The sequence below is a fragment of the Nocardioides sp. NPDC047086 genome (assembly GCF_040643685.1).
In the GTDB taxonomy this organism is placed as follows: domain Bacteria; phylum Actinomycetota; class Actinomycetes; order Propionibacteriales; family Nocardioidaceae; genus Nocardioides.
In genome coordinates, this window is sequence record NZ_JBEYUV010000001.1 from 1 (window position 1) to 54,547 (window position 54,547).

The following is a 54,547-nucleotide window of genomic DNA, read 5'->3' on the forward strand; positions in this document are numbered from 1 at the left end:
TCATCCCCACCTTCCTCCGAGTTGACCCCGGCAGTCTCCTATGAGTCCCCAACCGAATTGCTGGCAACATAGGACGAGGGTTGCGCTCGTTGCGGGACTTAACCCAACATCTCACGACACGAGCTGACGACAGCCATGCACCACCTGTACACCGACTAAAAGGGGCTACATCTCTGCAGCTTTCCGGTGTATGTCAAACCCAGGTAAGGTTCTTCGCGTTGCATCGAATTAATCCGCATGCTCCGCCGCTTGTGCGGGCCCCCGTCAATTCCTTTGAGTTTTAGCCTTGCGGCCGTACTCCCCAGGCGGGGCGCTTAATGCGTTAGCTGCGGCACGGAACCCGTGGAATGGATCCCACACCTAGCGCCCAACGTTTACGGTGTGGACTACCAGGGTATCTAATCCTGTTCGCTCCCCACACTTTCGCTCCTCAGCGTCAGGATACTCCCAGAGAACCGCCTTCGCCACCGGTGTTCCTCCTGATATCTGCGCATTTCACCGCTACACCAGGAATTCCATTCTCCCCTGAGTACCTCTAGTCTGCCCGTATCGAAAGCAGGCCAGGTGTTAAGCACCTGGTTTTCACTCCCGACGCGACAGACCGCCTACGAGCCCTTTACGCCCAATAATTCCGGACAACGCTCGGACCCTACGTATTACCGCGGCTGCTGGCACGTAGTTGGCCGGTCCTTCTTCTGCACATACCGTCACTTGCGCTTCGTCTGTGCTGAAAGAGGTTTACAACCCGAAGGCCGTCATCCCTCACGCGGCGTTGCTGGATCAGGCTTCCGCCCATTGTCCAATATTCCCCACTGCTGCCTCCCGTAGGAGTCTGGGCCGTGTCTCAGTCCCAGTGTGGCCGGTCACCCTCTCAGGCCGGCTACCCGTCGAAGCCTTGGTGAGCCATTACCTCACCAACAAGCTGATAGGCCGCGAGCACATCCCAGGCCGAAAAACTTTCCACAACCAGATCATGCAATCGGTTGTCGTATCCGGTATTAATCACCGTTTCCGGTGGCTATCCCAGAGCCTGGGGCAGATTACTCACGTGTTACTCACCCGTTCGCCGCTCGAGTACCCCGAAGGGCCTTTCCGCTCGACTTGCATGTGTTAAGCACGCCGCCAGCGTTCGTCCTGAGCCAGGATCAAACTCTCCGTTGAAAAACAACACCAAACACACTGTAAACAACATGCTTGGAAAAAGAGATGCCCTGACAGGAGACACTGACATGTTCACCAGTCCCGAAAGACTGGATAATTGCCAGAATCAATTGTCAAAGAAACCATCAACCATCATCCCCTTGGGATGTAGGTCAACGGGGCATAACAAACTAATTCGTCGACTATGACACACTGTTGAGTTCTCAAGAATCACACGCACACCGGTAGATTTCAGACTCTCGTCCCAGCCAGTCCGGTGACTGCTTTATTCGCTTTAAGTTCCTGCTTTGTTCTTCGTGCTGAACCCTACCAGGCTTTCTTTCGCTTAAGCAATTCGGCGTTTCTCACGCTTTCCTTGCCAGCTCCAGACCCTTTGGCCGGTCCTGCCTCGCAGACTTTATCAGAGCCACTCTCGCTTTACCAACTCGGCGCTTTCGCGCTTTCCGCTGGATTAGCAGTTGTTTCTCTGCTTTGTCTTTCCGGACTTTAGCGGAGTGTTTCTCGCTTTCGCAATTCGGCGCGTTCCGCGCTTTCTCGCTGAAAGTTCGAAGCTTTATCCGCTTCAGTCCTGGAGGACTTTAGTGGCTTTCGCTCTAATCACCAATTCGGGAAACCCGCAGTGTTTATCGCTTAAACCTGCCCACTCATGACCGCGCTGATCTGGTTGGACCAGATCCGGCTGAGGCTCCGTCGTCGATTCGAAGATCAACATCTAGAACACCCTGGCTCGAGCGATGCTCGAAGAGTGGAGGTGGCCGCTCCGGGGCCGGAAGCCCGCCCGAAGACTCGCGCTTGCTTCCCGCCGCACCCTGGCGACTCGGAGAACACTACACACACCCTGGCGCCGTTTCAAATCGCCAGGGCAACTTTTTTCGTGCGATGTTCTGGCCTCCACTGTAGACCCCCGGAACAAGGCCCGTGGCCCGTTCACAACACACGGCGCCAGAGGCCTTGCGACCTGTCGGTCAGGCGGGCGTGAAGAGCTCGACCGGGTTGCCGGCCGGGTCCTCGATCAGGGCCTGGGCACCACCCCGGCCGTCGATGCGGCTGGTGCGTATCCGCGCGCCGGCTTCGCTCAGACGCCGGAGCTCCTGGTCGACATCGGACACCTCAAGCTGGATGCGGCTCCAGCCACCGGGGCTCGGAACCTTGCCGTCGTCGGCAGCCTGTCCGGCACCGCCCGCGCCGGGGGTGTTCAGCATCAGCCGCAGCCCGTGGCCCTCGAGCATCGCGAACCCGCCGGCCTTCGGGCCGACGTCCTCGAACCCGAGCTCGCGATAGAAGGCGACGGCGGCAGGGATGTCGTCGACGATGTAGCGGAATCCGGGAACCATCTGTCTCTCCTCTCTGCAACACTACTGTTGCATAGTAGGCTCACGGCATGGCTTCTCGTCAAGGGCGTACGGATCCCCGAGTGGTACGCAGCCGGGAACGGGTGCTCGAAGCGGCGCTCGCCGAGCTCGCGGAGCGGGGATACGGCGGGTTCAGCATCGACGGCGTGGCGACACGTGCCGCTGTCGCCAGGAGCACCATCTACCGACTCGGGCACGACCGGCTCAGCCTGGTCGCCGCAGCCATGGAGACGCTCAACGTGCAGCCGCGTCCGGAGGCCGGCGGTCAGGACCCGCGAGCCGATGTGGTCGCGATCGTCGCCCACCTCGCCTCCGCCATGCAGTCCTCCCTGATGTCCGACTGTCTTCCCGCCGTGCTCGACGGCGCCGAGCGTGACCCCGGACTGCGGGAGCTTCATCACCGCTACAGCGCGCAGCGGCGTACGCGGCTGGTCGATGCGCTCACCCGGCTGCGGGATGCGGGACATGCTGTCAGGGATCCGGAGCGTGCGGCGGAAGCGCTCGCGGGCGCGGTGTTCTATCGCCGGCTGATGACGCCGGAGCCGCTGCGTACGGACGAGGTCGAGGGGCTGGTGGCGACCGTTCTCGGAGAGCGGTGATCCGGCAGCCGGGTCAGCCGACGCCGATGTGCTGGTAGTCGAGGTCGATCAGGGCGACGGCGCGGTCGCCGTACGCGTCGACGTCACGGGGATAGGGCGCGCCCGTGTATCGGGCGGCGATCTCGTCGATGATCGGCCAGCGGGTCTCGTCCTCGACCCAGCCGACGACGCGGCCGCGGAGGATGACCGGCATGAAGTCGTTCTCCTGCGGTGCCAGGGAGAGCGCGATGCGCGGGTCGGTGCGGAGATTGCGGTACTTGCGGCCGCGGTTGCCGGTGAGGAAGACGACGCGGTCGCCGTGGGTGCCGACCCAGACCGGGGAGGTGCGTGGGGCACCGTCGGGGCCGATGCTGGCGACATGGGCCAGGTTGGTGCCCTCGAGGAAGGGGCGTACGTCGGGGTTGATCATCGTTCTTCTCCTTGCGGTGGTCAGCGGATGACGCGGTAGTGGAGGTGGGTGACGCCGGGGGCGGGGACGACGTCGACGATCTCGAGCGAGATGTGCTCGGGGAGCTCGTTGAAGAAGCGGCGGCCGGAACCGAGGAGCACCGGGACCTGGTGGAGGACGATCTCGTCGACGAGGCCGACCTTCAGGGCTTCGGTCACCACGCCGCCACCCATGAGCCCGATGTCCTTGCCGCCGGCCTGCTTCTCGGCGAGGGCGACGGCGTCCTCGATGGTGGCGGCGAAGGTCTGGCGCTCATGGGTCGCGGGAGCGGGACGATGGGAGAGGACGACCAGCGGGGCCGTGGGGTGCGGCGCACCGCCGTTGTCCCAACCGGAGTCGTCATAGGTGTTGCGGCCGGCGAGGCTGACCCCGTCGCGCGCGGCCAGGGCGTCGAAGACACGAGCGCTCGGCTCGGAGAGCTTGAAGCCGTCGAAGACCTGGCTGGGAGTGTCGCCGTCGAAGTACCAGTCGAAGAGGACGCCGCCGTCACCCAGACCGCGGCCGGGGCCGGGGTCGCGGCCGGTGATGAAGCCGTCGACGGAGACCGAGAGTGCTGCGAGGACCTTGCTCATGATCGCTCCCTGAGGGTTGGAGTTTCCTGAAGAGACTCAGTGACCGTAGCACTCTGGGTTCCTTCAGGGAACCCCAAATGGTAGATTCGGATCCATGCAACGTACGAACTTCGGTGACATGGCCTGCTCGATCGCGCGGACGCTCGATGTGATCGGGGAGCCGTGGTCGCCGCTCGTGCTGCGCGACATCTGGGTCGGGATGAACCGGTTCGACCAGATCCAGGCGGATCTCGGGATCTCGCGGAAGGTCCTCACCGAGCGGCTGGCACATCTGGTCGAGCACGGGGTGCTGGAGAAGCGGGCCTACGACAACCGGCCGCGCTATGAGTACGTGCTGACGCAGAAGGGGCGCGAGCTGGTCGACATCCTGATGGTGATGGCTGGCTGGGGTGACAGGTGGCTCGCGGGCGAGGCCGGGCCGCCCGTTCTCTACCGGCACCACGCGTGCGGGGAGATCGGGCACGTCGATCTGCGGTGCTCGCACTGCGGCGAGCCGATGCACGCCGACGACGTCGAGGTGCTGCCCGGACCGGGCGCTGCGACGCAGCCGGCGTCAGCGGGGTAGCGGACCGGTGTAGGCCTGCCGCGACTTCTCCACCGCGGGCATGTTCGCCTCCGACCAGTTGCCGACGGCGGCGAAGACCGGCTGCAGGCTGCGGCCGAGGTCGGTGATGTCGTACTCCACCCGCGGTGGGACCTCCGCGTGGTAGCGGCGCTCGACGAGGCCGTCGCGCTCGAGCTGGCGCAGACGCTGGGTCAGTACCTTCGAGGAGATGGTGCCGAGGCGGCGCTCCAGCTCCACGAAGCGCTGGGTGCCGAACTCGTGCAGCCTCCACAGGATCGGGGTGGTTCAGCGGCTGAAGATCAGCTCCACAGCCGGCGTGATCGGGCATGCCTCGATCGGCTCGTCGGTGCTCGGACGCCAGGTCATGTCGCTCCAATACTTACCTTGGGGAACCCAGTGTATCGAGGGATCTAACGTCGTCGCACAGCTAGATCCCAGACATGGATGGAGATCCTGCGTCCGGGCGGCTTCGCGAGCAACGCTCTCGCCTGGGTGCCGATGGTCAGGGAGACGAGCGCCGTCCAGGCGCCGTTCGGTGACATCGCGCTTCCCGTGGTCGACCCGCTCGACATCGCCGAGGTCGCCGCGGCGGTCCTCACCGAGGACGCTCATGCGGGGCGGACGTACGAGATCACCGGGCCGGTCCCGACCACACCTCGCGAGCGGGTCGCGGAGATCGCGGCGGCGACCGGGCGACCGCTGGAGTTCGTCGAGCTGACCCCGGCGGAGGCGCGCAGTCAGCTGTCGGCGTTCATGCCGCCCGAGGTGGTCGACGGGACGCTCGCCATCCTCGGGAACCCGACCGCCGCCGAGCAGGCGGTCAGCCCGCACGTCGGGCAGGTGCTCGGCAGGCCGGCACGCGGCTTCGGAGAGTGGGCGCGGCGGTTCGCCGCTGCGTACGCCTAGGTCAGACGCCGCCGGCGGCGCCGAGCTCCAACAGGGCTGCGCCGTCGATGCGGTGGACCTCCCACTCGTCCTGCGGGACGGAGCCGAGGGAGCGGTAGAAGGCGATCGACGGCTCGTTCCACTTCAGCACCCACCACTCGAGGCGGCGCCAGTCGTTCTCGACGCAGATCTCGGCGAGGCGTACGAGGAGGGCCTTGCCGGCGCCGGCCCCGCGGTGCTCGGGGTCGACGAAGAGGTCCTCAAGCCAGATGCCGTTGCGGCCGGTCCAGGTGGAGAAGGTGACGTACCAGACCGCCATGCCGATGACCGCGCCGTCGTCCTCGGCGATGAGGCAGCGGGTGGTCGGGGTGCCGGCCTCGGGGAAGAGCGCCGCGGTGAAGTCGGCCTCCGTCGCCTCGACGGCGTCGGGCTCCTTCTCGTAGTCGGCCAGGGCGTGGACGAGGCGGAGGATCTCGGGTACGTCGGCGGGATCTGCCTCGCGGATGATGACGGTCACGGGGCCGATCCTAAGGCTACTGACGAGTTGGGGAACAAGCGTTCTAGCGAGACGCAAACGCAATCGCAGCGCAACAAGGGCTACCTACGTTGCGGGGCGTCCCCAACAGATTGGATCCCCCACATGACGCAGACCCAGTCACGTCGGAACTTCCTGCGCAATGTCGGCCTCGCCGGCGGCGCAGGTGTCATGGTGCACAGCATGGGTGCTCTCGGGCTCACCTCGGCGCACGCCGCGGAGACCCCCGGCTTCACTCCTCCCAAGCCTTCCGATCTCGCCCGGGCCGGCAGCAAGTCGGTCGTGATCCTCGGCGGCGGCATCGCCGGGCTCACTGATGCGTACGAGCTGCTCAAGGGTGGCTACAAGGTGACCGTGCTCGAAGGCCGCGAGCGGCCGGGCGGTCGCAACTTCACCGTCCGCGGCGGCACCCGGGTGACCGATCTGAACGGGGTGACGCAGGTCGCCGGGTTCTCCAAGGGTCAGTACATGAACGCGGGCCCGGGCGGCTGCCGCAGAGCCACATCACGCTGGACTACTGCAAGGAGCTGGGCGTCCCGATCGAGGCGTTCACCAACCAGAACGCCAACGCGCTGCTCTACTACCCCGGCGACCACGGCATCGGCGCGGTGCAGATGCGTCAGGCCAAGGCGGACACGTACGGCTATGTCTCCGAGCTGCTCGCGAAGGCGACCGACAAGGGGGCGCTCGACGAGGAGCTGACCGCCGCCGACAAGGAGGCGCTGATCTCGTTCCTGAGGAGCTTCGGCGACATCGGCACCAAGGCCGAGGGGTACGCCTACACCGGCTCGAGCCGCGCGGGCTACACCGTCGAGCCGGGCGCCGGGCAGGAGTCCGGCACCGAGGTGGCGCCCGCCGCGATGAGCGCCGTCCTCGCCGCCGGGCTGGGGCAGTACTTCTCCTTCGAGTTCGGCTACGACCAGGCGATGATGATGTATCAGCCGGTCGGCGGCATGGACGCGATCCCACACGCCTTCGCCAAGGCCGTGGGGGCGCGAAACATCCGCTACGGGGCCGAGGTCGTCGAGTGGAACAACACCTCGACCGGCGTCTCGGTGGCCTACAAGGCTCGCGGCAGGACCGAGACCGTCGAGGCCGACTTCGCGATCAACTGCATGCCGCCGCAGATCGCGGCCAAGGTCCCGCACAACCTCGGCGCCGACGTCACCGCGAGCCTGAAGTCCTTCGGGCCCTCGAACGCCGGCAAGATCGGGATCGAGTACGACCGGCGCTGGTGGGAGGAGGACTTCCGGATCTACGGCGGGATCACCAACACCCGCCTCGACCTGCGCAACATGTGGCACCCGTCGTACGGGTTCAACGGTGACAAGGGCACGATGATCGGCTACTACAACACCGGTAGCGCGGCCGACACCTATGGTGCGCTCGCCCCGGCCCAGCGGCTCTCGCGCGCGGTCGACATGGGCAAGCAGATCTTCGGGGACGTCTACGGCGAGGGCATCACCGCCTCCTACAGCCAGGACTGGAAGACGCAGAAGTTCTCCGAGGGAGCCTGGGCCTACTCGACGACGGCCGACACCGATCCGCTCTACACGCGGCTGCTGGACGCCACCGGCAACACGTACTTCGCCGGTGACCACCTCAGTCACGCCGTCGCCTGGCAGCACGGCGCGATCACGGCCGCCCGGGCGGCCGTCGAGAAGCTGCACGCGCGGGTGACGGCATGATGTCGCCGCGTACGAAGGTGCTGGCTGTGGTCGCGTTGACCGCGGCTCTGGTCGCTCCGACGGCGGCGGTCGCCGGGAGCAAGTGGTCGGGCGCTTCTCATGGGCACCGTCCGCCGCGTGGTGGGGAGACGATCTCGGTGCTGCCCGCGGGTCAGGACAACCCGTCGATCGCCAACGGCGTCGCGATCGGACCGGAGGCCGCGATCTACAAGACCAGCGGGCTCGGTCCGTCCCAGCTCAACACCGGGGCGAGCGGCGAGGCGGCCTACATCGACACCGCGGTGTTCCCGGGTGGTGAGCTGCCGCCGGGTGTGACCATCACCGAGGCACAGGGGATCAACGTGCTGCGCCGGATCGGGGAGAACGTCGAGGCGGCCGGGCTCTCCTACGACGACGTGATCACGATGCGCGTCTTCCTGCAGAACCCCGCGGGCGAGGCGAAGATGGACTTCGCGGGCTGGAACCGGGCCTACCGGCAGTTCTTCGCGAACACCTCGGTCTCGACGGGCGAGGCGGTCCCGGTGCCGCTGGGCTCGGCTGCGCCGGCCGCTCCGATGGTCGTCAACCCCGCCCGGCCGTCGCGGTTCGCGCTCGAGATCGAGAACCTGCCCGTGGACGGGTGGCTCGTCGAGGTGGAGGTCGACGCGGCCTATCCGGTGAAGCGGAAGTAGCCCCGCACAACGAGATCGCCCTCTCCGAGCAGTGCTCGGGGAGGGCGATTCTCGTGCAGCTCAGACGGTGGTGGTCAGAGCTTGGAAAGCTTGGGGAAGGGGCTGGCGATGCGCACCAGTCGGGGACCGAAGTCGACAGTGACTGCGGCCGTTTCTTTGTTGACGACCCGACCCAGGCCGAAGGAGTCGTGGGACACCAGGTCCCCAGACTCGAACTGCTCAATGACCGGCTCGGGATCTGCCTTGAAAGGACTCGCGGCGAAGTGTCGCCGCCGGGGGGTTGAGGTAGTCATCCCTTCGAGTATGTGCCCTACCACACGGATAAGGGAATGCACAGGTTGGTCACAATGGCCCATCAGATGGCCTATCAGAGCGTTTCAGGCAGGTGTGTAGTCGGCCTTGTCGTAGCTGGCGCTGCGGCGGTAGCGGGCCGAGATGCTGGGCCAGTTGGTGGTGATGCGGCCGTTCTTCTCGCGATACCAGGAGGTGCATCTGCTCCAGACGCTCTCGGCCAGCTTGTCCTGGATCCGCGCGTCGTACGCCTCCTCGACCTCCGCGCGCACCTCGAGCGGCCCGGCGTCGGCGACGTGGTCCGCGTACCGGCCGAGGTAGCGGGCCTGGGTCTCCAGGAAGAAGATGATCGAGCCGCCGCCGGTGTTGGTGTTGGGGCCGTACATGATCAGCAGGTTGGGGAAACCCGGGACGGTCATGCCGTGGTAGGCGTGGGCGCCGTCCTTCCAGTGAGTGTGCAGGTCGCGGCCCTGGGTGCCGCTGATCGTCATCGGGGCGAGGAACTCGGTCGCCTTGAACCCGGTGCCCCAGATGATCACGTCGACCTCGTGGTGCTGACCGTCGGCGGTCGTCACGCCGGTCGAGGTGATCTCGACGATGTCGTCGGTGATGAGGTCCACGTCGGGCTGGGCGAGGGCCGGGAGGTAGTCGTCGGAGAAGAGGACACGTTTGCAACCGATCGGGTAGTCGGGCCAGACCTTCTCGAAGAGGCCCGGCTTGGCAGCGGTCTGAGCCTTCATGTGGCTCTTGGACCAGGCGAGTACGGCCACTCCGAACGGCTTGAAGTGGAAGGTCGTGGTGAGCCACTCGGCCTGGACCCAGATCTTCGCGCGGTTGAGGAGCTGCAGGATGGGCTGCGCGGCATCGGACCGCTCGTAGTCCTTGCGGGGAACGATGTAGGGCGCCGAACGCTGGAAGAGGAGCACCTTCGCCGCGTCCTTCCGCACCTCGGGCACGAACTGGATCGCGCTGGCGCCGGTGCCGATCACCGCGACGCGCTTGCCGGTGAGGCTCAGGTCGTGGTTCCACTCGGCGGAGTGGAAGGCCTCCCCACGGAACGTGTCCGCGCCGGGGATGCTCGGGATCGAGGGCCGGGAGAGCTGGCCGACGGCAGGTACGAACAGGTCGACCGTCTCCGTCTCCCCCGTGCTGAGGTCGAGCTGCCACGTCTTCGCCTCGTCGTCCCAGCGGGCCGCGATCACCTCCGTGTGGAAACGGATGTGGCGGCGTACGTCGTACTTGTCGACGACGTGGCGGATGTAGTCGAGGATCGCGGGCTGGCGGGAGAACTTGTGGGGCCAGTGCGGGTTCGGCTCGAAGGAGTAGGAGTAGAGGCTGGAGGGTACGTCGCAGGCCGCGCCCGGGTAGGCGTTCTCCCGCCAGACGCCGCCGACGTCACCGGCCTTCTCGAACACGACGATGTCGTCGTGGCCGCGCTTCTTGAGCTCGATCGTGGCGGCCAGGCCGCCGAAGCCGGTGCCGATGACTGCGATACGCAAGAGATCCTCCGAGGGCCGGGAGCGACGGTGTGACCTGGACCATACCGGGAGAATGTGAGTCTTCGCGAGCGGATCGAAAGGTAAGAAGTGGGACGCTCGCTCGTCATCGCGTTTAGGTTCGGCTAACCTAAACGCATGATCGTCTGCCAGTGCCGAGTCGTCACGGACCGTGACGTCGACGCCGCGCTGGCCGACGGGGCGCGTACGGTCAGCGCGATCTGCCGCTCGACGGGCGCCGCCCAGGACTGCGGCTCGTGCATCTTCTCGGTGAAGAAGCTGGTCAGCCGGCATCTCGAGCAGGAGTGCACGCACCTCGCGGCCGACGGCGCCGCCAGCTGACGGACGCTACCGGCCTCAAACTGAGTCTGTCCTCACTCCCGGGGTGCCGTGCGAGTATCGGGAAAGATCCCGTTACCGGAGGTGCCTCATGCAGCCAGTTGATCCACGCGTCGTCGAGCTCCTCAACGAGGCGCTCACGTTCGAGCTCACGGTCACCAACACCTACTTCCTGCACGCTCGGATGCTCGACAACTGGGGCCTGCCCAAGCTCGGGAAGGTGTTCTACGACCTCTCCATCGACGAGATGCGCGACGCCGACGACCTGATCAACCGGATCCTGATGTTCGACGGTCACCCCAACGTGCAGCGCCTCAACGCCATCCAGGTCGGTGAGACCGCCGAGGAGATGCTCTCCCTCGCCCTGGCGAGCGAGCGCGCCGCGGTCGCCCAGTTCAACGCCGGCGGCGAGGAGTGTCACCGGCTCGGCGACCACGGCACCGCCGCCGTCTTCGAGGAGATGGTCCGCGACGAGGAGAAGCACGCCGACTGGTTCGAGTCCCAGCTCGACGCGATCGAACGCGTCGGGCTCCAGGCGTACCTGGCCCAGCACGTGGGCGCGGGCGAGGGACCCGGCTGAGCAACCGGGCCCGTCACCCTCCGCGTCAGGCAGGCGCCATGTCGTCGATGCAGAGGATGTTGTCCTCGCTGTCCTTGAACCAGGCCGCGTGCCCGGCCTCGCCCATCCCGGCGACGTCACCGTCCCAGGTCACCCCGGGCATGTCGTAGTGCTCGAAGCTGACGCCCTTGGCACCGAGGTCGTCGACCTCCTTGCGTACGTCGGCCACGTGGAACTGGGCGATCGTGTGACCGGCCTTGCCCGCATGTTCGGTCTCGTAGAGGTGGAAGGACGTCCCGCCGGTCGTCGTGTAGACCAGCCCGCCGGGGTTCTCGTCCGCCGGCTCGAGCCCGAGCTTGTCGGCGTAGAAGCGGCGGGCCCGCTCGAGGTCGGCGGCCGGGATGTTCGCCATCACAGTGCTGTCGGTCAGCATCACGGGCCTCCTCAGGCGCTCTCGAACCACGGGTGGTGGAGGTCGTAGAAGGTCGCGCCCTTCATGGCGTAGTCGAGCTCGCGGCGTACGTCCTCCGGTGGCTCCATCTGCTCGCCCTTGCGCGCCTCGGCCTCGCTGGTGAACGCGACGGTGTCGATGAAGCTGCCGTCCGCCTCGATCGCGAGGGTGCCACCGAGGATCTCCGGGCGCGCCTCGTGCAGCTGGGTGGTGTCGGCCATCATCGCCTTGAGCCGGCTCGGGTCGTCGACACGGCCGCGGATGATCTGCACGAACCCGGCGTCGTCGGAGCCGCCGTCGAGCAGCAGCGTGACGTCGTCACAGTCGTGGAACTCCATCGGCCCGTCCATGACCTCGGCCATCTTCGCCGCCCACTCGCCCTGCTCGGGGCGGTCGGAGTTGGCCATCGCCATCTCCCGGGACTCGAAGCGGACCACCCCGATGAGCTGGCCGTCGTCGGTGAATCCGTAGGTGCCGCCCAGCCACCCGCTCGCGCTCGGCGCCAGGTCTCGACGCCACTCGTCGAGCAACTGGTGAGCCTCGTCCTGCCGGGTACAGGGACCCTGGATCATCTGGATGAACATCGCTGCCTCCTCGGTCGTCGGTGTGCCAACGGACCGGTCGAGGCAGTTGCCGGGCCCCGGCCGGGCCCAATTCGCAACGTACGTCCTCGGGGTCGCCCCGCACATACCCCATACAGGCGTTTTCAGTAGACGCCGTCAGTCGGCGCCGTCAGTCGACGTCGACCCAGTTCAGCGTGCGGTCGACGGCCTTGCGCCAGCCGGCGTACCCGGACTCGCGCTGCTCCTCGCTCCAGGCCGGCTTCCAGCGCTTCGACTCGTTCCAGTTCTGGCGGAGCTCGTCGGTGTTCTTCCAGAAGCCGACGGCGAGCCCGGCCGCGTAGGCGGCACCGAGCGCGGTGGTCTCGGCGACCACCGGACGGCTGACCTCGACGCCCAGGACGTCGGCCTGGATCTGCATGCACAGCTCGTTGACGGTGACACCGCCGTCGACCTTGAGCACCTCGAGGCGTACGCCGGAGTCCTTCTCCATCGCGTCGGCGACATCGCGGCTCTGGTAGCAGATCGACTCCAGGGTCGCGCGGGCGATGTGGCCGCTGGTGTTGAACCTGGACAGGCCGACGATCACGCCGCGGGCGTCCGAACGCCAGTAGGGCGCGAAGAGGCCGGAGAAGGCGGGAACGAAGTAGACGCCACCGTTGTCCTCGACCTCCTTGGCCAGGGTCTCGGACTGGGCCGCGTTGCTGATCACCCGCAGCTGGTCGCGCAGCCACTGCACCGCGGAGCCGGTGACGGCGATCGATCCCTCCAGGGCGTACGTCGGGGGCTGGTCACCGAACTGGTAGCAGACCGTGGTGAGGAGGCCGTTCTGGGAGCGGACCAGCTCCTGGCCGGTGTTGAGGAGGAGGAAGTTGCCGGTGCCGTAGGTGTTCTTGGCCTCGCCCGCGTCCAGGCAGACCTGGCCGACCATCGCCGCCTGCTGGTCGCCGAGGATGCCGGTGATCGGGATCTCGCCCTTGAGGGGTCCGTTCGCGAGCGTGGTGCCGTAGGCGTTGGGCTCGGAGGAGGGCCGGATCTCGGGGAGCATCTGGCGCGGGATGTCGAAGAAGCCGAGCAGCTCGTCGTCCCAGTCGAGGGTCTCCAGGTTCATCAGCATGGTGCGGCTGGCGTTGGTGACGTCGGTGACGTGTACGCCGCCGTGGGGGCCGCCGGTCAGGTTCCAGACGACCCAGCTGTCGGTGGTGCCGAAGATGGCGTCGCCTGCCTCCGCGGCCTCGCGGACGCCGTCGACGTTCTCCAGGATCCACTGGATCTTGCCGCCGGCGAAGTAGGTCGCGGGCGGGAGACCGGCCTTGCGGCGGATGATGTCGCCACGCTCGTCCCTGTCCAGGGCGGAGGCGATCCGGTCGGTGCGGGTGTCCTGCCAGACGATCGCGTTGTAATAGGGGCGACCGGTCTTCCTGTTCCACACGACCGTGGTCTCGCGCTGGTTGGTGACGCCCAGCGCGGCGATGTCCTCGTGGGTCAGCTTCTTGCGGTTGAGGGCCGTCTGGATCACCGAGCTGGTGCGCTCCCAGATCTCCACCGGGTTGTGCTCCACCCAGCCCGCCTGCGGCATGATCTGCTCGTGCTCGAGCTGGTGGCGGGCGACCTCGTTGCCGCCGTGGTCGAAGACCATGCAGCGGGTGCTGGTGGTGCCTTGGTCGACGGCTGCGACGTAGTCGGGCATGTCGGTCCTTTCGGTTTCTTTGTTGTCCGGGGCGATCGGTGGTCAGGCGGCGGCGGGCAGGTCGCTGGTCTCCTCAGCCTCCTCCTCGGCAGGCAGGAAACGTGCGATCAACACCTTGTACGCTCCGGCTCCGATGAGTCCACCGACGAGCGGGCCGAGGATGGGGATCCAGAAGTAGAGATCGCCGGCGGCCGTCACCCAGGCTCCGTCGTAGCCGGTGACGAAGGAGGCCAGGCGCGGTCCGAAGTCGCGGGCGGGGTTGATGGCATAGCCGGCGTTGGTGCCCCAGGCCATCCCGATCCCGACGATCACGAACGCGATCGCGACGGGCGCGAACCAGGCGATCGGCGCCGAGTTCTTCGCGTCCGTGATCGCCATGATCAGGAACAGCAGGATCGCGGTGCCGATCACCTGGTCAGCGAAGGCGGTGGTGAGGCTGATGCCGAGCGCGGCGTCGCCGTTGCCCGGAAGCGTCGAGAAGATGCCCTGGGTCGCGTGGGTGTGGCCGGGGTCGACGCTGGCGATCGCGTCGCCGTAGGCCGCACGCACGATGAGAGCCCCGACGAAGGCGCCCAGGATCTGGGCGACGCTGTAGGGCACCACCTTGCGCCACTCGAAGTCGCTGAAGACCGCCATCGCGAGGCTGACGGCCGGGTTGAGGTGGGCGCCGCTGATCCGGCCAGCGGTGTAGATGCCCAGCATCACCCCGATCCCCCAGGCCCAGGCGATCGAGTCGTGATCACCCAGGCCACCGTCGCCGGTCACGACCTGAGCGACCACACCGACGCCGAAGAGGATCAGGATCATGGTCCCGGCGAACTCGGCGCTGAGCTCTCCGATGAGCTTCCTGTTTGCCTGCATGCGCTGCTCCTGCCGTGTGGGGGTCTGGCGGACCTCAGCACCGTAGGGAAACGTGATGGGCGTCACAATGTCGTCCGTTCAGCATTGTCGAACGCTGCCGTGTTTCACCGGGTGGCACCCACTGGCCCCCGGATCTCCGAACCCGGTGTCGGGTATTTGTTCGGCCCCTACGCTTTTACCCGATGTCTCGGACCGTGCAATCCGTCGAGCGGGCGGCCGCGCTGCTGCGCGTGCTCTCCGCCGAGAGTGAACCGATGCCACTTGGCCGGCTGGCAGCCGCCGTGGGGCTGGCCAAGCCGACGGCGCACGGGTTGCTGCGTACGTTGGTGGAGGCGGGTTTCGTCGACCAGGAACCGGCCACCGGGCGCTACCTGGTGGGATCCGGGCTGCTCCATCTCGGGTCCGTGACGCTGGACCTCAACGAGCTGCGCTCGGAGACGCTGAACTGGGTGGACACGCTGGCAGCGCGTACGGGCGAGGAGGCGCGGATCGCGGCCTACCGCGAGGGATCCGCGGTCGTGGCGCACCATGTCATCCGGGCAGGGCCGGGGATGCAGGCGATGGACACCGGGCGGGCGCTCCCCCTGCACGCGACCGCCCTGGGGAAGGTGCTCGTGGCGTTCGATCCCGGCGCCGCCCGCAGCATCGTCGGGCAGCGGCTGGACCGGCTGACGTTCCGGACGATCACCGACCGCACGGCGCTGCTGCGCGCGCTGGCGGACACACGCGACACCGGGTGGGCCGCGGCCGTCTCCGAGGTACGACCGGAGCTGGCCGCGATCGCGGCGCCGGTGCGTGACCGCGGTGGCTATGTCGTCGCAGCTGTGGGCATCGCGGGACCGGTGGTACGGCTCTGCGACGCGCGCGAGCTTCCTCGCCACGATCTCGTCGAGGAGGTCGTCGGTGTCTCCCGGTCGATCTCACGGGCGCTCGGTCACGGCCGGGCGGCATGAATCCTCCTCTCTATGTGGCCGCGCTCGATCAGGGCACGACGTCGACCCGGTGCATGCTCTTCGACCGCGAGGGACGGATGGTCTCGCTGGCGCAGCGGGAGCATCATCAGCACTATCCGCGCGCGGGCTGGGTCGAGCACGACCCGATGGAGATCTGGGACATCGTCTGCCGGGTGCTTCCGGAGGCGCTCGCGGATGCGGGTGCTTCCGTGGACCAGGTCGTCGGGCTCGGGATCACCAACCAGCGCGAGACCACGGTGGTGTGGGACCGGCACACCGGCCGGCCGGTCCACCACGCGATCGTGTGGCAGGACACCCGGTCGTCTTCCGTGCTGCCTGCGGTGGCCGCGGACATGCCGGAGGAGGAGATCCAGGCTCGGAGCGGGCTGCCGCTGGTGACGTACTTCTCCGGGCCGAAGGTGCGCTGGCTGCTCGACTCGTCTCCGTCGTTGCGCGAGCGCGCGGAGCGTGGGGACCTGCTCTTCGGGACGATGGACTCGTGGCTGGTCTGGAACCTGACCGGCGGGCCAGCCAACGGGACTTCCGGCGGGGTTCATGTCACGGACGTGACCAACGCCAGCCGGACGATGCTGATGAACCTCGGCACCCTCGACTGGGACCCGGAGCTGCTGGCGGCGATGCGGGTTCCCCGGGCGATGCTGCCCGAGATCCGGCCGACGGTCTCCTCCTTCGGGACCACGGTCGCGCCGATCGCGGGGATCGCGTTGACGGCAGTGATCGGCGACCAGCAGGCATCACTGTTCGGACAGGCGGGCTTCGATCGCGGCGACGCGAAGTGCACCTTCGGCACCGGCGGGTTCCTGCTCCTCAACACCGGCACGTCGCCGGTGCGCTCGCAGCACGGACTGATCACCACGGTCGCGCACGCGATGGAGGGTGAGCCCGCCGCGTATGCGCTGGAAGGGTCGATCGCCGTCGCCGGCTCGCTGGTGCAGTGGTTCCGTGACAGCCTCGGCCTGATCCGCTCGGCGGCCGAGATCGAGACCCAGGCACTGACCGTCGCCGACAACGGTGGCTGCTACGTCGTCCCGGCGTTCACGGGTCTGTACGCACCCCACTGGGAGCCCGATGCTCGCGGCGTGATCGTCGGGCTGACCTCGTACGTCACCAAGGCGCACCTGTGTCGAGCCGTCCTCGAGGCCACCGCCTGGCAGACCCGCGAGGTCATCGACGCGATGAACGCCGACGCCTCGGCGCCGCTGACCCGGCTGGCCGTCGACGGCGGCATGACCGCCGACAACCTCCTCATGCAGACCATCGCCGACTTCCTCGACATCCCCGTCGTCCGTCCGATGGTGGCCGAGACGGTCTCGCGCGGTGCCGCCTATGCGGCCGGGCTCGGGGCCGAGTTCGCACGGTGGCGGCGGGCGGTCGAGCTCGCGATCGGCTGGGGTACCTGAGGAAGCGTGCCGCAGGAAAGATGTCGCGGTGTTGGGCTCAGGTGTCTAGGGTCTTGCCGTGCTCGATCTTCGCCCGGTGACCACAGCTCACCCCCACACCCAGGAGTGACAGTGGATCAGCGGTTGAGCATCGCCGTGGCACAGCCGAGGTGCACGCCTTTCGACGTGGAGGCGAACGCCGCGGCGCATGCGGAGGCCATTCGGGCGGCGAACGCACGGGTGGTGGTCTTCCCGGAGTTGTCGTTGACGGGATACGAGCTGGAGGCGGCGACGGTGGGTCCGGACGACGAGCGCCTGGCTCCCATCGTCGCCGCATGCACCGAGAGCGGGGCGCTTGCCCTGGCCGGCGCGCCCGTGCCAGGTCCGTACATCGGCGTCCTCGCCATCGACGGCAGTGGCGCACGCGTCACCTACGGGAAGGTGCACCTGCACGGAAGCGAGGCCGACCGCTTCCTCCCCGGCGAACCGGCCGTGATCGAGGTCGACGGGTGGCGGCTGGGGCTTGCCCTCTGCCGGGACACGGGCATTCCCGAGCACGCCGCGCAGACCGCAGCGCTGGGCATCGACGGGTACGTCGCTGGAGTCATCCACGCCGACCACGAGGTCGATGTCCTCGGCGAACGCGCCCGCCGGGTCGCGGCCGACCACGGGGTGTGGGTCGCCGCGGCAGCCTTCGCGGGCCCCACCGGCGGCGGTTTCGACCGGACCTCCGGACACTCGGGCATCTGGGCGGCCGACGGGGAGCTGCTGGCGGAAGCGAGCGCCGAACCCGACGAGACCGCGACGGCCGTCGTCAGCAGATGATCGGCCGGGCACTGGCACCTGAACCGCCGACGATCACCCCAGGCGTACGTCCTGCTAGTCCTGGATCCGCTCGAGCTTGGTCCAGCCGGTGTAGCCGCGCTTCTCGACCAGGCGCATGAGGTCGCCGGCGACGGGGACCTGCTCGACGAACATCGAGTCGAGCAGGGCGACGAGCTCGGGCGGCATGGCCTGGTCGTCGTCGACGTAGGCGGCCCAGTCCTCGGGTGAGATCGCCTCGAGCTGGGAGACGATCCGGTCGGCCATGGCCTCCAGGCGGGGGTCTCCGGGGAGCCAGTCGAGCATGGCCTCCAGCTCCTTGTAGGTCCCCACGACCGAGGGGTCGTCGAGCTGGCCGACCTTGCTGCGGATGAACGCCTCCATGCTCTGCGGCTGCTGGGCGGCGACGAGGATCCAGGCGTCGCGCTCGCCGTCGATGATCCGCTGCGGGATGCCGAGCTCCCGCATCCGCTCCAGGTAGGCGACCGCCTCCGGCGGGAGGGCGAGACCGTCACCGTGGACGAGGCGGGCGATCCGCTCGCGGTGGGCCTGGCGCTCGCGGATCTCGAGGCGGAGGCGCTTGTCGATCTCGGCGACCGCCTTCTTGAAATCGTCGTCGCCGGCGTCCAGCAGCTCCTTGACACGGGAGAGCGGGACGCCGGCGTCGGCGAGGATGCGGATCTTGATCAGGTCGACCACGGCAGCGGCGTCGTGGCGCCGGTATCCCGAGTGGTCGCGCTCGGGCTCCACCAGCAACCCTTTGGCGTGGTAGTGGCGCACTGCCCGGACGGTGACCCCTGCGGAGGAAGCCAGCTGGCTGATCGTGAGCATCCCCGAATAGTGACGGGAACGCCCGGGTTTGTCTCGTGGTTTAGGCGAACTTGCGACGGTAGGCGGCGGTGGCCAGGACGTACGCGACGACCAGGAGGCCGACGCACCAGGCCAGTGCGATCCACAGCTCGTTGCCCAGCTCCTGACCGGAGAAGATCGCCCGGATGGAGTCGACGATCGAGGTGACCGGCTGGTGCTCGGCGAAGGCTCGCACCGGGCCGGGCATCGTGTCGGTCGGCACGAACGCCGAGCTGAGGAAGGGCAGGAAGATCAGCGGGTAGGAGAACGCGCTGGCTCCCTCGACCGTGCCGGCGGTCAGCCCCGGGACCACCGCGAGCCAGGTCAGCGCGAGGGTGAACAGGGCCAGGATGCCGACGACCGCGAGCCAGTCGAGCACGCTCGCACCGGTGCGGAAGCCCATCAGCAGGGCGACGAGCACCACCACGACCAGCGAGATCATGTTCGCGACCACCGAGGTCAGCACGTGACCCCACAGCACCGCGGACCGGGCGATCGGCATCGACTGGAACCGGTCGAACATGCCACCGTTCTTGTCCTGGAACAGACGGTAGGCGGTGTAGGCGATGCCGGAGGCGATGGTGATCAACAGGATGCCGGGTAGCTGATAGCTGACGTAGCTCTCGTGGGAGCCGGTGTCGATCGCGCCGCCGAAGACGTACACGAACATGAGCATCATCGCGACCGGCGTGATCGCGGTGGTGACGATGGTGTCGGGGCTGCGGCCGATGTGTCGCAGGGAGCGGCCGAGCAGGACGGCGGTGTCGCCGAAGAATCGGGTGGTCATCGTGACTCCTTCACGGTGTTCGTGCCGGCGGACTTGCCGTTGGACTTGCTCGTGATGGCGAGGAAGATCTCCTCGAGGGACGGCTGCTTCTCGACGTACTCCTGCTTGGCCGGCGGGAACATCGCCTTGAGCTCGGCGAGGGTTCCGTTGGCGATGATGCGGCCCTCGTGGAGGATCGCGATCCGGTCGGCGAGATGCTCGGCCTCCTCGAGGTACTGGGTGGTGAGCAGGACCGTCGTGCCGCTGTCGGCGAGCTCCTTGACGGTGGCCCACACCTCGATCCGCGCCTCGGGGTCGAGGCCGGTGGTCGGCTCGTCGAGGAAGATCACCGGTGGGTTGCCGATCAGGCTCATCGCGATGTCGATCCGGCGGCGCATACCACCGGAGTACGTCGCGACCTTGCGGTTGCCGGCCTCGGTGAGCGAGAACCGGGCGAGGAGCTCGTCGGCGACCGCACCCGGGTTCTTCTGCCGGAGCAGCTTGGCGATCAGGATGAGGTTCTCGCGACCGGTCAGGATCTCGTCGACCGCGGCGAACTGGCCGGTGAGACTGATGGACGTGCGTACGTCCTGGGCCTGGGTGGCGACATCGAAGCCGTTGACCGTCGCCTGGCCGCCGTCCGCCTTGAGCAGCGTGGTCAGGATCTTCACGGTCGTGGTCTTGCCGGCGCCGTTGGAGCCGAGGAGGGCGAAGATGCTCCCCTTCTCGACGCTCAGGTCGACGCCCTGGAGGACGTGTACGTCGCCGTAGGACTTGGTCAGTCCGGCGATCTGGATTGCTGGTGTCGGGTTCATGTCGAACAGCGTCGAGGGTTGACGCTGGGTCAAGGTCAAGCGGAAGTTCCGACCTTTTTCGACGACGCTGATCGAGCCCTTCAGAAGCGCGGGGAACGTCGGTCCCGCGGGGGTGGGTGCCTAGGACGCTCTGCGTGCCTCAGCGACCTTCTGACGTAGCCAGTCAGGGGTGCTCTCCTGGTCGCGCGGAAAGGCTTCGAGGTCGAGGGCGTACATCTCAGGGTTCACTGCGCGGCGCCACAAGGGCTCGTCGTCGCGATTGAACGAGGCGTCGGCCGAGATCTTCTCCCCGTTGCCGTCGATGTCGGTGATGGTCCATTGCCCGGACAACCAGGTGCCCCTCCCGGGCCGGTACATGACCTGCCTGAGCTCCTCGATCAACGGGATGACCACGTCCGGAGGCACGGAGTAGTCGATGTAGCCACCTGGTCGATGGATGTCGATGCGGCCGTCGGAGACGCTCGAGAGGTTGCGGTGGTTGAAGACGACCGCCGTCCAATCGCCGTCGACCTCATCAGGGAGACGGATGGCGATCTGCTCGAAGAGGTGTTCTTGCCGAACCGTCGAAGGAGCGATCACATCGACCACTGACATTGCCGAGCCTTTCGTCGTCGGGGTGTGCGTCCACAGTCACCCGGTCCGGCCCCGGGACACCCGGGTCAGCAGTGTCTCGCAGGATGATGGACAAGTCGATAAATCTGCCCTTTGACTTCAAGTACTTGAAGTTCTTAGCGTCGTTGGTGTGACTGCATCAGCGACTCGGAACTACACGATCCGAGAGGTGGCGACGCTGACCGGACTGCCGGCCAGCACCCTGCGCTACTACGAGACGATCGGGCTGATCTCGCCGGTCAGCCGCGGCGCCAGCAGCGGCCACCGGGTCTATGACGAGACCGACCTGGACCAGCTGACCGGTGTCGCGTGCCTGGCCGCGATCGGCCTCTCGATCGACGACATGAGGACGTACGTCACCAACGGCCGCCTCGGCCGAGACGGCGCCGAGGAGCAGATCGACCTGCTCATCGGCCATGCCGAGCGCCTCGCCCGGGAGGCCGAGCATCTCGAGCTCCGGCGGGCGTACGTCGGTCTCAAGACCGACTACTGGCGAGCGGTCTCCGCGGGCGAGGAGGCCCGCGCCGAGGAGATCGGCGAGCAGGCTCACGCGCTCGCCGACCGGATCCGCAGTCGCGAGAACCACTGATCCACCTATCTCAGACCCCAGGAGTACATCCATGCGCGTCAACGCGTACGCAGCACCTTCCGCTGGCGAGCCGCTGGCCCCGACCACCATCGAGCGCCGCGAGGTCGGCGCGAACGACGTCCTCATCGCGATCGAGTACGCCGGCATCTGCCACTCCGACATCCACACCGTCAACGGTGACTGGGGCCCGCAGCCGTTCCCGGTCGTCCCGGGCCACGAGATCGTCGGCTGCGTCACCGAGGTCGGCTCCTCGGTCACCGCCCACCAGGTCGGCGACCGCGTCGGCGTCGGCTGCTTCGTGAACTCGTGCCGCGAGTGCGACCACTGCCGCAACGGCGACGAGCAGCACTGCTCGACCCCCGGCGGCGGGGTCGGGACGTACGCCGCGAAGGACCGCGACGGCTCGTTCACCCAGGGCGGCTACTCGACCCACGTGGTCGTCGACGCCCACTTCGCGCTCAAGGTGCCCGAGGGCATGGACCCGGCGACCGCGACGCCGCTGCTGTGCGCCGGCATCACCACGTACGCGCCCCTGAAGAAGTGGGGCGCCGGCCCGGGCAAGAGGGTCGCGATCGTCGGGCTCGGCGGGCTGGGCCACATGGGCGTCAAGATCGCCCACGCGATGGGCGCCGAGGTCACCGTGCTCTCGCAGTCGCTGAAGAAGCAGGAGGACGGCCTGCGGCTCGGCGCGGACCACTACTACGCCACCTCGGACCCGGCGACGTTCTCGGCCCTGAAGAACAGCTTCGACCTGATCGTGAACACGGTCAGTGCCGAGATCCCCGTCGACGACTACCTCGGGCTGCTCGACGTGGACGGCACCCTGGTCAACGTCGGCGCCCCGCCGGCGCCGCTGAGTGTCAACGTGTTCTCGCTGCTCACCAACCGCCGCAACTTCGCCGGCTCGATGATCGGCGGCATCGCGCTGACCCAGGAGATGCTCGACTTCTGCGCCGAGCACGGCATCGGCTCCGAGGTCGAGGTGATCTCGGCGGACCAGATCAACGAGGCGTACGCCCGGGTCCTGGCCTCCGACGTGCGCTACCGCTTCGTGATCGACACGTCCACGCTGGCGTGAACCCCTGCGGTCCTAGCCCCAGTGGGCAGGGCGGTCATGCCCTGCGGGCAGGCGGGCGCTCCCGTCTCCTCGCAGGGCGTTGACCTGCGCCTGACCAAGGAAGACAGCCTCAGCAGCCGGCGTCGTCGAGCGCCTTGACCGTCAACTGCCGGCCGAGCTCGATCATCTCGGCGGCGCGATGGAAGTCGAGCGTGCGGGCTGCGTCCACCGGCACGGTGATCAGGACGTCGGGCGGCAGCCCCGCCAGCCGGTAGCGCGCGATCATCTCCTGCATGGCATCCCACGACAGCGTCATGACGTCGGCGACGCGCAGGTCGGGCTGAGCACGGTTCGACTCCGCCCTCGGCGCCGTGGACATCTCGCCGCCGACGCCCAGCTTGCCGCGGAGCCGCCGGAAGACCTTCGTACCGTCCTCATCAGCGGCGACGTCGGCGGAGTTCTCGACCGCCGGCGACTGCGTCCCGCGCTGGGTGCGCCGGCCCTGCAGCGAGACCGCGATGGTCAAGTCGGCCGGCGTGGCGGCGGTCGGATCCATCGGCAGCGGGTTGAGCAGGCCGCCGTCGACGAGCACCCGGCCGTTCCACATCACCGGCAGGAAGACGCCGGGGATGCCGATCGAGGCCCGGATCGCCTTGACCAGCGGGCCGCGCTGAAACCACACCTCGCGGTGCGACTCCAGGTCGGTCGCGACCGCGGTGAACGGGACCGGCAGATCCTCGATGAGCTGCTCGCCCAGCAGGTTCTCCAGCTCCGCGACGACGCCCTCGGCGTTGAACGCACCGCCCGCCCGCCACTTCGGGTCGAGCAGCCGCAGCACGTCGATCTGACGCAGCGCCGTCGCCCAGTCGGCGAACTCCTCGTCCTTGCCGGCCGCGACCAGGCCGCCGACCAGCGCCCCCATCGAGGTGCCCGCGACCGCCACGATCTCGTGTCCCCGCGCCCGCAGCTCCTGTACGACGCCCAGGTGGGCGTAACCCCGTGCACCGCCTGCCCCCAGGGCGAGCGCGACCCGCTTGCCAATCATCGCCATGCCTCCATGATCCCCGATACCCCGCCGGCGATCCGATGTCGACGCGTCGGCCGAGCGTCCCCTTGACAGCCGCCGGACGGAGCGGCAACGTGATTCAACGCTGGCTTCCGCAGGCAAACGGGTTGTTCCAGGGGTCGCCCCAGACGCCGGAGCCGAGCACCTCGAGTCCATCAGCAGACAACGGGAAGGCACCACCATGGCGGATCAGAAGCCCACGACCACCGACGCAGGCGTCCCGGTCGCGAGCGACGAGCACTCGCTCACCGTCGGTCCTGACGGGCCGATCCTGCTCCAGGATCACTACCTGATCGAGCAGATGGCCCAGTTCAACCGGGAGCGGATCCCGGAGCGCCAGCCGCACGCGAAGGGTGGCGGCGCGTTCGGCAGGTTCCAAGTGACCGGGGACGTCAGCGCCTACACCAAGGCCGCGGTCTTCCAACCGGGCGCCACCACCGAGCTGCTGGCCCGGTTCTCGACCGTCGCGGGCGAGCGAGGCAGCCCCGACACGTGGCGCGACCCGCGCGGGTTCGCGCTGAAGTTCTACACCAGCGAGGGCAACTTCGACCTGGTCGGCAACAACACGCCCGTCTTCTTCATCCGCGACCCCATGAAGTTCCAGCACTTCATCCGCTCGCAGAAGCGGCGGGCTGCCAACAACCTGCGCGACCATGACATGCAGTGGGACTTCTGGACCCTCTCACCGGAGTCGGCCCACCAGGTCACCTGGTTGATGGGAGACCGCGGCATCCCGAAGAGCTGGCGCCACATGAACGGCTACTCCAGCCACACCTATCTGTGGATCAACTCCGCGGGCGAGCGGTTCTGGGTGAAGTACCACTTCAAGACCGACCAGGGCATCGAGTTCCTCACCCAGGAGGAGGCTGACCATCTGGCCGGTGCCGACGGCGACTACCACCAGCGAGACCTCTACGACACGATCGAGGCCGGCGACCACCCGTCGTGGACGCTCCACATGCAGATCATGCCGTTCGAGGACGCCCGCACGTATCGCTTCAACCCGTTCGACCTGACGAAGGTGTGGCCGCACGGCGACTACCCGCTCATCGAGGTCGGAAAGATGACGCTCGACCGCAACGTCACCGACTACCACACCGAGATCGAGCAGGCCGCCTTCCAGCCCAACAACATCGTCCCGGGCACCGGGCTCAGCCCGGACAAGATGCTCCTTGCCCGCGGCTTCTCCTACGCCGACGCGCACCGGGCACGGCTCGGGACGAACTACCAACAGATCCCGGTCAACCAGCCGAAGGCGCCCGTCCACAGCTATTCCAAGGACGGGGCGATGCGGATGCAGAACGTGTCCGACCCGGTCTACGCGCCGAACTCGTACGGCGGACCGCAGGCCGATCCCGAGCGCTACCCCGAGACGGCCGTGTGGGCCAGCGACGGCGAGATGGTGCGCTCGGCCTACACGCTGCGCAAGGACGACGACGACTGGGGCCAGGCCGGCACCCTCGTACGCGACGTGCTCGACGACGCCGCCCGCGACCGTCTCGCCTCCAACGTCGTCGGCCATCTCTCCGACGGCGTCTCGGACAAGGTGCTGGCACGCGCCATCGACTACTGGCGGAACATCGACAAGGACCTCGGCGACAAGATCGCGAAGGGTGTCAACGGCAGCTGATGGATCTGGGCGCTCACCCTGCCCGAGAGGAATATGGTGGCAGGGTGAGCATCCCGGTCGCGCTTCCTGATCTCGCCTCGACCCTCCAGCGGTTCGGCAGCGGCTTCCTGCTGACCACCGCGGGCGAGCGGATCAAGGTCGTGGTCGTGGATCCGGTCGTCGAGGGCTCGACGTTGCGGATCTCCGATCCCGGCGGCGGCACCCGCGCGAATCTCGCCGCCAACCCGGTGCTCACCCTGACGTACGCCCCGCTCACACCGCGCGACCATGCGCTGATCGTCGACGGCACCGGCCGTGTCGAGGGATCCGACGTCCTCGTGACACCCACCGGCGCGGTGCTGCACCGGCCGGCGTCGCACGCGTCCGGGCCGGTCTCCGAGGACGGGTGCGGGCAGGACTGCCGTCCGGTCTGACGTCGTCGGGCGCGACGAGAAGAACCGCCCGCGCGTCGCGTCGCATCACCTGACGCCGTCCGTAGGCTCGACCCATGGAGACCTCGACCACTGTGCTCGTCACCGGCGCGACCGGGTTCGTCGGTCGGCGGCTGGTCGCTGAGCTGACCGAACGCGATCTCACGGTGCGGGCGATGACCCGGCGCCCGGACGACTACGACGGCCCCGGCGAACCGGTGGGTGCCGACGTCGACGACCCCGCCACCCTGCCGGCCGCGCTCGACGGGGTCGACGTGGCGGTCTACCTGGTGCACTCGCTCGACCACGACGACTTCGAGGAGCGCGACGCCCGGGCCGCACGGTCCTTCGGGGCCGCCGCCGCCCGGGCCGGGGTGCGCCAGATCGTCTATCTCGGTGGGCTCGGCGACGACGGGGACCTCTCACCCCACCTGCGCTCGCGACGCGAGGTCGAGAATCTCCTCGGCGAGGCCGGCGTCCCGGTAACGGTGCTGCGGGCCGCGATCGTCGTCGGTCGGGGCGGCATCTCCTGGGAGCTGACCCGGCAGCTGGTCAAGAACCTTCCTGCCATGGTGGTGCCGAGGTGGACCGCGACCCGCACGCAGCCCGTCGCCGTCGACGACGTGATCCGCTATCTCGCCGGCGTCATCGACAACGAGGACGCCATCGGCGAGGTCTTCGAGATCGGCGGCCCGGAGGCGATGACGTACGTCGACATGCTGACCATCGCCTCCGAGGTGGCCAACGGCCGATCGATCCCGGTCGTCCCGGTGCCGGTGCTGACGCCCCGACTGTCGTCGTACTGGCTGGCGCTGGTCACCGACATCGACGTGACCACCGGGCGCAACCTGATCGACTCCATGACCACCGAGGTCGTCGTGCGCGACCGTCGCATCCTCGATATCGTGCCCGGCGAACCGCTGCCCTACCGGGAGGCCGTACGTCGCGCCCTGGCCGAGCGGCTGGCCGAGGAGAACGCGCTCTGAGCCACCGGTGCCTCAGCCGAAGAGCAGGGGCAGCGCGAGCAGCATCGACAGCGACCACGTGCAGTGGGTGAGGATCGGCGCGAGGACGCCGCCGGATGCGCGCCGTTCGAGCCCGACCACGACACCGAGCAGGATCGCTGCGAAGGCCAGCATCACGTTGCCGGTCGCCAGCGTCGCGAGCACATAGGCCACCGACGTCCAGGCGACGGCATGGCGAGGCAGGGCGGCATAGACCGCGCCTCGGAAGAACAGCTCCTCCGCCACCCCGTTGACCGCCGTCACCACGACGAGGATCGGCAGCGAGCCCTGGTCGGCGAAGTCGAGCACCGAGCGCACCTGCCGGTCCAGCCAGTCGATCTCGCGCACGACCAGACCGCCGATCACGAAGATGCCCGCCAGGCCCAGGCCGACCAGGATCGGCGACAGCACCGGGCGTACGAAGCGATGCTCGCCCTCCTCCCGGCTCCAGGCGCCGATCCGGCCGAGGTGCAGCGGCCCGGACGCGAAGGCACCGATCGCCCACACCCCGGCCAGGACGAGGGCCGCCGGATAGAACCAGGCGCTGCCCGGCTCGATGCGCAGCGAGACCCCGAGCACCGCCGCGCCGAGCACACCGAAGCCGATCGTGACCAACCGGCGGCGGCGCAGAGCGGCGTCGCTCGGACGGTGGTCGCGTGGGACCACGTCCCACAAGGACCGGCGCACCCAGCGGCGCACGGCACCCCCTCGCTCCGGTGTTGGCTGCGTTCGCCCCCAACCTACGGGACCGTCAGAGGATGGCGACGGCGTTCGCCGGTGAGCCGGTGGCACCGATGACATTGAGCGGCTTGACGCTGAGGAAGGCCTCCCATCGCTGCAGCGCGTCCATGCGGCGTGCCAACGGCCCCAGCCGCCACAGCTCACCGAGCGGCATGCCGAGCTTGGCCAGGAACTCCTGGTGCATCATGCCGCGGTCGTTCGGCGCCGACCGGAGGAACGGCGAGTCAGGGACGGGCGGCAGGCACTCGACCGCGAAGGTGTCGGCGGCGAGCAGGGCCAGACCCGTGTCCCAGGCCCAGTCGAGCACCTCCTCGCTCTGCGCGATCCCCGTGGCGCGACGGAGAGCCTGCTGGGCCAGCTTCTGCTCGGCGGTGAGCTCGAGGAACCACTCGCACCACCCGGTGTGGAGCATGACGATGTCACCGGTACGCAGCTCGATCGCCTGCGCGGTGAGGGCCTGGTCGATGTAGTCGTACGGGATCGGCTGGCCGGCCTCGTGGTCGAGAGTCTCCTCGCGCCGGGCGAGGAGGCCGGCGATGTCCACCAGGACGCCCCGGCTGACGATGGGGCGGTCGGCCCAGACCTGGATGCCGATGTCCTCCGTCCCCGGGATGATCAGCTCGTCGGCGGTCCCGCCGTAGAACCCGGCGTCATCGGCCCGCCGGTGACGCAGCCCGTCGACCTGCGTCGAGGACTGCAGGTAGTAGCGGTCGAGATAGTCGTCGCGGTGAGCCGGGTGGTTGCCGTAGATGACGTGCTCGGACGGCTTCCTGGTCTGGGACATCCCGGGCATGAACGCGTTGACCGGGTAGTCCAGCCCGAAGGCCTCCCCCAGCTGAACCAAGCCGGCCGCGGCCACCACGCCCTGCTCGTCCGCGAACGACGGGGTGCCGCGCCACGGGTCCTCGAAGAGCTCCCAGGAGGTGCCCCGAAGCGGGCCGGGCCGGTCGTGCAGCTCAGCCCTGCTCGGACGGTCGTGCGTGGTCATGGTGTGTCCCGTTCGTCTCTCGGACCAGCTGGATGCCGGGCCCCCACGCGGCTTGCCTCAGTATCTCGCGGTCCGCCGTGCCCTAAAGTCAACTTTCGATGCCCGACAACTGGCTGAACCAGACCCGCGAGTCGTACGACACCGATGCCGCCGGCTATGCCGAGCAGGTACGCGGCCTGCTGGACGATCGTCCGTACCTGCGCGCCGGTCTGGCCGTGTTCGCCGAGTCGGTGCGTGCCGGCGGGGGCGGGCCGGTGGCCGATGTCGGCTGCGGCCCCGGGTACGTCACCCGGCACCTCCACGACCTCGGCGTCGACGCGTTCGGGATCGACCTCTCCCCCGAGATGATCGCCATCGCCCGGCACGACCATCCTGATCTCGGGTTCGAGGTCGGGTCGATGACCGATCTGCCGCTGGCGGACGGATCCGTGGGCGGCGTACTCGCCTTCTGGTCCGTCATCCACATCCCCGACGCGGTGGTGCCGAGGGTGTTCGCGGAGTTCCGGCGGGTGCTGCGGCCCGGCGGCACGGTGCTGGTCGGGTTCCACGTCGGCGACGAGACTCGGCATTCGACCACCGGCTACACCGGGCGCCCGATCAACGTCGACAGCCATCGCCGTCCGCCCGAGCAGATCTCGCGCTCGCTTCGGGAGGCCGGGTTCGACATCGAGGCCGAGCTGCTCATGCGGCCCGACGACGAGGTCCCGGGTGCCATCGTCGTCGGGCGGGCGCCTCAGGACGGGCGCTAGGCGGGCACCCGTTCCCCGACGGCCACGGCCGCCGGCGAAGTCCGCGCCGTGAACCGCAGGTTCGGGTCGTCGACGGAGCGGAGCCGCAGCTCACGGGTGTCGTAGAGGTAGTCCTGCCGGATCTGCCACGGTGCCCGCTTGCCCTGGCGAGGCATCACGGCGTCGCCGCGCTGGATGTAGCCCGACCGCATCGAGGCGCCCATCACGGAGACGTCGTCGCGATCATCACCCGCCGCCTCGGCGACCACCTGGCCGTAGCCGTTGCGGGCCATGTGCTTGAGCAGGCGGCACAGGTACGCACCGGCGAGGTCGGCCTTCAGCGTCCACGACGCGTTGGTGTAGCCCATCACGATCATCGCGTTGGGCATGCCCTCGACCAGGGTGCCCTTGTAGAGCATCCGGTCGCGGGTGTCGACCGGCTGACCGTCGACCTCGACGCGCATGCCGCCGAGCAGCTGGATCGTGAGTCCGGTGGCGGTGATGACGATGTCGGCGGGGATCTCCTCGCCGGACGCCAGCCGGATGCCGGTCTCGGTGAAGGTGTCGATCGTGTCGGTGACGATCGACGCCTCGCCCCGCCGCAGGACGGCGAACAGGTCGCCGTTCGGCACCACGCACAGCCGCTCGTCCCAGGGGTTGTAGCTCGGCTCGAAGTGCTTCATGTCCACCTCGCCGCCGACCTGGGCGCGGATCGCGGTCAGGATCGCCTTCCGGGCGGCCTTGGGGGCGGTGCGGCAGAAGCGGTACATGCCCTGCTGCAGCAGGATGTTGCGTACGCGGCCGGTGCCGTAGACCGCCCGGCTCGGCACCTTGAGCAGGTTGAGCGCAGCCGAGACCGGGTCGTCGGCCGGGACCGGCACGACGTACGTCGGCGAGCGCTGCAGCATCGTGACGTGCTCGGCCTTCTCGGCCATGTTCGGGACCAGGGTGATCGCGGTGGCGCCGCTGCCGATGACGACCACGCGCTTGCCGGTGTGGTCGAGGTCCTCGGGCCAGTGCTGCGGGTGGACGAGCTCGCCCTGGAACCGGTCCTCACCAGGGAAGACAGGCCGGTGGCCCTGGTCGTAGTCGTAGTAGCCGGTCGCGCCGACGAGGAAGTGGCTCGTCCACTCCTCCGTCTCGCCGGTGGTCTCGTCGAGCGCCGTGGTCGTCCACAGGCCGCGCTCGCTGGACCAGAACGCGGAGACGACCTTGCGGCCGAAGTGCGTGTGCTGCGTGACGCCGTACTCGTCCGCGGTCTCCTCGATGTAGCGCTTGATGCTCGGACCGTCGGCCAGCACCTTGGTGCCGTGCCACGGCCGGAATCCGTAGCCGAAGGTGAACATGTCGGAGTCCGAGCGGATCCCGGGGTAGCGGAACAGGTCCCAGGTGCCGCCCATCGCGGTGCGGCGCTCGAGGATGGCGTACGTCCGCCCGGTCCGTTCGCGGGTCAGCTGGCTGGCGACGCCCACGCCGGACAGTCCGGCTCCGACGATGAGTACGTCGACGTGTCGCTGGGTCATGCGGTCCTCCGAAGGTCCGTGGTCGTCATGTCCGTCATGCCCTGGGTCGTCGCCAGGATGGTGTCGGCGATCAGGTCGGGGTCGTCCGCCATCGGCACGTGACCGCAGCCGGGCAGCTCGACGTGGCGTGCTCCGGGCAGGCGCAGCCGCGCCTGTCCGGACTGGTAGGGACGCAGGACCCGGTCCTTGCTGCCCCACGCGATCGTGATCGGCATGTCCGCCGGCACGGCACCGTCGAAGAGATAGCCACCGCGGATGATGTCGCGCACGGCCTGCTTGGAGTCGAGCATGTTCCGCAGGTCCGCGTACGCCACGTCCGGCGCGATCAGCGTCGGCCGGGCGCTCGCCCAGCTGAGGCCGAGCGTCCGGCCCCAGGGGTGACGCAGCAGCCACGGCGCGACGGGCCTCAGCACCCCTGAGGTCGCGATGACCGAGGCGAACAGCGCGCGCACGTAGGCGAACTCGACGTCGTTGCGCCAGAAGCCGGCCGGGGAGATCGCGGTGACGCTCCGGGCGAGCCCGTGCTTGCTCATCTCGAGCGAGATCAGCGCACCCAGGCTGTTGCCCACCACGTGCGGGCGCTCTATGCCGGCCGCGGCCATGAACTCCTCCAGCGGCTCGATCAGCGCCTGTCGCGGCGAGCGGCCGTCGGTCGCGTGGGCCGGCGACTCGCCGTGCCCGGGCAGGTCCACCAGGAACACCTCGTGGTGCTCGGCGAGCCGGTCGACGACCGGGTGCCAGGCCTGGCGGCGATGACCGATGCCGTGGATCAGGAGCAGCGGCTCGCCCGAGCCGGCACTCTCGTACGCCAGCACGTCAGACCGCCGCGCTGGACGGCTGGGCACGGAAGCGCGCCGCCCGACCGTCGATGCCGAGGACCCGCCAGACCAGCGCGGCCGGCCCCTTGCGGATGCCCAGGTTGTCGGCCAGGAGGCGTACGTCCGAGAAGAGGTCGCGCAGGAGCTTCTCGGAGTCCTCGGACTTCCACCAGATCTCCTTGGCGACGTCCTTCGGGATGCCCATGTCCTCGCGCGCCTGCTTGCTCGGCACCATGATCACGTCGCACAGGAGTCGCATGACGACCGGGAACAGGTAGGTCAGCGCGCGCCGCTTGAGCGGGTTCATCTGCGCCCAGTGGTGCTCGAGGTACTGGTGGGCGAAGCCGATGTGGCGCGCCTCCTCGGCGATGTGGATCTGCATGACGCGGTCGATCAGCGGGTGGCTGCCGCCGGCCCGCATGATGCTCTTCTGCAGGTGGTCGATCGGCTCCTCGCCACCGAGGATGCCGACGAAGAAGATCTCCGGGAACCAGGTCCCGGCCGACGTCACCAGCGGAGCCAGCCAGGCGAACCAGCCCGGGGCCCCGGCGACGCCGTCGACCCCTGCGTTCTCCACGAACCGGTTAACCGACTCCTGGAACATCTGGATGTGGTGGGTCTCCTCGGTGACCTCGTGCATGGCGTAGCGGAACTCGGGGTTGCCGTCCTTGGCCAGGATCAGGTGGTGCATCACACCGGCGATGAGCACCTGCTCGAACTGTCGCCCGACCTTCGCGATCTGCGCGTAGCGGTAGACGCCGACCTGGATCTGCCGCTCCTTCGAGAGCGACTTGTACCACTCGTGACGGCCGATCTCGTCGGCGTCGGTGAGGATGAAGCGCTCGTCGCTCGGGTCGAGGTGGAACTCGGGGTCGTCCCACGCGATGTCCTTGAACGCCTGGAAGTGCTGGTCCACCGACGCCTCCGAGAGCGTCCGCAGGGTGTCGTAGTAGGACTGCTTCGTCGTCGGGTTCGTCGTCGGGTTCGTCGTCGGGTTCGTCGTCGGGTTCGTCGTCGGGTTCGTCGTCGGGTTCGTCGTCGTGTTCATGACGACCTCCTTCGTGGTTCTCATCGGGTGGGGACCGGAAGGGATCGACTGATGATCTCCTTCATGATCTCGGTGGTTCCGGCGTAGATGCGCTGGACGCGGAGGTCGGTGAAGGCGCGGGCGATCGGGTACTCCTCCATGAACCCGTAGCCGCCGAAGAGCTGGACGCACTTGTCGACGACGAGGCCGGCGCGCTCGGAGCTCCAGTACTTCGCCATCGCGGCGGTCGGGATGTCGAGCTCGCCCTTGACGTGCAGCTCGACGCACTCGTCGATGAAGGAGCGCGCGACCCGGGCCTCGGTCGCGATCTCGGCCATCTCGAACTTGGTGTTCTGGAAGCCGAAGACCGGCCGTCCGAAGGCGGTGCGCTCGTTGACGTACCGAAGGGTCTCCTCGAAGCAGAACTCCATCGCCGCCACGCTGCCGACCGCCACGATCAGCCGCTCCTGCGGCAGCTGCATCATCAGCTGGACGAAGCCGTCGCCCTCCTTGTCGCCGAGCAGGTTCGAGGCCGGGACGCGTACGTCGTCGAAGAAGAGCTCGCAGGTGTCCTGCCCCTTCATGCCGATCTTGTCGAGCACGCGGCCGCGCCGGAAGCCGTCGGTGTCGGTCGGGACGATGACCAGGGAGATCCCGGCCGCGGCCTCCTCGGGGTTCGTCTTGACCGCGACCAGCACCATGTCGGCCAGGAGACCGTTGGTGATGAACGTCTTGGCGCCGTTGACGACGTAGTCGTCGCCGTCCTTGATCGCCTTGGTGCGGATGCCCTGCAGGTCGGATCCGGTGCCGGGCTCGGTCATCGCGATCGCGGAGACCACCTCACCGGAGGCGAGCTTCGGCAGCCACTCGTTCTTCTGCTCCTCCGTGCCGTACGCCAGCAGGTAGTGGGCCACGATCCCGCTGTGCAGCGAGGCGCCGAAGGACGTGTCACCCACCCGGGCCTGCTCCTCGATGAGCACGGCCTCGTGGGCGAAGGTGCCACCGCCACCGCCGTACGCCTCGGGGATCGAGAGGCACAGCAGGCCCAGCTCGCCCGCCTTGCGCCACAGGTCGCGGTCGACGTGCTTGTCGGCGATGTAGGTGTCGATGTTGGGCTTGACCTCCTTCTCGAAGAAGGTCCGGGCAAGGTCGCGAAGGTCGTCCAGGTCCTGGTCCATCCAGGGCGAGCGGCGGGACATGCGAGGCCTTTCGGGTCGGGGTACATGGTGTATCAAGGACATGGTGTCCCACTTACCCTCTGGATACAAGGTGTAGCCGGCGCCGTCTCGCTAGGCTGACCATGTGGTTGACGTGGTGAAGTGGGTGGATTCCACTGTCCGGCGCCGCTCCGCGAAGGAGGCGCTCGACAACGACGCGCGGCGTGCCCAGGTGGTCGAGGCGGCCGTCGCGGCGATCGAGGAACGCGGCCCGGGCGTCGGCATGGCCCAGGTCGCCGAGCGCGCCGGACTCCCCCGCCCGAACGTCTACCGCCACTTCGCCAGCAAGGAGCAGCTCGACGCCGAGGTCGTCCGGTTCGCGTCGACCGAGCTGATCCGCCGCGTACGCCCTCATCTCGCCCGCGCCGGAGCGCCGCGTGAGGTCATCGGCGGCGTCATCGAGCCCTGCGTCGTCTGGGCCGACGAACACCCCAATCTCTACCGGTTCGTCGCCGCGCAGCAGCAGACCAAGGCCCTGCACCACGCGCGGATGGGACGCAACCGCTTCCTCGACGAGCTCATCGACGCGATGGGCTCCTACCTCCGCGCCTCCGACATCAGCGACACGCCCTCCGACGGCATCCTCGCCGGCCTGATGGGCATGGTGGACGCCAGCATCATCTGGTGGCTCGACCATCACGACGAGACCCGGGACCAGCTCGTCGACCGCCTCACCCGGCAGGTGGTGGTGGTGCTCATCGACATGCTCGACGACCTCGGCCTCGAGGTGCGTGACGACATGGTCTTCAAGCCGCGCTCCAACTGATCAGGAACGAAGAAGCGTACGGGCTTCCGATTTTCTAGGCTCGTCTCAACAGACCAGCCAGGAAGGAAAGACCGATGGCGAAGAGCAGCACGTTCACCGAGGAAGAGAAGGCCGCCATGAAGGAGGCCGCTGCCGAGCGCAGGACGGCCGCCAAGCGTGGCACCGGGAGCAAGAAGGCTGCGGCCGATCTCGCAGACTGCCTCGAGAAGATCGAGGCCATGGACGACAACGACCGCGCGATCGGCGAGACGCTCCACCGGATCGTCACCACGCACGCGACCGACCTCGCCCCGAAGACCTGGTACGGCATGCCCGCCTACGCCAACGCCGACGGCAAGGTCGTGGTGTTCTACAAGTGCGCCGGGAAGTTCAAGATGCGCTACGCCGAGGTCGGCTTCCAGGAGTGGGCGAACCTCGACGACGGCGACATCTGGCCGACCGTCTTCGCCGTCACGTCGATGACCCCGGCCGTCGAGGAGAAGCTCACCGAGCTGGTGAAGCGGGCGGTTCGCTAGCCGGCGTGATGCTCGCGGTAGCGCTGGTAGAGCCGCTCCAGGAACGCCTCGAGCTCGGCGGCCATCTCGTCGTCCAGCGTGGGGAACGAGAAGGTCGCCTTGCCCGTGCGGCGCTTGCGGAACGCCTCCGACGAGCCCTCGAGTGCTTCCGGCCAGGTGTCGACGGCGATCGCGTAGAGGCTCACCTTCTGCGCGCTCCGCTTGACCGCGGCGAAGTAGTCGTGCGCGCCGGAACCCGGCCAGCGCAGCGACGGCATCCCGTAGATCGTCGCGTCCTCGAGCTCGTTGCGGTATCGCTCGAGGAGCGCCCAGATCCGGGCTTCGACGGCATCGAGGTCGGCCATCTACGGAGCATACCGACGGAAGAATCGGAACCGACGGCGTCGCCGATCGTCGGTGCGTTCGGCCACCCGGGCGCGGGCCCGGGCAGCACGCGCCGCGCGCCGCTCGGCCCATGCGGCCACCGTGGTGTCGGGGTCGCGCGGCATCGTGATCAGCGGCGGTCCTGCCGGTGGTTCGTAGCGTGCCCGGATCACGCGTGCGTTGAAGTCGTCGATCTCGCGACGTACGGCGTTCTCGTCCGCCAGCTGGTCCAGATGCTCGTCCAGGGCGGCGTCGTCCTTGCGGAGCTGGATCGAGGGTGGCAGCAGCACGACGTGCTCGCGCTCGACGAGCTTCCTGACCCACCACTCCGGGTCGTGCTGGTCCGGGAGGTCGATCGGCTCACCGCTGCCGGGCAGGTCCTCGAAGTCTCCGCGCGCGATCGCCTTCCGGACCTGGAAGTCGGCCAGCAGCGCGACGGCGACCGCGTGATCGATCGCGTAGGCGTACGGGTCGTGGGGCTGCACCTCGATCACCATCACTCCCTCGACTGCGGATATAAGTCACCTGTATTATGTCACGCGTATTGAAACTTGGAAGGGGTACGGGATGCCGAAGCAGGTCGACCACCGCGAGCGACGAGAAGCGATCGCTCACGCGCTGTGGCGTGTGGTCGAGCAACAGGGTTGGCCACGAGCGACGATGCGGGAGGTCGCCCGCGAGGCGGATGTGTCCCTCGGGCAGCTTCAGCACTACTTCTCGTCCCGCGCCTCGATGCTGACCTTCGCGATGGAGTTCGCCGCCGAGCAGACTTCCTCCCGGGTGACGCGCAACCTGGCCGGGCTCGACCAGCCCCCGCACGCTCGAGACGTCCTGCGGGTGGTCGTCACCGAGATGCTTCCGCTGCACCCGGAGGCTCACGCCACCAGCCGGATGAATGCGGCGTACGTCCTCGAAGCACTGCACGACCCCGAACTGCGCGTGGTCGCCCGTGTCGGGCTCCGCGAGGGTCGCGACAAGGTCGAGCACCTCATCCGAGAGGCGATGGCCGGCGGGCAGATCTCCACGGACCGGGACCCTGCGATCGAGACCGACCTCATCCTCTCGCTCACCGGACTCACGCCATTGCTGGAGCTAGGCGTGATCGAACCCGAGGCCGCGCTCGCCGCTATCGACCAGCACCTGGACCGGCTCTTCTCGCCCGGATCATGACCATCCTGACGGGCTGATCCATCAGCGCCGAGTCAGTGGGCCATGTCGACGAAGCGGCTGTAGTGGCCCTGGAAGGCGACGACGAGGTCGCGGGTGGGGCCGTTACGGTGCTTGGCGATGATCACGTCGGCCTCGCCGGGGCGGGTCGACTCCTTCTCGTAGACGTCGTCGCGGTGGAGGAGGACGACCATGTCGGCGTCCTGCTCCAGCGAGCCTGACTCACGGAGGTCGGAGACGGCCGGGCGCTTGTCGGCGCGCTGCTCGGAACCACGGTTGAGCTGGGACAGCGCGATGATCGGGACCTCGAGCTCCTTGGCCAGCAGCTTGATCTGGCGGGAGAACTCCGAGACCTCGAGCTGACGGGACTCGACCTTCTTGCCGGAGCTCATCAGCTGGAGGTAGTCGATGACGATGAGCCGGAGATCGTGGCGCTGCTTGAGCCTTCTGGCCTTGCTCCGGATCTCCATCATCGTCATGTTGGGGCTGTCGTCGATGAACATCGGCGCGCTGGAGACCTCGCCCATCTTCCGGGCCAGCTTGTTCCAGTCGTCGTCGGACATGTTGCCGTTGCGGATGTGGTTGAGCGGCACCTTCGCCTCGGCGCTCAGCAGACGCATGGTGATCTCCGAGCGGCTCATCTCCAGGCTGAAGAAGACGCTGGTCAGGTTGTTGTGGATCGAGGCGGCCCGGCAGAAGTCGAGCGCCAGCGTCGACTTACCCATCGCGGGTCGCGCCGCGACGATGATCATCTGGCCGCCGTGGAAGCCGTTGGTCAGCTCGTCGAAGTCGGCGAAGCCGGTGGGGACGCCGTAGAGGCCGGCCTCGCGGTTGGAGATCGCCTCGATCTCGTCGAGGACACCATCCATGATGTCGGCGAGCGGGGAGTAGTCCTCGCCGGAGCGCTTGTCGGTGAGCTTGAAGACCTCGGCCTGGGCCTCGTCGACGATGTTGTCGACCTCGCCCTCGCCGGCGTAGCCGATCTGCACGATCTTGGTGCCGGCCTCGACCAGGCGGCGCAGGACCGACTTCTCCCGGACGATCTCGCCGTAGTAGCCCGCGTTGGCGGCGATCGGCACGTTGGAGGCGAGCGTGTGCAGGTAAGGGGCGCCGCCGATGCGCTCCAGCTCCGCCTTGCGGCGCAGCTCGTCGGCGACGGTGACCATGTCGGCGGGCTCGCCCCGACCGTAGAGATCGATGATCGCGTCGTAGATGGTCTCGTGCGTCGGCCGGTAGAAGTCGGTGCCGCGCAGCGTCTCGGAGACGTCGGCGATGGCGTCCTTGGAGATCAGCATCGAACCGAGGACGGCCTGCTCGGCAGCCATGTCCTGCGGTGGCGTGCGGTCGTTGACCGCGCGCGGAGCGTTGCCTGGTTCGTACGCCGCGGGGCCGTCGCCCCAGTCCTCGTACGGCGGCTCCGGGAAGTCGCCCGGACCGTTCATCGAGCCGGTCTCAGTGACGCTCATTCCCTTGCCCCTCCGTGGTCTGCGGATCGTCGCGGCGTGATCTCGGTCGATTCGGTCCCACGCTACGGGTCAGCACCGACAGTTCTGTTCACGCAGTCCTGGGCCGACCTTCGACGACACCTCAAGTCTCCGCGACCTTACGTCGCATGCCACATCGGCGACAGAGGGTTATCCACAGGGCCTGGGGATAACCAGGGGATAGCGGTGGACGACACCCTGGTCAATGTGAACAGCCTGGGGAGCCGCCTGTGCATAACCGGGGTCACTTGATGAGTAAAGTCCACCTGACCTGCACTTTTGTTGTCCATAGGCTGTGGACGAAAGAAAGTCGACAACCCACCGGGGTTCATTGCCGAGATCGTCGTGCGGCCTTGGGCGTTTTGTCGACATAGCGCCGCACCGACGTTTTCCACAGGTTTTCCACCTGCCCTGGACAACGCCCCGCGCCGACGGTGTTTAACCTTGAGACCGTGACGACCCCGGCGGATGCGAAGACCTACTCGAAGACGGACCGCCGAGGCCTCGACAAAGAGATCTGGCGGCTCGCGATCCCCGCCTTCCTGGCCCTCGTCGCCGAGCCGCTCTTCCTGTTGGCGGACTCCGCGATCGTCGGCCACCTCGGCACCCGCGAGCTCGCCGGCCTCGGCGTCGCGGGCGTCGTGCTCCAGACGATCGTCGGGCTCTGCGTCTTCCTCGCGTACGGCACCACAGCATCGGTCGCCCGCCGCATCGGCGCCGGCGACACCGCCGGTGCGCTACGCCAGGGCATCGACGGGATCTGGCTCGCGGTCATCATCGGGGTCGTCGTCACGGTTCCGGTCATGGTTCTGGCCGAGCCACTCAGCCGGGCGGTCGGCGCGGGCGACGACGTGGTCGGCCCGGCGACGACCTACCTCCGGATCGCCGTCCTCGGGGTGACACCGCTGCTGATGATGCTCGCGGCCACCGGGGTGCTGCGTGGACTGCAGGACACCAAGACTCCATTGGTCGCGGCGGTCGTCGCCAACGTACTCAACATCGTGCTCAACCTCGCTCTCGTCTACGGCGCCGGCCTCGGCATCGCCGGCTCGGCGATCGGCTCGGTGATCGCTCAGGTGCTGGCGGCCGGGATGCTGACGTACGTCGTGGTGCGGGCCGCCCGCGGCCAGAACGTCCCGCTGCGCCCGGATGCACCTGGGATCCGGGCCTCGGCCCGGGCCGGCGTGGCCCTCGTGGTCCGCACGCTGACGCTGCGCATGGCGCTCCTGGTCACGACGTACGCCGTCACCCATCTCGCCGTCGGCGACCAGGCGGTCGGGCTGGCGACCCACCAGATCGCCTTCACGCTCTGGACGTTCCTGGCCTTCGTGCTCGATGCGATCGCGATCGCCGCACAGGCACTGACCGGGCGGTCGCTGGGGGCCGGCGATACCCGGGAGACCCGAGCCATCACGGCCCGGATGGTGTGGTGGGGCATCGTGATCGGGGTCGCGGCCGGCGTACTCCTGGCTGCTCTCTCGCCGTTCCTCGGCGCACTCTTCACCCAGGACGAAGCAGTGCGGGACCTGTTGGTGCCGGTCGTGCTCGTGGCGGCGATCGCGCAGCCGATCGCGGGCGTCGTCTTCGTCCTCGACGGGGTGCTCATCGGCGCCGGCGACGGACGCTACCTGGCCTGGGGCGGGGTCTGGACCCTGGTCGCCTATGTCCCGCTCGTCGCGCTGGCCGTCGCGCTCGGCGGCGGGCTGGTGTGGGTGTGGATCACCTTCGCGGTCGGCTTCATGGGAGCGCGTTTCGTAGTGCTGACCCTGCGTGCGCGCAGCGACCGCTGGCTCGTGACCGGCGTCTGAGCCGGCTGTGCCGACCCGAGGATGGTTTCACGTCGAACATTCCTCAGAGTCGGTTGCGCCACGTCCGGCTTGGCGCGAAGGTCAGGGCATGTCCGCTGACCCGAAGAGCACGTTGAAGAGCTATATCGATGCCCGCCGCGAAGCCCTGATCTCCAAGGTGGAGGATCTGCCGGCGCGCGAGGCCCGACTACCGCGTACCCCCACCGGAACCAACCTCCTCGGCATCATCAAGCACGTCACCGGGGTCGAGGCCGTATATCTCGGGACAACGTTCGGTCGTCCGTTCCCGCATCCCGAGGAGCTGGTCTCCGACGAGGTCTTCGAAACCGACCCGCAGGCGGACTGGTACGCCACCGAGGACGAGACCGTCGCCGGCATCATCGACCTCTACCGTCGGGTCATCGCCCACGGGAACGAGACCATCGAGGCACTGCCGCTGGACGCCATCGGCCACGTACCCCACTGGGGCGGTGAGGAAGTCACCCTCCACCAGATGCTGGTGCACCTCTTCGCCGACCTCGCCGGTCACGGCGGCCAGGCCGACATCCTCCGCGAAGAGGCCGACGGCGCCGTCGGCTGGCGCAAGCCCGGCGACAACATCCCTTCGGAGTACGACTGGCCCGCGTACGTCGCCAGGCTGACCGAGATCGCGGACAAGTTCTGAGCCGAGGCGTCACCCCGGTCGGCCGACCGGAGTGACGCTTCGGCCGACGTACCTGACTTCTCGGCGAAAACGAACAGGCCCGCCTCCCGAAGGAGGCGGGCCTGTGTGGAATCCCTAGATCAAGCAGGGACCACGTTGAGGGCCAGCTTGGCGGACACCTCGTCGTGGAGCTTGACGGAGACCTCGTGAGCACCGAGCGCCTTGATCGGGTTGCCCAGCGCGATGGTGCGCTTGTCGATCGACTCGCCGGTGGTCTCGGCGACCGCGGAGGCGATGTCGGCGGCGGTGACGGCGCCGTAGAGGCGGCCGTCCTTGCCGGAACGGACCTTCACGTTGACCGTGTTGGCCTCGAGCTTGCCCTTGATCTCGGCGGCGTGAGCCTCGTCGCGCACGGAGCGAGCCGAGCGCGCAGCCTTGATGGAGTCGGCCTGCGACTCGGCGCCGCGGCTCCACCGGATGGCGTCGCCACGCGGGATCAGGTAGTTGCGGGCGTAGCCGTCCTTGACCTCGACGACGTCACCGGCGGAACCCAGCCCGGTGACCTCCTGCTGAAGGATGATCTTGGTAGCCATGTCGATCCTCCTCAGCGACCGGTGGAGGTGTAGGGCAGCAGAGCAACCTCGCGCGCGTTCTTGACGGCGATGGCCACGTCGCGCTGGTGCTGGACGCAGTTGCCGGTCACGCGACGGGCGCGGATCTTGCCGCGGTCGGAGATGAACTTACGGAGCAGGGTGGCGTCCTTGTAGTCGACGCCGGTCGCCTTCTCCTTGCAGAACTGGCAAACCTTCTTCTTAGGCTTGCGAATCACTGCCTTGGCCATTGTGGTGCTTCCTTTCTAGAAGCCCGGCCCCCGCCGCGGAGCGGCATATGGGGTGAGTGCCGGAATGGTTGAGGGATTCGGGATTGGTTTGTTGCTGATCAGAAGGGAGGCTCGTCGTTGCCCACGCCCGGGGTCGCCCACGGGTCGTTGGCCGGCGCGCCGCCGCCCGCGTTGGCGGGCTGCTGCGGAGCCGGCGAGGCCCACGGGTCGTTGCCACCGGCCGGAGCCTGCTGGCCACCGCCCTGGGGGCCGCCGTAGCCGCCACCCTGGTTGTAGCCACCGCCGCCACCCTGGTTGTAACCGCCGCCGCCACCCTGGCCGCCGGACTGGCGGCTGGCCTTGGTGACCTTGGCGGTCGCGTAGCGGAGCGAGGGACCGATCTCGTCGCACTCGAGCTCGAAGACAGTGCGCTTCTCGCCCTCACGCGTCTCGTAGGACCTCGACTTCAGGCGGCCCTGAGCGACGACACGCATGCCGCGCTGCAGGGACTCGGCGACGTTCTCAGCGGCCTGGCGCCAGATCGAGCAGCGCAGGAAGAGGGTTTCCCCGTCCTCCCACGCGTTGGTCTGCCGGTTGAAGCTGCTGGGTGTCGAAGCAATCGTGAAGTTGGCAACGGCCGCACCCGACGGTGTGAAGCGAAGCTCCGGGTCGTCGGTGAGGTTGCCGATCACGGTGATGACGGTGTCGCCTGCCATGAGATCTCCCTTTGGTCTGATCTGGGTGTCGGTGTCGGTCAGGAGTCCAAACTCAGATGAATTGGCCTAGAGCCCAAAGATAGGGCCCAGCACCGACAATTCCGACGGTGACATCCGCGTCACTTGGACGGGCGGATGACCTTCGTACGCAGGATCTGCTCGTTGAGGCCAAGCTGGCGGTCGAGCTCCAGAACGGTCTTGGGCTCGGCGGTCAGGTTGACGACGGCGTAGATGCCCTCGGCGTTCTTGTTGACCTCATAGGCCAGACGACGGCGTCCCCAGACGTCAACGTTCTCGACGGTGCCACCATCAGTGGTGACGACCTTCAGGAACTTGTCAAGGGTCGGGGCGACGGTGCGCTCATCGAGGCTGGGCTCGAGGATCACCATTACTTCATAGGCGCGCATAGCGTTCTCCACCTCCTACGGACTCGGCGGCCATGGTCTCTCCATGGCAGGAGGGCTGATGCGATGTCCCACATCCATCTGTGGAAGGGGACGCGTCAGCGTATCAACCAGCGGTTTCCGCAGCCGAATCCACGGCCTCGACCGTGAACGGCACCGTAATCACCTCACCGTTGCCCAGGCGGAACTGGGCCCAGAGGCGGTAGAGACCGGCCTTCGGTACGTCCAGGTGCAGTCCGAGCTCGGGCCCGAACGAGGCGCCGGGCACCGCCAGTTCGTCGCCTTCGGCGTGGCCGTGCACGAACGTCTCGCCGTCCGCACTCATGACCACGACGTGGCCGGCCGCCCCGAGGTAGGGCTGTAGATCGTCGACAATCTTCCCGGTGCTGTCCTCGAAGCGGAAGTGCAGGTCGCTCTGCTGGTCGGCGACCGGGGTGCCCTCGAGCGTGACGGTGAGATTGTCGACAGTCGACGATCTCGGGCTCGCCTCCAGCGGGACGGCCGGGGGCTGCGTACCTTCGACGGTGAGCTGCTGCCGGTCGAGCACATCGGCCAGGTCGGCCCGGCGGCGGAACTCGGTGTCGATGCGGTAGGTGCCTCCGGCGGGGAAGGTCACGTCGGTCTCGAGCTCGCCCGGACGGCCGGTCGGCTCGGCGTGGAGGTGGCGGAACCAGGAGAGGTCCTGGCTGGTCACGATGACATGCATCCAGGCCTGGTGGGTGCGACCGAGGTCGGTCACCGGGTCGCCGGTCGCGGCGTCCGTGAGGAGGAACCGGAGCCCGCCGTCCCGCCGCGTGATCGCGACGTCGATGCCCGACTCGTCGGAGGCGACAGGGGCGATGTCGGTCTCGTGCATCTCCGTCATCGACGGCCGCATCGGGCTCATCCCCTGCGCCCACTCCAGGATGCCGTTCATCCCGCGCTGCGCCGGCTCGGTGCGCGACAGGTAGGTCAGGCCGGCCCCGATGGAGATCGCGATCACGGCCGTGACCAGGAGGTATCCACCGTCGCGGACGCGGGTGACGAAACCCCGGCCGGCGTACGCCTCGGGCGTCTCGGGGCGGCGGAAGCCGCGCAGCCGCAGTGCGTTGGTGACCACGCTGACCGAGCTCATCGCCATCGCGGCGCCGGCGAGGACCGGGTCGAGCAGGGCGAGCGCCGCCACGGGGATGAGGAGCACGTTGTAGGCGAACGCCCAGAACAGGCCCTGCTTGATCGTCGCGACGGTGCGCCGGGAGAGTGCCAGAGCGGTCACCACGCCGCGGAGGTCGCCACCGACCAGGGTGATGTCGGAGGCGGCCAGGGCGACGTCGGTGCCGGTGCCGATCGCGATCCCGACGTCTGCCTGGGCCAGCGCCGGGGCGTCGTTGATCCCGTCGCCGACCATCGCGACGACCTTGCCTTCGTCCTGCAGCTCCTGGATCCGGGCGAGCTTCTGCTCGGGCAGCAGGCCGCCGGTGGCATGGCGTACGCCGACCTCGTCGGCCACCTTCGCCACCGTGGCGGCGGCGTCGCCGCTGAGGATGTGCACCTCGACACCCGACTCCTCGAGCAGGCGCACGGTCTCCTCGGCCTCGTCGCGGACCTGGTCTTCGACCCGGATCGACCCGGCGTACGCCCCGTCGACCGCGATCAGGACCGAGCCGTTGTCGGCGACGTCGATGCCCTCCTCTGCGAGCATCGCCGAGTTGCCGACGACCACTCGTCGCCCGTCGACGACCGCACTGATCCCGCGCCCCGGGTGGGCCTCGAACGCCGAGACCTCAGTTGTGGCGGACGAGTCGGTAGTTGTGGGCGACGAAAGTAGGGTCTCGTCGCCCACTTCTGCAGATTCGGCCCCCAGAAGTGCAGATTCGGCGGGGGTTTCGGCGCGGGCTCGGAGGGCGGTGGCGAGCGGGTGGTCGCTGCCGGTCTCGGCGGCGGCGGCGATCCGGACGAGCTGGTCGCGGGTCCAGCCGGGGGCGGGGACGATCTCGGAGACCTCGGGCTTGCCGTGGGTGATCGTGCCGGTCTTGTCGAAGACGATGGCGGTGACGGAGCGGGCGCGCTCCAAGGTCTCGCCCGAGCCGACGAGTACGCCGAGCTCGGCGGCGCGGCCGGCGCCGACCATGACCGCGGCGGGCGTGGCCAGGCCGAGGGCACAGGGGCAGGCGATGATGAGGACCGCGATGGCGGCGGTGACCGCGCTGGTGAGCCGCTCGGCGTCGGGTCCGAGGACCAGCCAGCCGACGAAGGTCAGCGCGGCGACGACCAGGACGGCGGGCACGAACACCTCGGAGACCCGGTCGGCCAGGCGCTGCAGCTTGGTGCCGGAGCCCTGGGCCGACTCGACCATCGCGATGATCTGCGCCAGCGTGGTCTCGGAGCCGACCGCGGTCGCCTCGATCTCGAACGAGCCGGTCTGGTTGATCGTGGCGCCGATGACGATGTCGCCCTCGGTCTTCCGCACGGGGTCGCTCTCGCCGGTGAGCATGGACTCGTCGACGTACGACGCCCCGGCGACGATGCGGCCGTCGACCGGGATCTTCTCCCCGGCGCGCACGCGAATCCGGTCGCCGACCTTCAGGTTCGCGACCGGGACCGTGACGTCGCGACCATTACGGACGACCGTCGCCGTCTCCGGCATCAGGCCGACGAGCGCCTTGACGGCATCGGCGGTACGCGACTTGGCCCGGGCCTCGAGCCAGCGACCCATCAGCACCAGCGCGACGATGACCAGGGCCGTCTCGAAGTAGAGATGGAGCGGCAGGCCCCACGCCTCGGCCTGCCCCATCCACAGGGTCACGAACGCGCTGTAGGCGAAGGCGATGCCGGTGCCGAGCGTGACCAGGGTGTTCATGTCGACCGCGCCGTGGCGCAGGCCCCTCGCCGCTGCGAGGTAGATGTCCCGGCCTGCCCACCACTGGGTGATCGCCGCGACCACGAGCACGATCGACATCACCGGCTCCATGGCGTCGACCGGGAGCGGGACGTACATCAGGGCCATCAGGCCGAGCCCCACCGCCAGGGCCGTGATCCAGCGCCGCTTGAGCTGGACGAGCTCTGTCTCGCGGCGGATCTCCCGATCGTCCTCGTCGACCTGAGGCTCCTGTGGATTGTCGACAGTCGACGATCGCAGGACAGCCTGATAGCCCGCCTTCTCGATGGCGGCGCTGATCTCGGCGAGGTCGGTGCGGGAGGGATCGAAGTGCACCAGGGCGGTCTCGGTGGCGAGGTTGACGTTGGCGTCCTCGACACCCTCGACACGGCTGATGGCCTTGGTGACACGACGCACGCAGCTCGCGCAGGTCATGCCTTCGATCTCGAGCTGCTGCTCGGTCGGGGTAGCGGCGGTGAGGGTCATCGTGATCAGGCCAGCGAGTAGCCGGCCTCTTCGACGGCCGCACGGATGGCGTCGTCGGAGATCGGCTCGGAGGCGGTGATGGTGACGTTGCCGGAGGCCAGGTCGACGTCGACGTCGCTCACACCGGCGATCTCGGTGACCTCCTCGGTGACGGAGGCGACGCAGTGGCCACAGGTCATGCCGACGACGGTGAAGTTCTGGGTGCTCATGAGAATCTTCCTAGAGTTGTTGGATTGTTGACAATCAGGATCGGACGAGGCGAGCGATGGCGGCGGAGGCCTCGGCGAGCTTCTCGTCGGCCTCGGCGCCACCGTTCTGGACCGCACCGGCGACGCAGTGACCGAGGTGCTCGTCGAGCAGCCCCAGAGCGACCGCCTGGAGCGCCTTCGTGGAAGCGGAGACCTGGGTGAGGATGTCGATGCAGTAGGCCTCGTCCTCGACCATCCGCTGCAGCCCGCGCACCTGACCTTCGATGCGCTTGAGGCGCTTGAGATAGGCCTCCTTGTTCTTGTTGTGGAGGTATCCGTGATCCACGTGACCTCCGGGCCCGGTGTGCTCGTCCATGCGACCTACCATACCCCCGTAAGGTATGAAGTCAAGCCGTCGGGGATGTCGGTGCCGCGTCCTAGACTGGCCCCATGGCTGTTGCGATCGGTGCCCACGTAGACCAGACCGACCCCGTTGCCGAGGCGACCGCGCGCGGCGCGAGCCTGGTGCAGTTCTTCCTCGGCGACCCGCAGTCCTACAAGGGCCCGGTGGTGACGTACGCCGACGGCGCAGCCGCGCTCAAGGCGCGCGCGGAGGAGGCCGGCGTCGATCTCTACGTCCACGCGCCCTACATCATCAACGTCGCCACGACGAACAACCGGATCCGGATCCCGAGCCGCAAGCTCCTCCAGCAGCACATGGACACCGCCGCCGAGGTCGGCGCCAAGGGCCTGATCGTCCACGGCGGCCACGTCAACAAGGACGACGACCCGGCGAAGGGCTTCGACAACTGGCGCAAGGCGATCGAGGCGACCGACATCAAGGTCCCGCTCCTGATCGAGAACACCGCGGGTGGCGACAACGCGATGGCGCGCTACCTCGACCGGATCGCCGGGGTCTGGGAGGCCATCTCCACCGCCGAGGGCGCCGACGACGTCGGCTTCTGCCTCGACACCTGCCACGCCCATGCAGGCGGCAACCCGCTCGAGACGGTGGTGGAGGACGTCCGCAAGATCACCGGCCGCATCGATCTGGTCCACTGCAACGACTCCCGCGACGAGTTCGACTCCGGAGCCGACCGCCACGCCAACTTCGGCGCCGGACGCATCGACCCCGACCTCCTCGCGGGCGTGGTCCGCGACGCCGGCGCCCCGGTGATCTGCGAGACCCCGGGCGGCGCCGCGGAGCACACGAGCGACTTCGCCTGGCTCCGCGAGCGACTCTGACCGATTCTCACCGAATCTTCACTTCTGTCAGCCGAGTCTTGAGTTCTGACGGACGAAACTGCACATTCGTCCCCCACAACCGAAAATTCGATCGCCACAGCCACGGTCTCGCTCACCAAAAGTGAAGATTCGGCTGAGAATCAGACCGCCCAGCGGGACCGTCGACTATGACCCAACAGGGCCATTGACATATTCTCCTCCGAATGAGTTCGAACTGGCGCGCCGATATTCAGGGTCTCCGTGCCGTCGCTGTCGGTCTGGTGATCGCAGGGCATGCGGGGCTCTCAGGGTTCGAGGGAGGATTCGTCGGAGTCGACGTCTTCTTCGTCCTGTCCGGGTTCCTGATCACCACCCTGCTGCTGCGTGAGACCGACCGCAGCGGCACGGTCAGCATCAGTCAGTTCTACGCCCGCCGGGCGCGCCGGATCCTGCCGGCGGCGACCGCGACGATGCTGGTCGTACTCACCTACAGCGCGATCGTCCTGCCGCAGACGCGCACCGACCAGATCGCGAGCGACGCGGGTTGGGCGGCCGTCTTCCTGGCCAACGTGCACTTCGCCAAGGAGGCCGTCGACTACTTCCACAGCGCCGCGCCGTCGCCGTTCCAGCACTACTGGTCGCTCTCGGTCGAGGAGCAGTTCTACGTCGTGTGGCCGCTGCTGGTGCTCGCCGTCGCGCTCTGGATCCCGAAGCACCACCGCCGCCGCGCGATCACCGCGCTCGCCGCCCTCGTCGCGGTGGTCAGCTTCGCCTGGTCGCTGCACGCGACCGCAGCCGACCCGACCACGGCGTACTTCTCCACCCCGGCCCGCGCCTTCGAGCTCGCCGCCGGTGCCCTGCTGGCCTGCCTCGCGGGGCGCCTGCAGGTCGCGACGACCTCGACCGCGCGCGGACGCATCGCCGCAGCGGCCTTCGGCGTGGTCGGCGTCGGCACCCTCGTCTACGCCACCGCCAACTTCAGCGAGGCGACCCACTTCCCGGGCTGGCACGCGCTGGTCCCGGTGCTCGGCACGGTCGCGCTCCTGATCGCCGGCCCTGCCACCCCGACCGGCTGGCTGCTCTCGAAGCAGCCGCTGCGCTACCTGGGTGACATCTCGTTCAGCCTCTACCTGTGGCACTGGCCGATCCTGATCCTCGCCCCCGAGGCGATCCCCGGCGGCGGCGTCCGCCAGCTGCTGATCATGCTGGCGCTCATCCTGGCCGCCTCCGCGGCGAGCTACCACTGGATCGAGATGCCCTTCCAGCGCCACCGGATCCCGCACCTCACCAAGGGCCGACGCGCGCTCGCCCTCTGGCCCGCCGCCGCTGCCCTCGCCCTGGTCGCGGGCACGAGCTCGCAGGCGTACGCCGGCTATCAGGTCGACGTCGCCAAGGCCAACGCCGAGGAGTGGTTCCAGGAGAACCCCGACGTCCTCGAGACCGACGACAAGCCGGTCACCGGCGTGCTGAAGACCACCGTCGAGGCCGCCGAGGAGGGTGCTCCGCTGCCGCCCGAGGCCAAGTTCGACGCCAGCGACTCGTGGGCCGAGCGCGGCGGCTACTGCTACGCGGGCTACGGCGAGACGAAGCTCGACGGCGACTGCGTCTACGGCGACGGCAAGGCCGATCGCACCGTCGCCGTCGTCGGCGACTCCCACATCGGGATGTGGCTGCCCGCTCTCGACACCCTCGCCGAGCGCCAGCGCGTGAAGCTGGTCCCGTTCGTGAAGCTCGGTTGCGCCGCGTACGGCGTGAAGCAGAAGTCCTCGAAGATGACCGTCGAGGAGTGCGAGGACTTCCGGAAGTGGACCAACGAGCAGATCACCAAGCTCAACCCGGACACGATCGTCGTCGGCGCCCGCGGCATGCTCGACATGGAGGAGCGCGACGGCATCTCGACCGAGGAGCAGTGGCGTGAGGGCGTACGCCACGGCGTCAGCGCCTTCGAGAAGGTCACCCCGGACGTACGCGTCTTCGCCGACGTCCCCTCCGTCGACAACGACCCCGGCGAGTGTCTCTCCGACGCCCGCAACCTCCTCGAGGACTGCGTGGTGAAGGCCGACGGCACCGAGGTGGACTCCAACGAGGTGACCCAGGACGCGCTCGAGGGCACCGAGGCGACGTACGTCGACATCGTCGACCTGGTCTGCTCCGAGCGCTGCCCCCTCGTCGTCGGCGACGTCGTCACCTACTACGACGACTCCCACATCACCGCGACCTGGGTCGACCGGGTCACCCCCGCGCTCGGCAAGCGCCTCGGCCGCCTGGACCGTTCCGCCTAGAACACATTCCAGTTCTGCGCCCGTCGGCCATTGCCGTGGCGCTGCCGGCGCGGAAGAATTGAAGGTTGCCGGGCGGGGCAGTCAGTCCCCTCACCGCCTCGCCCGGCCCACGTCTTGGGCCGCACGACATCGACGGTCGACCCTGTTCGAGCCCAAGCCGGACGCGGGTTGGGCATCCCCCTCGTGCCCAACCCGCGCTGCGGCCCCGAAACCGCCGCCTCCCCCAAGGCGGCGGCACCAGCATCCGAACCGAATTCCCCCGAATCTCGGGCCGGACAGCACCAAGGAGTGCTCGACAGACCGCCTGATACACGGTCCTGGAGATTTTCCTGTCGGCTTCCTCCGGCCGCACTCAGCGCACCGAACAGCACCGAACGAATTGCCTCGTTCCCCCTCCTGGTGAGGCAGGACGCCATTACGCTGCTTCGCATGCCCGGGCCAGGAATGCTCACGCTGATGGTGCTGCCAGCGATCATCGGCCTGATCATCGTCGCGCGTCCGAACGTCGCGACCTCACTGACGAGCCTGCGCGGGAAGTGGCTGATCGTTCTCGTCGCCGCGCTGCAGTTCATGCACGTCGAGGGGTTGTGGCCGGATCAGGTCGAGGAGAGCGTCGAGCGGCGGATCTACGCCGTCCTGGTCGTGGTCATCGCGATTGCTTTCTGCTGGCTGAACCGCTCGCTCTGGACTCGTCGCTCGGGCCGATGGGCACTGTCGCTGATCCCGCTCGGAACCGCGTCGAACTCGCTACCGATCGCCGTCCTCGGCGCGATGCCGTACAGCCTCTCGGGCGCGCGCGCCGCCGGCTACTCCAGCGCTGAGCTGGCGACCGACGCGCCCGGTTACATCCGCCTCGACGACGTCTCGCCCCTCTGGATCCCGATCGCTGATCTCATCCCCATCCCTGTGCTGATGAAGGTCCTCAGTGTTGGCGACCTGCTCCTCATTCCTGGTCTGGTGCTGCTGGTGGTCGCCTGCTACCGGCCCAGTGCGCAGGGCCGTTCTGACAACGCCACTCAGCCGAAGGGCACCGCCCAGTCTTCGGCGTAGCCGCGCCGATTCTCATCTCTACCCACGAGAGGAGGAACCCCGATGTCGATGAACGGCATGAAGTCCCGCGCCTACCTCGCGGCCACGACCGCTGTTACGACCGCCCTCGCGCTCTACGCGTTTGCGGCACCTCACAACAGACCGACCTGACGGCGGCCTGATCGTCCGTCGGACCGGAGCAACCTAGCCACGGGAGGAGGGTCACATGAGCACAAACGAACTCAAGGCACGCGCATACCTTGCCGCGACCACCGCCGTCACCACGGCACTGGCGATCTACGCATTCGCGGCACCGCACAACCAGCCCGACTAAACAGACCCGGTCGGTCCGATCATCTGGCCCATCCTGCGGACTAGAGGAGGTGAGGACAACGATGAGCAACTTCAAAGCCCGTGCATACCTCGGCGCGACGACAGCCGTGACGACCGCGCTGGCGATCTACGCATTCGCGGCTCCGCACAACGTGCCCAACTAGACTGTCGGATGGGTGAGGGCTTGTCGGGTTCTCACCCATCTGCCTTGATACCGGTCCCTACGAGAAGCAGACAAATGGCGCAGGAGCGGAGTTCGCGTCCGCGGCCGGAATGGCGCCAGCAAGCGCTTCCGCGGGGACCAGGCCCTTGGCGAGTCCGGCGTGGAGGTCGCGGAAGACCCTGTGCGCGACCTCGTCTGCCACCACGGCCGGTGAGGCGATGACCACCCGCGTGCCGGCGTGGAGCCAGGCACCGACAAGGCCGATCAGCTCCTCGCCCCAGCGAACGTTCGATCGTCCGACCTCGCAGGCCGACAGCAGGACCACATCGGGGACAGTGGCGAGAAGAGCGATGTCGTAGCCATGCCAAGCACCATCGGCGAGCTCGACACCTGAGAAGAGCGGGTTCTCGGCCGAATGACGCCCATGGGCAGCGATGTGCAGTACATCGACCTCTTGGGCAAGGCGAGCCACTGTCTCCGCTGAAGCCTCATCGCCCGTGAGACACCGCGCACCGGGCCACGAGGCGGCGCTTACCGCGACCTCGTCCAAAGCCCTCATCACCCGCGGGCCGGCAACGAAACCTGCTGCGTCCAGCCGGGCAGATGTACCTCGGCGGGCCAACCATGTGGTGGCGCTCTGTGCAACAGTGACTGACCTGCCGACGAGTCCCGTCAACAAGGTCCAGGGCACAGCCGCCAAGACCGCCGACGGGGTGAGGACCACCGGGCTGTCGCCGATGTAGTCGATCAGCGGGGCGACCAAGAGGTTCGAGAGCCCGGCCAGGCGGTCTACGAGATCACCGCGCACAGCAGTCCCCAGTGGCCCCGGCAGGTCCGTCGCCGCGACGTCCAGGTCCGGCAGGAGACCGCCCAACATGGCGCGAAGCGTCCCGCTGTCACCGAGATCGACCCGCTTCATGGAGTCGGCGTTCACGACGAGCGCGACAACGCGCTCCGCTGCGACGACATAGGCGACGAGTACGCTGCCATCGAGGCGTTGCTGCAGGTCGCTCGAGGAGATCGGATCGGCCACCTGACCCGAACCCTTGACCTGCCAGGCGCGCTCGCGAATCTCTTGCCTGAGCTGGTTCTCCCGCTCAGGTGCGACCCCGCCGCGCAGCTCGGTCAGCATGTCGGCCAGTGCCGCGTCAGACGGCGGACGGACCGATTGAACCCGGGACGCCAACATCCGTGCACGCTCTGACCACTCGAAGAGCATGTCCGCGTCACCAGAGTCGACGGCCAGCTCCAAGCCTCGTCGAGCGAGGGTCCGGCCGTGCCCAGCGACGTTGGTCTGCAGGTCGAGGCTTCCAAATGAGCTCTGCCACCGGTGAAATTCATCGAGCCCCGATCGAATCTCGCGAAGCCCAGACGGAGCACGACCAGCAGCCACCGCCAGCTCCGCTCGTAGCTCTCGCTCCAGCAGACGGATGTCGATGGGCGCGTCCGGCGGGACGGGACCGATGACCCGTCCGCTCGCTGGTCTTGCCGGTAAGCCGGCGTTCTCCGCCGAGCGGATGCGCGCCAGTCGGGCTTGCATGCGCACCCGGAGAGCCGGCCAGTTCAGGCCTTGCTCCTCGAGCGGGCCGGCCAACGCTTCGCCATCCTCGCTCGGATCGACGCCCGCCGTCACCGCCGCCTCGAACGCTACTGCCCGTGCCCGCAGCGACAGCCCGGTCGCTCGTGCCTCCTCGAACCAGCCCAGCGCCGAACGCGCCATCCGCTCCGCCTCGGCCGCGTCAGTGGCAAGCAGGTGCGACGCCAGCGCCAACTCGGCCTCTCCCTGGCGCTGGCGCTGCTTCTTGGATCCGTATGCCTCGGCTGCCTGCCGCAGCATCTCACCACCCTGCCGCGTCAGCCCGGCCGCCATCAGCACCTCGGCCCGGTCCGCGTTACACACCGCCGTTACCAGGGATCCGGCGTCGGCCAAGAGGCGATAGGCAGACTCCATAAGGTCAAGCGCCCCGGGAAGATCGCCTGAAAGATACAGCGCGTACGCCCGGTTGTGATCTGCCTGCGCAGCTAAGACCTCCTCGTCAACCGAACGGTACTGACCTGCAGCGGAGTTGAAGTCCTCAATGGCTCGCACGATGTCATTGCGGTCAAGGTGAACCGTGCCTCGGTTGAGGTAGGCCTTGGCCAGATCGAGACCATCGAGTGATGAGATGGCGTCGCCAAAGGTCTCCAATGCCTCTGCCGCGCGGCCGGCCCGCCTCAAGAGCAGAGCACGCTGGGCGAGAAGCACACCGCGTGTGAAGCCCTCGACACCGAACCCCAGCGCTCGATCACTTTTCTCGAGAGCAACGGTCAAGTTCGATTCATCGACTTCGAGATATGCGAGTGACGACTCGATCCGGGCGAGCACTTCAGGGGCGGTTGCGAGACTCAAGGCTCGTCCGAAGAGCGCCTTCGCTCTGTCGAAATCGCCTGACCTGAGTGCCGCGACTCCCTGCTTGTGCAGCTCGTCCGGACCGTCGGAAGTCATTGCTTGAGCGTAGTCAGGGCTTCGATGGCAGCCCAGGCGCGATCGATGTCCTGCCTGACGTCCCCGGGGTGGCCGTTGCCGAAGAGGTGCTGAGCAATTCGGCCGGCTAGCAGCGGTGCAGCAAATGATGTGCCGCTCCAGGTTCCGAATCCGCCACCGAAGTCGTCAGGATCCAACGTCTCCCGCTTCCGACCGGAAAACTCGGATGCGACCGTCGCTTGGTAACCGCCGTCGAAGCTGGTGGGGAAGGTACTCACGACGCCAGCGCCCACCTCGTACGCACGCACCCACGGTCCAGCATTGCTGAAGATCGCGTCCGTCCCGTTCGGGTTCAGGGCTCCCACTGAGACGATCGGCAACGGCTTGTCCGACGCCGAGCACGGACCCGCTCCCTCGCTCCAGGGCGCGAAAGCAGCGGGGAAGTTCGGCCTCGATGTCGCGTCGTTGCCGGCCGAACATACGACCAGTGTCCCGTTCGCCGCGAGATCCGCAAGGATCTCGTGAAGCATCGGATCGAAGAGCGCGTCTTCGGGAGTCTCGTGGTAATAGCCGATCGACAGGCTGAGTACGTCGATCCGTCGCCCGCGCGGATCTCCTTGACGGTAGAGGTGCACCAGGTCTGCGATCTGAGCAAGCGCCGTCAGCCAGCCGTATTCGGCAACCGGGCCATCCGGCGGAACGATCCGCCATGAATAGATGTCGGCGTTAGGACATGCCTGGTGGACCAGACCTGCAATGAAGGTGCCATGACCCGCCAGGGGATCGATCAGGCCGTCCAGTGCGCCAACTTGGTCGCCGTCGCTCTCCGAGTCCGGAACACTTGACGTCCATCCGATCTGATGGTCGCCGAGCCGCACGTCCCGATCGACGAAGTCGAGCCACGGGTGCTGGCCGCATCCCGTGTCGAGGACGGCGACCACGGGTCGTGCCCGACCATCAAGGTCATCGTCGCCCTGCCGGGATGGAGCCGAGCCGACATAAGCGACCGGTTGGCGACCGCCCGATCCCAACGGGTCATACCCGGAGTTCGGGTGCGGGTCGTTGAGTGGGTGCGGATCGTTGAGCGGGTGCGGGTC

General features: G+C 67.9%; 58 protein-coding genes, 1 rRNA gene and 1 pseudogene (1 of these 60 cut by a window edge). 25 read left to right on the plus strand and 35 right to left on the minus strand.

Features of this window, described 5'->3' with window-relative positions:
• Both ABZ796_RS00005 and ABZ796_RS00010 read right to left on the minus strand, forming a co-directional pair.
• Positions 1-1,161: ribosomal RNA gene (locus tag ABZ796_RS00005) — 16S ribosomal RNA — on the minus strand; the annotation flags it as partial.
• A 965-nt stretch (positions 1,162-2,126) separates the two neighbouring features.
• Positions 2,127-2,495, minus strand: a complete 369-nt coding sequence (locus ABZ796_RS00010; RefSeq protein ID WP_357333490.1) for a VOC family protein — start codon at positions 2,493-2,495, stop codon at positions 2,127-2,129.
• Between the two features lie 47 nt (positions 2,496-2,542).
• Between ABZ796_RS00010 and ABZ796_RS00015 the strand changes: the two genes are divergently transcribed.
• Positions 2,543-3,112 carry a TetR-like C-terminal domain-containing protein gene (locus ABZ796_RS00015; protein WP_357333492.1) on the plus strand — a complete coding sequence of 190 codons (570 nt, stop codon included), beginning with the start codon at positions 2,543-2,545 and terminating at the stop codon, positions 3,110-3,112.
• A gap of 13 nt (positions 3,113-3,125) precedes the next feature.
• On the opposite strand, the gene ABZ796_RS00020 is transcribed toward ABZ796_RS00015, so the two are convergent.
• Both ABZ796_RS00020 and ABZ796_RS00025 read right to left on the minus strand, forming a co-directional pair.
• Positions 3,126-3,521, minus strand: a complete 396-nt coding sequence (locus ABZ796_RS00020; protein WP_357333494.1) for a TIGR03618 family F420-dependent PPOX class oxidoreductase — start codon at positions 3,519-3,521, stop codon at positions 3,126-3,128.
• Between the two features lie 20 nt (positions 3,522-3,541).
• Positions 3,542-4,132 carry a dihydrofolate reductase family protein gene (locus tag ABZ796_RS00025; RefSeq protein WP_357333496.1) on the minus strand — a complete coding sequence of 197 codons (591 nt, stop codon included), beginning with the start codon at positions 4,130-4,132 and terminating at the stop codon, positions 3,542-3,544.
• A gap of 94 nt (positions 4,133-4,226) precedes the next feature.
• On the opposite strand from ABZ796_RS00025, the gene ABZ796_RS00030 reads away from it, so the two are divergent.
• Complete coding sequence (locus ABZ796_RS00030; RefSeq protein ID WP_357333498.1) at positions 4,227-4,697, plus strand: helix-turn-helix domain-containing protein; 471 nt, start codon at positions 4,227-4,229, stop codon at positions 4,695-4,697.
• Here the strand turns inward: ABZ796_RS00030 and ABZ796_RS00035 are convergent.
• Positions 4,686-4,973 carry a helix-turn-helix domain-containing protein gene (locus ABZ796_RS00035; RefSeq protein WP_357334136.1) on the minus strand — a complete coding sequence of 96 codons (288 nt, stop codon included), beginning with the start codon at positions 4,971-4,973 and terminating at the stop codon, positions 4,686-4,688. The genes ABZ796_RS00030 and ABZ796_RS00035 overlap by 12 nt on opposite strands.
• A gap of 168 nt (positions 4,974-5,141) precedes the next feature.
• Between ABZ796_RS00035 and ABZ796_RS00040 the strand changes: the two genes are divergently transcribed.
• Positions 5,142-5,603, plus strand: coding sequence for a hypothetical protein (locus ABZ796_RS00040; protein ID WP_357333500.1), 462 nt, complete (start codon positions 5,142-5,144; stop codon positions 5,601-5,603).
• A 1-nt stretch (position 5,604) separates the two neighbouring features.
• Here the strand turns inward: ABZ796_RS00040 and ABZ796_RS00045 are convergent, their stop codons facing one another.
• Positions 5,605-6,099, minus strand: a complete 495-nt coding sequence (locus ABZ796_RS00045; RefSeq protein WP_357333502.1) for a GNAT family N-acetyltransferase — start codon at positions 6,097-6,099, stop codon at positions 5,605-5,607.
• Positions 6,100-6,300: 201 nt separating this feature from the next.
• Here ABZ796_RS00045 and ABZ796_RS00050 point away from each other — a divergent pair.
• The 3 genes and pseudogenes from ABZ796_RS00050 to ABZ796_RS00060 all read left to right on the plus strand — a co-directional run.
• Positions 6,301-6,474: pseudogene (locus ABZ796_RS00050) on the plus strand (amino acid oxidase); the annotation flags it as partial.
• Positions 6,475-6,626: 152 nt separating this feature from the next.
• Positions 6,627-7,805: an FAD-dependent oxidoreductase gene (locus ABZ796_RS00055; protein WP_357334138.1), complete on the plus strand. Its 1,179-nt coding sequence runs from the start codon at positions 6,627-6,629 to the stop codon at positions 7,803-7,805.
• A complete protein-coding gene (locus tag ABZ796_RS00060) occupies positions 7,805-8,476 on the plus strand; it encodes a Rid family hydrolase (RefSeq protein WP_357333504.1) in 672 nt (223 codons plus the stop codon). The genes ABZ796_RS00055 and ABZ796_RS00060 overlap by 1 nt, the downstream gene beginning before the upstream one ends.
• A gap of 74 nt (positions 8,477-8,550) precedes the next feature.
• On the opposite strand, the gene ABZ796_RS00065 is transcribed toward ABZ796_RS00060, so the two are convergent.
• Positions 8,551-8,769: a hypothetical protein gene (locus ABZ796_RS00065; protein WP_141790972.1), complete on the minus strand. Its 219-nt coding sequence runs from the start codon at positions 8,767-8,769 to the stop codon at positions 8,551-8,553.
• A gap of 84 nt (positions 8,770-8,853) precedes the next feature.
• Complete coding sequence (locus ABZ796_RS00070) at positions 8,854-10,266, minus strand: NAD(P)/FAD-dependent oxidoreductase (RefSeq protein ID WP_357333506.1); 1,413 nt, start codon at positions 10,264-10,266, stop codon at positions 8,854-8,856.
• A gap of 135 nt (positions 10,267-10,401) precedes the next feature.
• Here ABZ796_RS00070 and ABZ796_RS00075 point away from each other — a divergent pair, with 135 nt between their 5' ends.
• Both ABZ796_RS00075 and bfr read left to right on the plus strand, forming a co-directional pair.
• The gene (locus ABZ796_RS00075) at positions 10,402-10,605 is read left to right on the plus strand and encodes a (2Fe-2S)-binding protein (RefSeq protein ID WP_357333508.1); all 204 of its coding nucleotides are present in this window, start codon (positions 10,402-10,404) and stop codon (positions 10,603-10,605) included.
• An 88-nt stretch (positions 10,606-10,693) separates the two neighbouring features.
• A complete protein-coding gene (gene bfr / locus ABZ796_RS00080; protein ID WP_357333510.1) occupies positions 10,694-11,182 on the plus strand; it encodes a bacterioferritin in 489 nt (162 codons plus the stop codon).
• A 25-nt stretch (positions 11,183-11,207) separates the two neighbouring features.
• On the opposite strand, the gene ABZ796_RS00085 is transcribed toward bfr, so the two are convergent.
• The 4 genes from ABZ796_RS00085 to ABZ796_RS00100 form a co-directional block, all read right to left on the minus strand.
• Positions 11,208-11,594: a VOC family protein gene (locus ABZ796_RS00085; protein WP_357333512.1), complete on the minus strand. Its 387-nt coding sequence runs from the start codon at positions 11,592-11,594 to the stop codon at positions 11,208-11,210.
• 11 nt (positions 11,595-11,605) lie between these two features.
• The gene (locus ABZ796_RS00090; protein WP_357333514.1) at positions 11,606-12,196 is read right to left on the minus strand and encodes a hypothetical protein; all 591 of its coding nucleotides are present in this window, start codon (positions 12,194-12,196) and stop codon (positions 11,606-11,608) included.
• A gap of 148 nt (positions 12,197-12,344) precedes the next feature.
• Positions 12,345-13,862 (minus strand): glycerol kinase GlpK, encoded by a 1,518-nt coding sequence (glpK, locus tag ABZ796_RS00095; RefSeq protein ID WP_357333516.1) that lies wholly within the window; start codon positions 13,860-13,862, stop codon positions 12,345-12,347.
• A 42-nt stretch (positions 13,863-13,904) separates the two neighbouring features.
• Positions 13,905-14,723: an MIP/aquaporin family protein gene (locus ABZ796_RS00100; RefSeq protein ID WP_357333518.1), complete on the minus strand. Its 819-nt coding sequence runs from the start codon at positions 14,721-14,723 to the stop codon at positions 13,905-13,907.
• Between the two features lie 182 nt (positions 14,724-14,905).
• Here ABZ796_RS00100 and ABZ796_RS00105 point away from each other — a divergent pair, with 182 nt between their 5' ends.
• The 3 genes from ABZ796_RS00105 (at position 14,906) to ABZ796_RS00115 (ending at position 17,901) form a co-directional block, all read left to right on the plus strand.
• The gene (locus tag ABZ796_RS00105) at positions 14,906-15,676 is read left to right on the plus strand and encodes an IclR family transcriptional regulator (protein WP_357333520.1); all 771 of its coding nucleotides are present in this window, start codon (positions 14,906-14,908) and stop codon (positions 15,674-15,676) included.
• Complete coding sequence (gene glpK, locus ABZ796_RS00110; protein ID WP_357333522.1) at positions 15,673-17,097, plus strand: glycerol kinase GlpK; 1,425 nt, start codon at positions 15,673-15,675, stop codon at positions 17,095-17,097. Before ABZ796_RS00105 ends, glpK (ABZ796_RS00110) begins: the two co-directional genes overlap by 4 nt.
• A gap of 123 nt (positions 17,098-17,220) precedes the next feature.
• A complete protein-coding gene (locus ABZ796_RS00115; RefSeq protein WP_357333524.1) occupies positions 17,221-17,901 on the plus strand; it encodes a carbon-nitrogen hydrolase family protein in 681 nt (226 codons plus the stop codon).
• Between the two features lie 54 nt (positions 17,902-17,955).
• Here ABZ796_RS00115 and ABZ796_RS00120 read toward each other — a convergent pair whose 3' ends face one another.
• From ABZ796_RS00120 to ABZ796_RS00135, 4 genes are all read right to left on the minus strand, one after another.
• Positions 17,956-18,729, minus strand: a complete 774-nt coding sequence (locus tag ABZ796_RS00120) for a MerR family transcriptional regulator (RefSeq protein WP_357333526.1) — start codon at positions 18,727-18,729, stop codon at positions 17,956-17,958.
• A gap of 40 nt (positions 18,730-18,769) precedes the next feature.
• Positions 18,770-19,534: an ABC transporter permease gene (locus ABZ796_RS00125; protein WP_357333528.1), complete on the minus strand. Its 765-nt coding sequence runs from the start codon at positions 19,532-19,534 to the stop codon at positions 18,770-18,772.
• Complete coding sequence (locus tag ABZ796_RS00130; protein WP_357333530.1) at positions 19,531-20,328, minus strand: ATP-binding cassette domain-containing protein; 798 nt, start codon at positions 20,326-20,328, stop codon at positions 19,531-19,533. The genes ABZ796_RS00125 and ABZ796_RS00130 overlap by 4 nt, the downstream gene beginning before the upstream one ends.
• Positions 20,329-20,448: 120 nt before the next feature.
• On the minus strand, positions 20,449-20,922 hold the full coding sequence (locus ABZ796_RS00135) for an agglutinin cell wall attachment protein (protein ID WP_357333532.1): 474 nt from the start codon (positions 20,920-20,922) through the stop codon (positions 20,449-20,451).
• Between the two features lie 148 nt (positions 20,923-21,070).
• Between ABZ796_RS00135 and ABZ796_RS00140 the strand changes: the two genes are divergently transcribed.
• Positions 21,071-21,529 carry a MerR family transcriptional regulator gene (locus ABZ796_RS00140; protein WP_357333534.1) on the plus strand — a complete coding sequence of 153 codons (459 nt, stop codon included), beginning with the start codon at positions 21,071-21,073 and terminating at the stop codon, positions 21,527-21,529.
• Positions 21,530-21,560: 31 nt separating this feature from the next.
• Positions 21,561-22,607 (plus strand): NAD(P)-dependent alcohol dehydrogenase, encoded by a 1,047-nt coding sequence (locus ABZ796_RS00145; RefSeq protein ID WP_357333536.1) that lies wholly within the window; start codon positions 21,561-21,563, stop codon positions 22,605-22,607.
• A 109-nt stretch (positions 22,608-22,716) separates the two neighbouring features.
• Here ABZ796_RS00145 and ABZ796_RS00150 read toward each other — a convergent pair whose 3' ends face one another.
• Positions 22,717-23,637: a patatin-like phospholipase family protein gene (locus tag ABZ796_RS00150; RefSeq protein ID WP_357333538.1), complete on the minus strand. Its 921-nt coding sequence runs from the start codon at positions 23,635-23,637 to the stop codon at positions 22,717-22,719.
• A 196-nt stretch (positions 23,638-23,833) separates the two neighbouring features.
• Between ABZ796_RS00150 and ABZ796_RS00155 the strand changes: the two genes are divergently transcribed.
• From ABZ796_RS00155 to ABZ796_RS00165, 3 genes are all read left to right on the plus strand, one after another.
• A complete protein-coding gene (locus tag ABZ796_RS00155) occupies positions 23,834-25,282 on the plus strand; it encodes a catalase (protein WP_357333540.1) in 1,449 nt (482 codons plus the stop codon).
• 44 nt (positions 25,283-25,326) lie between these two features.
• Complete coding sequence (locus ABZ796_RS00160) at positions 25,327-25,695, plus strand: pyridoxamine 5'-phosphate oxidase (RefSeq protein ID WP_357333542.1); 369 nt, start codon at positions 25,327-25,329, stop codon at positions 25,693-25,695.
• 74 nt (positions 25,696-25,769) lie between these two features.
• Positions 25,770-26,678, plus strand: coding sequence for an NAD(P)H-binding protein (locus tag ABZ796_RS00165; protein WP_357333544.1), 909 nt, complete (start codon positions 25,770-25,772; stop codon positions 26,676-26,678).
• 12 nt (positions 26,679-26,690) lie between these two features.
• Here the strand turns inward: ABZ796_RS00165 and ABZ796_RS00170 are convergent, their stop codons facing one another.
• Positions 26,691-27,395: a type II CAAX endopeptidase family protein gene (locus tag ABZ796_RS00170; protein WP_357333546.1), complete on the minus strand. Its 705-nt coding sequence runs from the start codon at positions 27,393-27,395 to the stop codon at positions 26,691-26,693.
• A 52-nt stretch (positions 27,396-27,447) separates the two neighbouring features.
• A complete protein-coding gene (locus ABZ796_RS00175; RefSeq protein ID WP_357333548.1) occupies positions 27,448-28,425 on the minus strand; it encodes a cyclase family protein in 978 nt (325 codons plus the stop codon).
• Between the two features lie 98 nt (positions 28,426-28,523).
• On the opposite strand from ABZ796_RS00175, the gene ABZ796_RS00180 reads away from it, so the two are divergent.
• Positions 28,524-29,174 (plus strand): methyltransferase domain-containing protein, encoded by a 651-nt coding sequence (locus tag ABZ796_RS00180; RefSeq protein ID WP_357333550.1) that lies wholly within the window; start codon positions 28,524-28,526, stop codon positions 29,172-29,174.
• Here ABZ796_RS00180 and ABZ796_RS00185 read toward each other — a convergent pair.
• Genes ABZ796_RS00185 through ABZ796_RS00200 form a run of 4 tightly spaced genes read right to left on the minus strand, consistent with a single transcriptional unit; the run spans position 29,171 to position 33,720 of the window.
• Entirely contained in the window at positions 29,171-30,676 is a 1,506-nt protein-coding gene (locus tag ABZ796_RS00185; RefSeq protein WP_357333552.1) for an NAD(P)/FAD-dependent oxidoreductase, read from the minus strand. The two genes, ABZ796_RS00180 and ABZ796_RS00185, sit on opposite strands and share 4 nt — an antisense overlap.
• The gene (locus tag ABZ796_RS00190; protein ID WP_357333554.1) at positions 30,673-31,491 is read right to left on the minus strand and encodes an alpha/beta fold hydrolase; all 819 of its coding nucleotides are present in this window, start codon (positions 31,489-31,491) and stop codon (positions 30,673-30,675) included. The genes ABZ796_RS00185 and ABZ796_RS00190 overlap by 4 nt, the downstream gene beginning before the upstream one ends.
• Before the next feature lies 1 nt (position 31,492).
• The gene (locus ABZ796_RS00195) at positions 31,493-32,542 is read right to left on the minus strand and encodes a diiron oxygenase (RefSeq protein WP_357333556.1); all 1,050 of its coding nucleotides are present in this window, start codon (positions 32,540-32,542) and stop codon (positions 31,493-31,495) included.
• Between the two features lie 20 nt (positions 32,543-32,562).
• Positions 32,563-33,720, minus strand: a complete 1,158-nt coding sequence (locus ABZ796_RS00200; protein WP_357333558.1) for an acyl-CoA dehydrogenase family protein — start codon at positions 33,718-33,720, stop codon at positions 32,563-32,565.
• 124 nt (positions 33,721-33,844) lie between these two features.
• Between ABZ796_RS00200 and ABZ796_RS00205 the strand changes: the two genes are divergently transcribed.
• Together ABZ796_RS00205 and ABZ796_RS00210 are read left to right on the plus strand one after the other, a co-directional pair.
• Positions 33,845-34,504 carry a TetR/AcrR family transcriptional regulator gene (locus ABZ796_RS00205; RefSeq protein WP_357333560.1) on the plus strand — a complete coding sequence of 220 codons (660 nt, stop codon included), beginning with the start codon at positions 33,845-33,847 and terminating at the stop codon, positions 34,502-34,504.
• Between the two features lie 74 nt (positions 34,505-34,578).
• On the plus strand, positions 34,579-35,019 hold the full coding sequence (locus tag ABZ796_RS00210; protein ID WP_357333562.1) for a hypothetical protein: 441 nt from the start codon (positions 34,579-34,581) through the stop codon (positions 35,017-35,019).
• Here the strand turns inward: ABZ796_RS00210 and ABZ796_RS00215 are convergent.
• Positions 35,016-35,363 (minus strand): hypothetical protein, encoded by a 348-nt coding sequence (locus tag ABZ796_RS00215; RefSeq protein ID WP_357333564.1) that lies wholly within the window; start codon positions 35,361-35,363, stop codon positions 35,016-35,018. The genes ABZ796_RS00210 and ABZ796_RS00215 overlap by 4 nt on opposite strands.
• Entirely contained in the window at positions 35,364-35,876 is a 513-nt protein-coding gene (locus ABZ796_RS00220) for a DUF1992 domain-containing protein (RefSeq protein ID WP_357333566.1), read from the minus strand.
• Between the two features lie 73 nt (positions 35,877-35,949).
• Between ABZ796_RS00220 and ABZ796_RS00225 the strand changes: the two genes are divergently transcribed.
• Positions 35,950-36,552 (plus strand): TetR/AcrR family transcriptional regulator, encoded by a 603-nt coding sequence (locus ABZ796_RS00225; protein WP_357333568.1) that lies wholly within the window; start codon positions 35,950-35,952, stop codon positions 36,550-36,552.
• A gap of 32 nt (positions 36,553-36,584) precedes the next feature.
• Here the strand turns inward: ABZ796_RS00225 and dnaB are convergent, their stop codons facing one another.
• Positions 36,585-38,015 carry a replicative DNA helicase gene (gene dnaB / locus ABZ796_RS00230; protein WP_357333570.1) on the minus strand — a complete coding sequence of 477 codons (1,431 nt, stop codon included), beginning with the start codon at positions 38,013-38,015 and terminating at the stop codon, positions 36,585-36,587.
• 470 nt (positions 38,016-38,485) lie between these two features.
• On the opposite strand from dnaB, the gene ABZ796_RS00235 reads away from it, so the two are divergent.
• On the plus strand, positions 38,486-39,841 hold the full coding sequence (locus ABZ796_RS00235) for an MATE family efflux transporter (RefSeq protein WP_357333572.1): 1,356 nt from the start codon (positions 38,486-38,488) through the stop codon (positions 39,839-39,841).
• 88 nt (positions 39,842-39,929) lie between these two features.
• Complete coding sequence (locus ABZ796_RS00240) at positions 39,930-40,505, plus strand: DinB family protein (protein ID WP_357333574.1); 576 nt, start codon at positions 39,930-39,932, stop codon at positions 40,503-40,505.
• A 119-nt stretch (positions 40,506-40,624) separates the two neighbouring features.
• Here the strand turns inward: ABZ796_RS00240 and rplI are convergent, their stop codons facing one another.
• From rplI to ABZ796_RS00275, 7 genes are all read right to left on the minus strand, one after another.
• Positions 40,625-41,077, minus strand: coding sequence for a 50S ribosomal protein L9 (gene rplI, locus ABZ796_RS00245; protein ID WP_357333576.1), 453 nt, complete (start codon positions 41,075-41,077; stop codon positions 40,625-40,627).
• Positions 41,078-41,088: 11 nt separating this feature from the next.
• Positions 41,089-41,325 carry a 30S ribosomal protein S18 gene (rpsR, locus tag ABZ796_RS00250; protein WP_008355445.1) on the minus strand — a complete coding sequence of 79 codons (237 nt, stop codon included), beginning with the start codon at positions 41,323-41,325 and terminating at the stop codon, positions 41,089-41,091.
• Positions 41,326-41,423: 98 nt separating this feature from the next.
• Complete coding sequence (locus tag ABZ796_RS00255) at positions 41,424-42,020, minus strand: single-stranded DNA-binding protein (protein WP_160026141.1); 597 nt, start codon at positions 42,018-42,020, stop codon at positions 41,424-41,426.
• Positions 42,021-42,139: 119 nt separating this feature from the next.
• Positions 42,140-42,427, minus strand: a complete 288-nt coding sequence (gene rpsF / locus ABZ796_RS00260) for a 30S ribosomal protein S6 (protein ID WP_091044123.1) — start codon at positions 42,425-42,427, stop codon at positions 42,140-42,142.
• A 103-nt stretch (positions 42,428-42,530) separates the two neighbouring features.
• Positions 42,531-45,767: a heavy metal translocating P-type ATPase gene (locus ABZ796_RS00265; RefSeq protein WP_357333580.1), complete on the minus strand. Its 3,237-nt coding sequence runs from the start codon at positions 45,765-45,767 to the stop codon at positions 42,531-42,533.
• Between the two features lie 5 nt (positions 45,768-45,772).
• Positions 45,773-45,976 carry a heavy-metal-associated domain-containing protein gene (locus tag ABZ796_RS00270; RefSeq protein WP_357333581.1) on the minus strand — a complete coding sequence of 68 codons (204 nt, stop codon included), beginning with the start codon at positions 45,974-45,976 and terminating at the stop codon, positions 45,773-45,775.
• Positions 45,977-46,010: 34 nt separating this feature from the next.
• On the minus strand, positions 46,011-46,331 hold the full coding sequence (locus ABZ796_RS00275) for a metal-sensitive transcriptional regulator (protein WP_357333583.1): 321 nt from the start codon (positions 46,329-46,331) through the stop codon (positions 46,011-46,013).
• A gap of 74 nt (positions 46,332-46,405) precedes the next feature.
• On the opposite strand from ABZ796_RS00275, the gene ABZ796_RS00280 reads away from it, so the two are divergent.
• From ABZ796_RS00280 to ABZ796_RS00290, 3 genes are all read left to right on the plus strand, one after another.
• A complete protein-coding gene (locus ABZ796_RS00280) occupies positions 46,406-47,200 on the plus strand; it encodes a deoxyribonuclease IV (protein WP_357333585.1) in 795 nt (264 codons plus the stop codon).
• Positions 47,201-47,403: 203 nt separating this feature from the next.
• Positions 47,404-49,461, plus strand: a complete 2,058-nt coding sequence (locus tag ABZ796_RS00285; protein ID WP_357333587.1) for an acyltransferase family protein — start codon at positions 47,404-47,406, stop codon at positions 49,459-49,461.
• Between the two features lie 399 nt (positions 49,462-49,860).
• Entirely contained in the window at positions 49,861-50,511 is a 651-nt protein-coding gene (locus tag ABZ796_RS00290; protein WP_357333589.1) for a DUF5317 family protein, read from the plus strand.
• Between the two features lie 533 nt (positions 50,512-51,044).
• On the opposite strand, the gene ABZ796_RS00295 is transcribed toward ABZ796_RS00290, so the two are convergent.
• Together ABZ796_RS00295 and ABZ796_RS00300 are read right to left on the minus strand one after the other, a co-directional pair.
• On the minus strand, positions 51,045-53,471 hold the full coding sequence (locus ABZ796_RS00295; protein ID WP_357333591.1) for a CHAT domain-containing protein: 2,427 nt from the start codon (positions 53,469-53,471) through the stop codon (positions 51,045-51,047).
• Positions 53,468-54,547 carry the 3' portion of a S8 family serine peptidase gene (locus tag ABZ796_RS00300; RefSeq protein ID WP_357333593.1) on the minus strand. Its footprint extends 435 nt past the window's final position, so only the last 1,080 of its 1,515 coding nucleotides appear in the window; the start codon falls outside the window, past its right edge; the stop codon is at positions 53,468-53,470. The genes ABZ796_RS00295 and ABZ796_RS00300 overlap by 4 nt, the downstream gene beginning before the upstream one ends.

Bases quoted from the DNA above. Each gene is read 5' to 3' on its own strand.
- ABZ796_RS00010 (WP_357333490.1), bottom strand. From the start codon at position 2,495: ATGGTTCCCGGATTCCGCTACATCGTCGACGACATCCCTGCCGCCGTC.
- ABZ796_RS00015 (WP_357333492.1), top strand. From the start codon at position 2,543: ATGGCTTCTCGTCAAGGGCGTACGGATCCCCGAGTGGTACGCAGCCGG.
- ABZ796_RS00020 (WP_357333494.1), bottom strand. From the start codon at position 3,521: ATGATCAACCCCGACGTACGCCCCTTCCTCGAGGGCACCAACCTGGCC.
- ABZ796_RS00025 (WP_357333496.1), bottom strand. From the start codon at position 4,132: ATGAGCAAGGTCCTCGCAGCACTCTCGGTCTCCGTCGACGGCTTCATC.
- ABZ796_RS00030 (WP_357333498.1), top strand. From the start codon at position 4,227: ATGCAACGTACGAACTTCGGTGACATGGCCTGCTCGATCGCGCGGACG.
- ABZ796_RS00040 (WP_357333500.1), top strand. From the start codon at position 5,142: ATGGAGATCCTGCGTCCGGGCGGCTTCGCGAGCAACGCTCTCGCCTGG.
- ABZ796_RS00060 (WP_357333504.1), top strand. From the start codon at position 7,805: ATGTCGCCGCGTACGAAGGTGCTGGCTGTGGTCGCGTTGACCGCGGCT.
- ABZ796_RS00065 (WP_141790972.1), bottom strand. From the start codon at position 8,769: ATGACTACCTCAACCCCCCGGCGGCGACACTTCGCCGCGAGTCCTTTC.
- ABZ796_RS00075 (WP_357333508.1), top strand. From the start codon at position 10,402: ATGATCGTCTGCCAGTGCCGAGTCGTCACGGACCGTGACGTCGACGCC.
- bfr (WP_357333510.1), top strand. From the start codon at position 10,694: ATGCAGCCAGTTGATCCACGCGTCGTCGAGCTCCTCAACGAGGCGCTC.
- ABZ796_RS00085 (WP_357333512.1), bottom strand. From the start codon at position 11,594: ATGCTGACCGACAGCACTGTGATGGCGAACATCCCGGCCGCCGACCTC.
- ABZ796_RS00090 (WP_357333514.1), bottom strand. From the start codon at position 12,196: ATGTTCATCCAGATGATCCAGGGTCCCTGTACCCGGCAGGACGAGGCT.
- glpK (WP_357333516.1), bottom strand. From the start codon at position 13,862: ATGCCCGACTACGTCGCAGCCGTCGACCAAGGCACCACCAGCACCCGC.
- ABZ796_RS00100 (WP_357333518.1), bottom strand. From the start codon at position 14,723: ATGCAGGCAAACAGGAAGCTCATCGGAGAGCTCAGCGCCGAGTTCGCC.
- ABZ796_RS00105 (WP_357333520.1), top strand. From the start codon at position 14,906: ATGTCTCGGACCGTGCAATCCGTCGAGCGGGCGGCCGCGCTGCTGCGC.
- glpK (WP_357333522.1), top strand. From the start codon at position 15,673: ATGAATCCTCCTCTCTATGTGGCCGCGCTCGATCAGGGCACGACGTCG.
- ABZ796_RS00120 (WP_357333526.1), bottom strand. From the start codon at position 18,729: ATGCTCACGATCAGCCAGCTGGCTTCCTCCGCAGGGGTCACCGTCCGG.
- ABZ796_RS00125 (WP_357333528.1), bottom strand. From the start codon at position 19,534: ATGACCACCCGATTCTTCGGCGACACCGCCGTCCTGCTCGGCCGCTCC.
- ABZ796_RS00130 (WP_357333530.1), bottom strand. From the start codon at position 20,328: ATGAACCCGACACCAGCAATCCAGATCGCCGGACTGACCAAGTCCTAC.
- ABZ796_RS00135 (WP_357333532.1), bottom strand. From the start codon at position 20,922: ATGTCAGTGGTCGATGTGATCGCTCCTTCGACGGTTCGGCAAGAACAC.
- ABZ796_RS00145 (WP_357333536.1), top strand. From the start codon at position 21,561: ATGCGCGTCAACGCGTACGCAGCACCTTCCGCTGGCGAGCCGCTGGCC.
- ABZ796_RS00150 (WP_357333538.1), bottom strand. From the start codon at position 23,637: ATGGCGATGATTGGCAAGCGGGTCGCGCTCGCCCTGGGGGCAGGCGGT.
- ABZ796_RS00155 (WP_357333540.1), top strand. From the start codon at position 23,834: ATGGCGGATCAGAAGCCCACGACCACCGACGCAGGCGTCCCGGTCGCG.
- ABZ796_RS00165 (WP_357333544.1), top strand. From the start codon at position 25,770: ATGGAGACCTCGACCACTGTGCTCGTCACCGGCGCGACCGGGTTCGTC.
- ABZ796_RS00175 (WP_357333548.1), bottom strand. From the start codon at position 28,425: ATGACCACGCACGACCGTCCGAGCAGGGCTGAGCTGCACGACCGGCCC.
- ABZ796_RS00180 (WP_357333550.1), top strand. From the start codon at position 28,524: ATGCCCGACAACTGGCTGAACCAGACCCGCGAGTCGTACGACACCGAT.
- ABZ796_RS00185 (WP_357333552.1), bottom strand. From the start codon at position 30,676: ATGACCCAGCGACACGTCGACGTACTCATCGTCGGAGCCGGACTGTCC.
- ABZ796_RS00195 (WP_357333556.1), bottom strand. From the start codon at position 32,542: ATGAACACGACGACGAACCCGACGACGAACCCGACGACGAACCCGACG.
- ABZ796_RS00200 (WP_357333558.1), bottom strand. From the start codon at position 33,720: ATGTCCCGCCGCTCGCCCTGGATGGACCAGGACCTGGACGACCTTCGC.
- ABZ796_RS00210 (WP_357333562.1), top strand. From the start codon at position 34,579: ATGGCGAAGAGCAGCACGTTCACCGAGGAAGAGAAGGCCGCCATGAAG.
- ABZ796_RS00215 (WP_357333564.1), bottom strand. From the start codon at position 35,363: ATGGCCGACCTCGATGCCGTCGAAGCCCGGATCTGGGCGCTCCTCGAG.
- ABZ796_RS00225 (WP_357333568.1), top strand. From the start codon at position 35,950: ATGCCGAAGCAGGTCGACCACCGCGAGCGACGAGAAGCGATCGCTCAC.
- dnaB (WP_357333570.1), bottom strand. From the start codon at position 38,015: ATGAGCGTCACTGAGACCGGCTCGATGAACGGTCCGGGCGACTTCCCG.
- ABZ796_RS00240 (WP_357333574.1), top strand. From the start codon at position 39,930: ATGTCCGCTGACCCGAAGAGCACGTTGAAGAGCTATATCGATGCCCGC.
- rplI (WP_357333576.1), bottom strand. From the start codon at position 41,077: ATGGCTACCAAGATCATCCTTCAGCAGGAGGTCACCGGGCTGGGTTCC.
- rpsR (WP_008355445.1), bottom strand. From the start codon at position 41,325: ATGGCCAAGGCAGTGATTCGCAAGCCTAAGAAGAAGGTTTGCCAGTTC.
- ABZ796_RS00255 (WP_160026141.1), bottom strand. From the start codon at position 42,020: ATGGCAGGCGACACCGTCATCACCGTGATCGGCAACCTCACCGACGAC.
- rpsF (WP_091044123.1), bottom strand. From the start codon at position 42,427: ATGCGCGCCTATGAAGTAATGGTGATCCTCGAGCCCAGCCTCGATGAG.
- ABZ796_RS00265 (WP_357333580.1), bottom strand. From the start codon at position 45,767: ATGACCCTCACCGCCGCTACCCCGACCGAGCAGCAGCTCGAGATCGAA.
- ABZ796_RS00270 (WP_357333581.1), bottom strand. From the start codon at position 45,976: ATGAGCACCCAGAACTTCACCGTCGTCGGCATGACCTGTGGCCACTGC.
- ABZ796_RS00275 (WP_357333583.1), bottom strand. From the start codon at position 46,331: ATGGACGAGCACACCGGGCCCGGAGGTCACGTGGATCACGGATACCTC.
- ABZ796_RS00280 (WP_357333585.1), top strand. From the start codon at position 46,406: ATGGCTGTTGCGATCGGTGCCCACGTAGACCAGACCGACCCCGTTGCC.
- ABZ796_RS00285 (WP_357333587.1), top strand. From the start codon at position 47,404: ATGAGTTCGAACTGGCGCGCCGATATTCAGGGTCTCCGTGCCGTCGCT.
- ABZ796_RS00295 (WP_357333591.1), bottom strand. From the start codon at position 53,471: ATGACTTCCGACGGTCCGGACGAGCTGCACAAGCAGGGAGTCGCGGCA.